Below are 57,671 nucleotides of genomic sequence, written 5' to 3'. Positions count from 1 at the left end.
AGTTTCAACCGCAAACAGTTCCCGGGTTGCAAACGAAACAAGGCGGCGGAAACGGATGTTCAGTTCTTTGCCGCCCGGTGATTTCCAGTGTACGGCACGTTCCGCATAGCCGCGGTCAAGATGGAGGTTCCGTTCATACGACAATATTTCTCCCTCAAACAGTGAGAAGCGCTCTTCCTCCCCGCCTTCGCCAAAGTAAAGTTCAATCGTCTGGGCATCAATGACATTCAGCATCTTTTGCTGGGTATCAGGAAAACCGTACAGCTTTTCCCCGTATGGAATGTCAATGATATCATGGAATGCATTCTGATATGTGCCGCGGATCGATGCCATGCCGCCGCCGTATCCTTCTTCAAAGTTGCCGCGGACGCCGAGATATCCGTTGCCGAGAGCAAATAAGCTTTCCAGGTTCAGCAGCTCTTCTTTTGTCCGTTCATTGTTTGTCAGGGTCCAGGTCATAAACTACACTCCTACAAAAGTTTTGTTCGTTATTCTTTTACCCCTCCTGAGGTCAATCCGGAAACAATCTGCTTCTGGAAGAACAGGACGATAAGCAGGGTCGGTATTGTGACGATTGTCGTTGCAGCCGCTACTTCCCCCCATAAAATTTCAAACTGGGTCCGCAAAAAAGAGATGGCAACCGGAACCGTATGATAATCCTGATTCGAGTTGATCGTAATTGTCAGCAGGAATTCATTCCAAGCTGCGATGAATACGATGATCGCTGTTGTGAATACACCCGGCGCCGCAAGCGGGAATACAATTTTAAACAGCGTTTGCAGCGGTGTCGCGCCGTCTATCTTTGCCGACTCTTCAAGGGCAAGGGGAATTTGGTTGAAATGGGTCACAAGAATCCAGACCGCCATCGGCAATGTGATCGTTGAATAAGGCAAAATGATTGCGTAACTGTTCGTCCAGCCAAGGTCCAAAAACAGGTTGTAAACCGGCCCGATGACGATCATCTGCGGGAACATCGATACTGCCAGGATGACGCCGAGCAGTACATTTTTCCCCTTGAACTCAAATCGGGAAATCGCGTAAGCTGCAAAAGTGGCGACAAGCACGATATAGGCTGTCGTTGAGAAAGCCACAATTAATGATGTCTTTATGGCACCCAATATTCCCTTTTCGACGATGACTCGGGTGAAGTTATTCAGGGTCGGGTTTTCAGGAATGAAATTGAAGGCCCCGGTTCCGAATATTTCCCCGGATGTCTTAAAGGACGTAATGAAAATCCACAGGAACGGGAAGAACATGATGAATAAATAAACGGCGATGATGCTGCCGACGATAATTTTCAACTTTCTGTTTCGTGTATCCATGAGTGTCCCCCCTTAATTTTTATCCATGAGATTGGTGCCGAGAAACTTGACATAAATGGTGGCGATGATGGCTACGCAGACGAACATGACCATGACGATTACTGAGCCGTAACCGAAGTTCGTTTGCCCGAACATCGCTTTATATCCATAAATGGACAGTGTTTCCGTCGCACCGCCCGGGCCGCCGCCGGTCAGGACATAGATCAGATCAAAAACGCGGAAGGCATCGAGCGTACGGAAAAGCAGGGCGACAAGGATAGAAGGTTTTAATAAGGGCAGTGTCACTTTGAAAAAGGACTGGATCTTATTGGCTCCGTCAATTTCGGCTGCTTCATACAGGGATTTTGATATATTCTGCAGGCCTGCCAGCAGCAAAAGCGCCATATACGGCGTCGTTTTCCAGACGTCCGCCAGAATGGTCGATGCCATCGCACCTGAACCGGTAAGCAGCAGTTCACGTGAATCATCGACAAGCCCGATCATCTCAAAAAAGTGGGCGACGATGCCGCTGCTGCCGTCATATAAGTAACTCCACATTAACGCAGCTACCGCAGTCGGAATCGCCCAAGGAATGAGAGATGTCGTACGGATAATTCCCTGACCCCGCATCGCTTTGTTCATGATCATCGCCAGGGCAAGCCCCAGGATAAGCTCAAGGAAAACGGAGATGAAGGTGAATTCCACCGTGTTCCAGGCGGAGAGCCATAGCCGTTTATCCGTCATGGCTTGTTTGTACCCTTCAAGGCCGATAAAGTTGGACGGCACAATACTGTTTTCGATATCCTCCACAATGAGCGGAAGGTTTTCTTTATTGGGCGTGTCATAATCAGCCGTTATTTGGTCAACAACATTCGTTGCTTCTTTCGATAAAGCTTCTAAATCGTCCCGCTCGGCATCCGTAATTTTCTCGACGCCTTCTCTTCCTTCAAACTCTTTTTCTTTTTCCTCGATTCTTTCCAGGAGCTGGTCGATTTCAGCCTGCAGATCCGGGTTATCGGTAATGTCTTTGCGGTCTTCCTCAAGGAACATCGTCAAATACATCTGGGTTTCATCATATAACTCAAAATTAAAACGTTCATTCAAATAAAGGCCCGACTTTTGCTGATCATTCAGCTGGTAGTCGAAAAATGTATACGTAAAAGACTGGATGACCGGCCAGAGGGAAAATACCCCGATTAACAGCACGACCGGGACAATGAATAAATACTCTTTAAATCCCGTCTTTTTCATTCCGAACACCTCTTTTCACTTTTGATGCTGAATCGGAGATTACCTCAGCAAAATATTTTCCTTCCGTAACGCATGCCTCCCTTGATACAAGGGCCGCTGCACAATCGTGTCTATACAAGTTAAAAATTTGTGTAAAAAAAGGCTCTAACCGAAATTAGAGCCTTCTTCTGTTCCTGCAGTCAGTTTCATTCTTCACTAACTGCCCCATTGATCGCTTCTACTGCAGCATCAAGCCCGTCACCTGAACTTAAGTACTTATGTGTCTCAACCTGGATGGTATCAGACACTTTAGAATAATCAGGGGACACAGGACGCGCGATTGTATTGCCAAGAGCATTATTGAATCCTTCGTAAGAAAGCATGTCATTTGCCTGGATTACTTCTTCGTCTTCAAGCAATGCATTATAGCCAGGGATATATCCGCCTTCAGTGGACATGATCTTCTGCCCCTCTTCACCTGCTACGAACTTGATGAATTCCCAAGCGCCTTCCACATCTTTGGCATTTTTGTTGATGCCAAGCAGCCAGCCGCCGACAGACCCGCCGTTTGGAAGCGGAGCGATGCCGACCTGGTCGACTTTTACAGTGACACCGTCTTCTTCGCCTTTGATGCGGCCAAACTGATAAGGCCAGTTCCGGGCAAATACCGCGTTGCCCTGTTCAAAGTTTGTATGGGTTTCACCTTCAGTGAAGTTCAAAAGATCCTTCGGGGCCCAATCAGCAGTTGTAAAAGCATACATCTGCTCAAGGCCGCCTTTTACATCTTCAAAAGAGTTTGTGAATTCAGTTGCATTAACGGTAAGCCCTTCATATTGCTTGGACTGGTAAAGGAAACCGTATTTTGTTCCCTGTTCTCCTGTGTACTTATCAGCCATCGCACCAAGCTCTTCATACGTATAGTCGCCGCTGATCAGCTTGTTGGCATCTTCTTCGCTGACGATATCACTGCGGAAGTAAAGCAGTCCAAGGTCAGGGAAGAATGGAAGCGTGAATTGTTTTCCTTTATAATTGCCTGAATCCATCGAGCCGCTGTTGAAATCATCCTTGCTCATATCAGCATCGTTCATATACGTGTCGATCGGCTCAAGATAGCCGCCGCCTGCAAATTCTCCTGCCCACACAACGTCCATTGAAATAATGTCATACTCATCAGAACCGCTGGAAAGGGAAGTTAGAAGCTGGTCATGCATCTGGCCTGAATCATTGGTCATCTGGACCCATTCGACCTCATACTTATCCTGGCTGCTGTTGAACTCGTCAATCACCATTTGAGTTGCTGGTGTGTTGTCATTCTGCGCTGCGAATTTCAATGTGACTTTTTCACCGGAGCTTTCGCCTTCTGTGGCATTTTCATCTGTTCCCTCTGTTTCCTCTGTTTCAGATCCGCCTGCGTTTTCTTCCTCTTCCCCGCCGCTGCACGCAGCAAGGAAACCGGCAACAAGTGCAAGTGCTAGTAAAACGGACAGCCATTTTTTCATGTATTGACGCCCCCTATTTCGTATTGAAGTTCTTGAACTTACTTGCATTCTAGTAAGAAAACGCTTACACTTATATTAAAATTTTAAGATTTTTATTAAAATTATTACATATAGGAGGCGGAAACTTGAAAACTTCAATCAATCCCTCCGTCATTCAGCAGTTCCTTTCTTCCCGGATCCATAACAGACAGGAAAATTACATCCATCCCCCATATGAAATGGAACTGAAATTGACGGATGCCATAACAATGGGAAATGACGAGCTGGCCCATGCCATTCTGAAGGAAATCAACCAGCTGGAAGGGGCGACGCTGGCAGCAAACCCGATCCGCTCCCGAAAAAATGCATTGATCGCAGTCTGCACCCTGTTTACACGGGCAATCATCAAAGGGGGAGTCGACCCGGAAACCGCCTTCCATTTGAGCGATGCCTATATTATGGAACTTGAAAAAACAAATGACCTTGACAGGCTCAATCAAATGGAATACGAAATGCTGGCCCATTTCATTAAAACACAGCATGAAGAGAGCAGCTCAAATACATACAGCCATCCTGTAAATCTCGCCATTTCCTACATCTATGAGAATATTCTCGAAGAACTGTCCCTTGAGGTCATCGCCAGCAGGATTTATGTTCACCCGAACTACTTGTCCAGCCGCTTCAAGAAGGAAACCGGCCTTACCATCACCGAATTCATCAATAAAAAAAGAATTGAAGAATCAAAGTATTTTCTGCTCCATACGAACACCTCGATATCCGGCATATCCTTTTTGTTCAAGTTCTGCAACCAGAGCTACTACACAGCGCTTTTTAAAAAGCTGAACGGCATAACTCCCCGGGAATTCAGGCAACTGAAGCAGACGGTGTAGGCGTGGTGCCTGTCACTTGTCGAATAATATTTTTCCACCCCGATTATATATACCATTTTCGGGTTTTTTTGTTGTCTATCAGCCCTGATGTCCTTATACTAAGTAAGAATAAGAGATAAGGAGACGTAACAATGGAACTGGCTCTCTCAAATACAACGAACAAACGGCTGCTCAATCCAGTAAAAAAAGCCATGATGGATTTTAAGTTAATTGAAGACGGAGACAGGATCGCCGTCGGCCTGTCCGGAGGAAAAGACAGCTCCACCCTGCTGTACATCCTGACGATGCTGCAGCGGCGGCTGCCGATTGACTTTGAGATTGTCCCGATTTCTCTTTCACTCGGATTTCCCGACACGGATCTCGATCCGATGAAGGAATTTACAGATGCGCTCGGTCAGCCGCTTCACGTGCTGGATACAGCCGTTGGCAAAATCCTGTTTGAAGTGCGGAAGGAAAAAAATCCTTGCTCGCTATGCGCAAATATGCGGAGCGGCATTTTGAACGATGCCGCCAAAAAGCTCGGCTGCAATAAAGTTGCACTCGGCCATCATCTTGATGATGCGCTTGAAACGTTTTTCATGAACTTCTTTTTCAACGGCCGGCTTGGAACATTCCAGCCTAAAACGTATCAGGACCAATCCGGAATTACGGTCATCCGGCCGATGATTTATCTTGAGGAACAGGCGATCATCCGATTTGTCGAATCAAAACAAATCCCGATCGTCCACAATCCGTGCCCGGCCGACAAACAGACAAGGCGCGAAGAGATAAAAAATCTGGTCAAAACCCTCAGTCTCCAGTACCCTGATATCCGCAAGAAATTTTTACACGGCATCAAGCATGCCGATTTGAGCGGTTTTTGGAGAAGTGAGGAATTGACGGAGTTATAAAATAGAAAGAACCCGATATGTCGGGACTATTGGAGGCGGGAGTATGGAGGAAGAACAGAAAGAAAGTTTGAAGGGAATCGGTTACGGTGCTTCCGCTTATTTTTTATGGGGACTGCTTCCGCTTTACTGGAAGCTTGTCGGCCACGTTCCATCTGACGAAGTGCTCGCCCACCGGTTCATCTGGTCATTTGTCTTTACGGCAGCCATTCTGTTGATGATGGGAAAAGGAAAAACATTCATTAAAGAGCTAAAAGAAATCATCTCGAGAAAAAAACAGTTTCTTGGCATCATTCTTGCTTCCCTGTTCATCAGCATCAACTGGTTCACATATATCTGGGCGGTCAACAACGACCATGTCATTGAAGCGAGTCTCGGCTATTATATCAATCCGCTGGTCAGCGTCATGCTGGGGATTATCGTGTTGAAGGAAACCCTTTCCCGCTGGCAGGTCATCTCGTTCATTCTGGCTGCAACCGGCGTCCTGATCATGACCCTGTCTTATGGTGACGTTCCATGGGCAGCACTTTCCCTTGCCATCAGCTTCGGTTTATACGGACTGTTCAAAAAAATGGTCAATGCCGGGTCGCTGACAGGCCTTGCCATTGAAACAATGATTTTGACACCTGTTGCCCTTTTCTATGTGGTCATGCTGCACCAGGCCGGTCAGAGTTCTTTTTTATTGGACGGAACGGCCACCGTCCCGCTCCTGATCGGCGCAGGTGTTGCAACGGCTGTACCGCTGCTTCTTTTTGCTTCTGCCGCCCGCAGGGTAACACTGACAATGGTCGGATTTTTGCAGTACCTTGCCCCGACCCTGACACTCATACTCGGTGTATTTTTATATAACGAACCGTTTACATCGGTGGAGATGGCCGCATTTTCATTTATCTGGACAGCACTTATCATCTTTTCATTTGCAAAGACACGACTATTCCGCAAAATGGAAAACAGACTGTTTCCAAAACAGGCATTTGCCAAAAGCAAAAACGTGTAGATCCCATGGATCTACACGTTTTTTCGTTTATAAATAATTCAAGCAATTCATTAGAAGCATTGGAACGAACGGATCCTCCGTAAATCCGTACCGAAATAGACCCATCTAAAGCCGTTCCAGCGGTACCCGGCAATTGATCTGCGGCCAAGGAAAGTCGGATAAAACCAGAACGAACGGTAGTTATCGAGCCAAATATACGTGAAACGGTACAGGCAGCGCCTGATTGATCCCGGATCGACAGCGAAAACCCCCGCTTCAGTACCCAATGTCTGTGCCTGTGTCAATTGCGGCGTGAATGACGGCGGCGGAGTTGTCGGCGGTGCTCCCGCTCCCGGCTGCCCCCCGCCTCCTGGATAAGGCATGCCCGCACCCGGCGGCTGCCCTGGAGGAAACCCGGGGAACATTCCTCCCGGCGGAGGAGTTTGAGGAAACTGATAAAATTGTCTCTCGTCAAAGTACATGACCTTAAAAAGCCCCTTTCTTGTTCGTCTCTACTCATGTTATGCAGTTTTCCGGGCTGGGTGCATGTCACGGTTCGCAATTTCTCCACCATGCATAACAGCAAGGAGGACGGTGCACATTTAACTTATACGGTAAAAACACGATAAGGAGGGGACCAAATGGAATATCACGGTAAAAAGCTGACAAGTGCCGGGACAGATATCGAAGCCGTCAAAAAGGCAAATGCAAACTCCGGATTAACGTATAACGAAGTGAAAGCATTACTCGCGGAAAGCGGCGGAGCCGGTACAGCGAGGTATAGTGATACCAATGTAAATGAAATGAAGGAGAAGCTGAATGAGTATGGTGATGGAGCTGGAAATTAAGCGATCGTTTTAGAATTACGACCACAGGAGTTTTTTGGGTGCTTAAATGAAAATGGAACAGCCGGGTCCAGGCTGTTCCATTTTCATTCACAGAACCAAGTCAGTACATCAATCTATCCGGCAAGCGGAAGCTTCAATAAAAAAGCCGTTCCACATTCATTGCTTTCATTCAAAAGCAAATCGCCGCCCATCGCCCGGGCCAGCATCCGGCTGTATGGAAGGCCGATTCCCAGTCCGCGTATTTTATGTTTTTTTCCTTCCCCTCTGTAAAACCGTTCAAATATCAAATCCTGTTCATTTAAAGGAATGCCCGGGCCATTATCCCGCACCTCAATCAAAGCCTCACCTTTCCCACCCTGTTCCAGGGAAATGAGGATTTGTCCAGATCCACCCATTGCCTGTACGGCATTGTTCAACAGGTTGATCATAATTTGCTGAAGGCGGGCCGCATCGGCACGAACGAGAAGATTGCGGCCGGCTCCCTCCACTTCAATTTTCAGTTCTTTCATTTCCTGGGGAATCTTCCACTGATGGGCGATTTCCTTGACAAGTGAGTGAAGATCATACGTATCCTGATGCAAGGTGACAGCACCTGCTGCGAATGAGTTGAAATCAAGCAAGTCTTTAATCATGGCTTCAAGCCGCTTGCCCTCTTTCAAAGAGATTTCCAGAAGCTCCCTGGCTTCCTCCCCTTCAATCACACCATCTTTTAAGGCCTGGTTGATTCCGCTTATCGATGCAACCGGTGTTTTCAGTTCATGGGTAACACTTGCCAGCAGTTCCGCTCTCATCTTTTCCAGGTTGTCAAGGCGCTGCGACATTTCCTTGAATGATTGGACGAGTTCATGAACTTCCCGGCCTGCTGCATCCTCCGGCAGTGATACGTGATAATCTCCGTTCTCAATCTGCTGTGCGGCCTCTGCTACCTCTTTTATCGGCTGCGAAAGCTTGCGTGACAGAAAATATATCACAACCCAGCCAAGCAGGCCGAGGCTTATAAGCATCACCGCAAGCAATCCGAATTCCTGATTGACACGCTCCAGGTCCCTTTCCGACTGCAAAATGACGACCCAGCCTGCTGTCACACCGTTAAACTCGATCGGCGCCTTGACAAGATACACTTTCTCTCCGCCATCAAGTGTGATTTTTTGAGTATCATCCCCGCCAGCGAGGAGGCCAGGCGGAAATGGGGCGGCCTGCCGTGAGAATGCTTGCTGGGGTTTGCTGAAAAGCACACGTCCTTCCTGGTTCAAAACCGCTGTAACCATATCGGTATCCAGGTTGAGCATGCGCTGCCGCTCATCAAGGACCCTTGATAAAACCGTACCGAATATGATTGTCCCTTCGCTGTCGACAACCCGGTCTGACGTTTCTTCTGCAAGCAGTCTCGTTAAATCAAGGCGGTTTTGCAGCGTTGTATGCTGAATCCAAAAGGCAGAAACAACGCCTATCACAAGCAGCCCAGCCAAAAGTGTCGCCACATAACGGGTTGTCCAATACTGGAGCAGCGGAGTTCTGTTGCGGTTATTTTCCACTGACACTGAACTGATACCCCAATCCGCGGACCGTTTTGATTTCCCCTTCCTCCACTGGCCAGTTGTGGAGGGCCTGCCGCAGCCGCTTCACCGCCAGGTCCACTGCCCTGTCACTCCCCTCATAATCAAGGCCCCATACCCGGTCCAGCAGCTGTTCCCTTGTGAATGTCTGATTCGGGTGGCGGGCGAGAAACAGAAGCAGTGACAGATCCCGCGGTGTCACCGCTATTTCCAATCCATTCAGCGTGACGGTATGTGCCTTTTCATTGATGATCAAGCTGCCAAAAAACATGATATCATTATCTTCCATAATTGAACGGGAACGGCGCAATACCGCTTTCACCCTTGCTACGACTTCATCAGCAGCGAAGGGTTTTGTTATATAATCGTCCGCCCCTTCATTAAGGCCTGAAAGCCTGCTATCGACTTCTCCTAATGCTGTAAGCATGATGACAGGAGTTGAGCTTTTTCGGCGGATTTCTTTTAAAATACTCCAGCCGTCCCGGCCCGGCAGCATGACATCGAGCAGCACAAGATCCGGATGTGCTTTTTCAAACAGCATGACAGCTTCATTGCCTTCTGCGGTTTGTTCCACGTGAAACCCTTCCTTTTGCAAATATGCCTTCAATACCCGCGCAATTGCTGGTTCATCTTCTATCAATAAAATTTTTTTCAACGTTTCTCCACCTCTTGCAAATCGGTTTATCAAACAGTCTTTTTCCGGTCCTCTCACTGTTCATTTTACATCATTGCAGCAAAAAAAGGTGCCTGGATCCCGCTGCGTTATCGAAACAACGCATTGGCGGCCAGACACCACTTTCTTTGTTAACCCATGCCGTGCATAATGAAATTGATCAGGAACAAACCTGCAATGACATAAAGCGGAAAGGAGACTTCCTTCGGTTTCCCGGATAGCAGTTTCATTACCGGATAAGCAATGAAGCCGAATCCGATTCCGTCAGCAATACTGTACGAAAACGGAATCATGATGATGACAAGAAAGGCCGGAAACCCTTCGGACATATCATGAAACGAGATATTTTTAATGTTATGCAGCATCAGCGAGCCGATAATGATAAGCACCGGCGCAATGGCACTATCCGGAATGATTTTCACATACGGAATAAAAAAGACAGACACCAAAAACAGCAAACCGGTTGTAATTGAAGTGATCCCTGTCCGTCCGCCTGCTGTAATCGCAGCCGCACTCTCAACGGCAGATACAGTCGGGCTTGTGCCGAAAATACCTGAAAACATAGAAGCGAAAGCGTTAGACCGGAACGCGGGTGTAAAGGCCGCGGGCCTTTGCAGCATTGTGACCTGATTATGGACAAGGCCGATATTTTCAAAAACGAGCACCATTGTGAGTGAAAACACGGCAATCCAAAATACCATAGAAAAGCTGTTCCCGAAATCCATACTCATGAACACTTCGCCAAAACCTGATTGTTTTGGAGCCGGACCTCCCGTCCCGTGCATATCAGTCACACCCGTAAACACGGAAAGAGCGGTGCCGATCACAATACTGATTAAAAAGTTGGCCGGCACATTCCAGGCAAACAGAGCGGCAGCGATTAACAGTGTCACAATGGACAGGAGGACAGCCGGTTCCCCGATGTCACCGAGTGCCAGAATCGAATGCTCCCCTTTTTGGACAATCCCGCCTTTTTCAAGACCGATCAATGCGAGGAAAAGACCGAGCCCTACCGTAATCGAGTCCTTCAGTGAGTCCGGAATAGCCCTTGATAGGATGCCGGTAAGCGGTGTGAACGCAATAACCGTATAAAACAGCCCCGAAATGAAGACAACCGCGAGGCCTTGCTGCCATGTCAGCCCCATTGCCTGAACAATCGTATAAGAAAACATGGCGTTGACCCCCATGCCTGGGACAAGGACCATAGGCGCGTTAGCCCACAATCCTATCAGGATGGAGCCGGCCGCTGATGTGAAAATCGTAGCCAACACCGCTGCTTCAATCGGTATCCCAGCTTCTGAAAGGATTGCTGAATTGACAGCGATAATATAAACGACAGTGAAGAACGCGACAAATCCGGCCAGGACTTCCTTCCCGAAAGTCGTTTCTTCTTCTTTCAGCTTAAAATGTTGTTCGAACGTGTTGCGCACTCTTTTTCTTCCTCTATTTATTTCCCTCTCCCGCCCCGCAGCCTGCTTGAAAACAGGCCGCAATAGAAACCATTATAATCACCCCTTTTCTTTTCGGCAAGCTTTATTTTCCGAAATGCGCAGGCACGATGATAGCCTTCCGGGTATATCGCTTTACAGTTACGGGTATGAAAATAGAAAGAACGTTATGTAAGGAGGACGAGTAACTTGGCCGGCTCACAAAATATCACCCTCATTCAAATGAACGACACCCACGGCTACCTGGAACCGCATGCCGAAGTATTCTTTGAAGAAAATGGCCCTGTCACCCGAACAGCAGGAGGGTTTGCAAGAATGGCATCAACAGTGAAAAAAATCAAGGATGAAACGGACGGACAGGCCCTTTTTTTTGACAGCGGAGATACGTTTCACGGAACCTTCCTGCCCGTTGAATCAAAAGGGGAAGCAATGATTCCGATATTGAATGTTCTCGGGCTTGACGGCATGACCGGGCACTGGGATTTTGCTTATACGCCAGACCGGCTAAAAACACTGCAGCAGTCACTGAACTACCCGGTACTTGCCTGTAATGTTTTTGATGCCGGCACGAATGAATATTACTTCAAGCCGTATATCATAAAGGAAACCGGCAGTGTGAAAGCTGCCGTCATCGGGCTAGCCTGCCCGTACGTCGGGAGTCAGATGCCGAAGCATTTCGCTAAAGGCGTATATTTTAAAGAGGCCGAAAAAGAACTTCCTTATCTCATTCATAAGGTAAAACAGGAAGAGAACGCAGATATCGTCATTCTGCTATCCCACCAGGGGTTTGCCCAGGATATGGAACTCCTGAAGGAAGTAAGGGGAATCGACGTAATCCTCAGCGGCCATACCCACAACAGGCTGTATGAGCCTGTGCAATTTGGAAACACGCTTGTCATTCAATCAGGGGCACACGGATCTTTTCTGGGCCGGCTTGATCTTAAAGTTTCCAATGGCCGGGTCATCAGCCACCATCACGAATTAATCGAAATAACGCCAGATATCCCGGAAGACCCTGAAGTAAAAAAGCAAGTAGAAAATGCTCTTGAACCGTACCGTGGCAAACTATCCGAAAAGGCAGGGACTACCTTCTCTCTCCTTTTCCGCGGAATGAATATTGAATCAACAACCGATAATTTCCTAATGAACGCCCTGCTTGATTACAGCGGTGCCGATCTTGCATTCTCGCACGGCTGGCGATATGGAGCGCCCATCCCTCCTGGTGAAGTCACGGTAAATGACCTATATAATATCGTACCGATGAACCCTGCCGTCATGACTGCCGAACTGTCCGGCGCTGAAATCCTGCTCATGCTCGAAGAAGCCATCGAAACGACATACTCACGTGACCCTTATAGACAGTCAAACGGCTACATGAAGCGCGGCCTTGGCTATAAAGCTTATGTAAAGCTTGAAAACCCTCATGGCTTGAGAGTCGAACAGCTCTTTATCGGGAACGAAAAACTAAATCCTGATAAAACCTATAAAGCTGTCTATATAACAAAACAGGGCATTCCGGAGAAATATGGACGGAACCGCTCGACATTGAATCAACCGGCAGTGGAAATAATGAAACAGTATTTGTCCAAGCACCCTGACCTGAAGCAGGGCTATGTGGGAACATACGAAATTATATAGAAATACCATTACGATACATTACATTTTGACACCATTTTATTCACTCAAATACATTAACACTTAAGTGGACTGCTTCTTTAAAGCGGTCCATTCTTTTTATGATTCATAAGTCCTAAAATATGACATATTTAGCGGGACGAAAGAATCCTTTTTGTGCGAATAGATGAATTTTTCAGAATAATGTTATATATTTACACTCGTAATACAAAATCTACACTTTTTTTACAATATAAGGGGGAACCAGCTTGAAAACTCGTAAACTTGCAGGCTTAGCTATGGCAGCCGCTTTAAGCGTCGGCACATTTGCCGGCACAGCAGCAAGCAGCAGTATAAGCCCGGAAAATGTACTGGCAAATCCAGCATCAAAAACGGCCCACCATTCCTATCAGGGCCCGGTTGACCTTGGAATCGCCAATGATGAGCGCCTCATCGAAATGCTGAAAAAAGAAGGAAAAATCAAAGAAAATGCAACAGCTGCTGAAGCAGAAAAAGCATTAAATGTATTTTTACAGAAAAAAGCAGCTGCTGCCAAGAAAGAAGCGGGCGAGCTTGCCAATGAAGAAAAAGCTTCCAAAGGAAAGCTCCAGGAGCAAATAAAAAACAACAGCCTTACGAACGGGCAAGGAAATAAACTTGGACTTGCCAAGAACAATACGCCTTCTTCAGTAGAAGAAGAAGCCTATAACGGTGAAAAAAGGACAGATAAAGTCCTCGTATTGCTGGTCGATTACCCGGACAAGCCTCACAATTCAATGACTTCTGATGAAACAGATATGTACTATGAAGGTGACGAAGCCTACTCACAGCAGCATTACCAAGATATGCTGTTCGGTGACGGAGGCTGGACTGGCCCGAACGGCAAAACCTATGACTCTATGAAACAATATTATGAACAGCAGTCCGGCGGCAGCTACTCTGTTGAAGGAGAAGTTGCCGGCTGGTATACAGCGAGCAAGCCGGCAGCTGAATATGGAGGCAACTATCCGGATCCCGACGGAAATGATGTAGATGCACGAGGACTTGTAAAAGAAGCACTAAAACTGGCCGCTGCAGATGAAACTGTAAATCTTGCAGATTACGACCACTGGGACCGTTACGACCTTGACGGTGACGGCAATTTCCTTGAGCCGGATGGCCTTGTCGACCACTTGATGGTCATTCATTCCGGTGTCGGTGAAGAAGCAGGCGGCGGATCGCTTGGTTCTGATGCAATCTGGTCGCACCGCTGGAATCTTGGCGGCGTCTTCCCGATATCCGGAACACAAGCTGACGTCGGCTACTGGGGCGGTCCGATGGCTGCTTATGACTACACAATCGAACCTGAAGACGGTGCAGTCGGCGTCATGGCGCACGAATTCGGCCATGATCTTGGCCTTCCGGATGAGTATGATACGCAATATACAGGTGCAGGTGAAGCAGTAAGCTACTGGTCGATCATGGCAAGCGGCAGCTGGGCAGGTGACATTCCAGGCGCAATGCCTACCGGATTCAGCCCGTATGCAAAGGAAATGCTGCAAGCAACAGCTGTAGTTGATAACAAGGGGACAAAAGGCAACTGGCTGTCAGGAACAGAAGTGAATGTTGAAGATATTGACAGTAAAGGGATGGAAGTCCTTCTGGACGAAGCAGCAACAAAAGGTACAAACAATGATGTGGTAAAAGTGAATCTCCCGCAAAAAGAGACGGTTATCAACGAGCCGTTCAGCGGCGACTATGAATACTTCTCCGGCAGTGCGGATAATTTGCACAATGTACTATCAACTACAGTGGATTTGACAAACGCTGCGAATGCTACATTTGACTTCAAAACGTGGTACGATATCGAAACCGATTGGGATTATGCATACGTGACTGTGAATGGCGAACCGATTGCAAGTGACATTACGACTAACACAAACCCTTACGGCTCAAACCTCGGAAACGGTATCACCGGTTCTTCCGGCGGATGGATTGATGCTTCCTTCGACCTTTCAGCTTATGCAGGGGAGGAAGTCGAAGTTGCGATCGAATATGTGACAGATGCAGCAGTATCCAATCCTGGATTGTTTGCTGATGATCTTTCCATTACAGTTGACGGTGAGCAAGTGCTGTTTGACGACGCGGAAGGCGATGCAAAAGTCGCACTTGACGGCTTTACAAAAAATGACGGCATCAAGCGTTCCGATCATTACTACCTGCTTGAATGGCGCAGCCATAACGGTGTCGATGAAGGGCTTGCCAACATCCGCCGCGGCGACAGCCTTATGACATTCGATGATGGACTTGTTGTCTGGTATGTCGATAATGCATACAGTGAAAACTGGACAGGCGTACACCCTGGTGATGGCTTCCTGGGAGTAGTCGATAGTGATCAGCACCTTAACTATTGGAGTGACGGTGCAGTTGGGTCCACTCGTTATCAGATGCATGATGCGGCTTTCAGCCTTGAACAATCTGATGCAATGTTCCTGGATTACACCGGCCTTCTCGGCATTACAATGAAAGACAACTACACAGCGCGCACACCTCTGTTTGATGACAGCGCTGATTACAGCAACAAAGGCCTTCTTGATGCAGGTCGCAATGTTCCTGAATACGGCCTGAAGTTCCGTGTCACCGGCCAAAGTGCAGATGGTACAGTTGGTAAAGTATTGCTTCATAAATAACAAAGAAGAATGAGGCACCCACACACTTCTTCAACAGGAATGCCATTGCTTCAAATGCAAAAATAGAATACCAAGGCAGTTAACAGGCGAATTCGTATACGAATTCGCCTGTTATTTTTATTGATAGAAAAGTTTTGGCATACCGATTCGCAGTGTTTTCCAGCGCAAAATTGGCATTTTGCTGCACCTTTTGTTACAAAAAAATAATCCGATTCAATTGAACCGGACTCTAAAATATTTATAAAGGATAATAATTTTATCCAGTACAGCACCGATTCCTGAAAGGATGAAGAAGTCCGATCATAGCGGAGCCAATGAATTCAGCAATGATTTCATTTCTACAAGCCGATGGACATAAAGGCTCCACCTGCTGTGATGGAAGATAAAAAATCTTGCCACCCAGCCTGAAACATGTTGGCAAAGCATCCGCTGGCAACCGCTGCTGCTGCAATCCGGGTAACCATTCCGTACCCCTGCCGGGACATTTCTACACGGCGCAATTCCGGGAATGCTTCATTCACGGTGAAGATTCCGCTCGTTATTTTCCGGGAAATATCGTTGACTTTCGACACGTTCTCCAGGTCTGTCGAACGTTCAGAGATTCTGATCAATTGGGTGGGAATCTTGCTTCCGATCGAAAAGAAAATGCCAGTCGGAGTTAAGTAACTGTGGGTATCCGCTATGCCAAAGTGCCCTGCGATCCGGCGCATCGTATCTTCAACTCGGTATGTTTCCGCCCCGGTTTCAAGCATGATTTTACCCGCAAGGAGACAAACGTCAATGGTGTCACACGGCATGATTTTGCTGATTCATACCAATCGCCATTCTTTCTTTAAAGTGTTGTAAAAAGCCCGGGAAGTGCTCTTTAACCTATACCGCTCCAGATTCCAGTGTACAACTAGAATAATTAAGACGGCAGCAACTTGAACAAAATAAATAAAAAGGACCGCAAAGCTGCATACAAAAAACGGCCCCGCAGCCGGACCGTTTCTGTTCATTTATTCATTTTAGTTAAGAAGCCGCCCAGCAGGTCATCCTCTTCCTCATCACCTTCATCTTCGTCCTGTGCAGACCTCGATTCCTGGAGATCATTCATCGCTTTCTCCATATCAAATGATTCGAGGTCATCGAGATCATCATTAAATTCACTGCTGTCTTCGTCCTGTCCTGTTTCCTGCTCGTAGCCTTTTTCACCTGGTTCTACTCTATCGAAAGATGCCGGCAATTTTTCCTGGAGGTCCAATGCTTCCTCGATATCAATCGTGCTGCTGTTTAGCGACGTAAGAAGGGCTGTTGCCCGTACTGGGTCGGCTAGCAGCTGATAGAGAATCGTTCCGAGCAGCGCCTCTGAATGCTCGTGCTTCAGCCAGCTGCGCTGCGATTTCGTTAGCTGGCGGGGCATAGGGATTGTTATCGTCTCCCTGTCTTTAGCCAGATCCTCGCCAACGCCTTTCAGAACAAATTCTGCGACTTTGCTGGAAAAATTTCGTTTTTCTTTTTCTTTCAGCTTTGACAGCTGTTTTAAAAGATAGTCGGGTGTATCGGAAGGGACCCGGAAAGTTATTGCCTGGCCCCTTTCCACACTCTTCCCTTTTTGACTCATGTCATCACCCTATTTGGATGAAGAGGCCTTCTGGTTTTCATCCTTTTTTTGTTTGAGCTTGCTGTTCTTCCGGATAAAATCGGAAATCAGCTTGTAGTATGCATTTGCCATCATCCATACGCTTTCCTTTTCGTCCTCGAAAAATTCAATATTATATCCGTCGAGGTTATTGTTAAGCGTCTTCAGATAATCTTTCAGGACGCTCGCACCACCGCCGACAAAATAACAAATCTCTGTCTGTGAATTTTTCTGCCATACATTGCGCAGGAATCGGTATTCCTTCTTGGCAAGTTCAAGAAGGATGCGGTCAGTAATATCATGAACGCTTGTCCGGCTGCCTTTCACCATGATATGATTTCGGTCATTTTTACGTGTGATGATATCGACAACATCACGTCTGCTGTCAAGTTCAACACCATGCCTTGTCCGGATTTCTTCACGGATGGCTTCAAGTGATTCTGATACGCCAAGATTGAAACCCTGAGCTTTGTCATCATCGACATTCCGGTTGCGGATGACGGCTATATCCGTTGACAGGCCGCCGATGTCCTGAATCAAGATACGCTTATCAATCAAATCTTTATTAATGATATTCAGTTCATTATCCATCACAAGGTTTACAAATGCGGCAAAACCTTCCGGATATACTTTCACTTCATCAAACTTAATATTCACCTTCAAGCCCTGGTAGCGGGGTGTGACAAGAAATTCGACCTGATGGACAGAGCCCAGGAGCTGGGAACGGTATCCCACATCCTTTCCTTCTTTCACTTCTCTGAGCGGCAGCCCGGTTCCGAGTGTATAGTTGGCGTCAAACACTTTATTTGAACTGCTGGAGCCTTTTCCGCCTTCTTCTCTTACAGCGTCAAGTGCAAGGGTTGCGAAAAGCATTACAAGTGTCTGATCTTCCTCGGATTTGCTGCTTCCTGGATCAAGTTCTGTTGAATTTGAACTTTTTGTTGCCAGGTTGCCGACACGGTAAATGGCATTGTTCTCCTTAAGGGCAGGGGAGTGGACCTTTATATGGATATTATCAATAGGATCTTTTTCATCAAGATCTTCGATGCCGATAACAGGACGGTCCTCAATATCTCTTGCAATCACATTAGGTATGTAAAGTTCAGACTCCAATTTGCCGAACAACGCTTTTACCGCATCATTGCCTACATCAATTGCCGCTATTCTTGAATCTGCCATCTATTCATCTTTCCTTTCTTTATTGGGGTTACTTATAAGTTTCGTTGATTTGGCATGTTTTGTCACGGTGAAAATTTTTTAAAACACTAAATAAGACGATAGTTGTAATCAAATATGTTTACAAACAATTCCGCACTGTATACAAGTATATAAAAACGAAAACTTGTATACAAAATTTGTATACATACCTTTGAACCAATATGCGTACATATATGTATACAAGTAAACGTAATTGTACACATAAAGATTACATCAAGTATACATGTAATCAATATTGTATACAAGGAAAAATTAATCCTTTTTCTTATAAAAAAACAGCCCCGAAAGAATCAGGGCTGGAATTAAATCGATATAAAGAAATCTGGAATGCTGCAAAAAAAGCCGTCGAAACGTGAAAAAAAGAGTATAAAGAAATCAAAATGAACCGATATATTTCATTTCTTCAGGAGACCTGTCGTCTGCTGTACCGTCAAGTATTCTATTTACGTCATTCAGAACAGCCTTAAGCGGGACAGAAATACCTGGCTGGCCGGTGAATTCCGCTGCGGTGTAAAAAGGCTGTGACAAATATGCTTCGAGCCGTTCGCCCCGTTTATAGGTTTCAGCTTCAGCCGTAGGAATCGTATCCACTCCTCTCGAGGTCGTGAAAAAACGGAGTTCCCGATAACGGCGCAATACCTTGCGAGCCCGTTGCTGCAGCAAGAAATGCTGCTTGTCGGTTTCACCGCCCTCTAATAAGACAGAGGTAGAAAGAAGCGGATTCAAAGCTGGGAATATTTGGCGTGAAGCAAGATCTGCGTCAAACTGGAGAAGCGTCTCTAGCGGGCCGTAAGGCAATTCTTCGTCTACCGCCTCCCCTTTAAGGTCCAGAAGAAAGGTCGTTACATAGTTAATATCCGCTTCACCAAGCCGCTCCTGCAGCAGGAAAGTTTCATTCGTTATAACATGTGAGCGGTCGGCAGCAAATATGACCCCCTTTGAGTCCCCTGCTTTCTTGACAGCTTCAAACACTTCATCGATCTTTTCACAACTCACATCCACTTCTCCGGCAATATCGTCAAGATCCGGATACTTGCCCTCAGGCCTTAACAATAAAGTTGTGTACCCTTCTTTTCTCATGACATGAAGAATTTCCGCAAGTACCACAATCTGTCCCATTCCGGGCCTGGCCACCAGGCCGGCTGTCCCTCCCTCAACAATCGGAGAAAACAAATCAACCACTTTAATACCGGTTTCAAGCATCGTAAAAGACTCCCCTCTAATAATTAATTCATCAAGACTGCATTCTGCAAGGGAGGCAAGTGCAGCAAGTGTGCGTACTTCTGCCCTCCCGATCGGCGTTTTGCCTGTAGTCAGATTGGAAACCGTTGCAGGCCGCAGCCCTACTGCCCGTGCTGCAGTCGTTAAATTCGGGACACGCTCACGCAATAAATTGACATTAAGTCTTAAGGTATCCATTTTCTTCCCTCCTCGTTATCCAGCATACACCAGTTTACTCTTAAAAGTAAATATAATTACGTTATAAAGTAAAAATTATTTTGTTTTTCAAACTGTGATGTGATTGTTCTAAAAGGGTGAACTATTTCAGCGGAGCGGGCAGTAATCTTTCTTTATTGATGACGCTCCTTTGTGACTTAACTGAGCCGCTGTTCCCTCAGGAGTCATGTATCTTTAAAAACGAGGGAATGGTGTAACCGATAAAATAGCAAATATAGTGGGAAAAGAGCCGTATGTGAACAACTGCCGGGAAATAAAAATGAATAATTATACATCCCGTGTTCTTTATAAAAAATAACCCCGTACGTCCCCCGCTCCTTGCACCCCCTGTTTTGTACCTCAACGAAAAACACCCTTGAAACGACTCAAGGGTGTACACCTCTTTTTCTTATTATTTCCTTAATGTTGCAATAAGGCGATGCTTATGAATAAGTAAGTCAAGTCCGTCCAAAATACTGTTTACAGCAATATTGCTTTGCAGCAATGTCGGGATGGCACATCCTTCTCTACCGGTGACAGCGATGGCAAGTGCTGCCACTGAAAACATCTCCTTATCGTTTGATCCGTTCCCTGCACATACTACCCCTTCAGCTCCCAATTCGGTTACAAACGCTCTCTTGCCAAGCTCCTGATCCGTTTTACCGATAATGTAAATGGATACAGGCAAATCTCTGCATTGCTCTCTGGCTGTGCCGTTTGTGTCTGCCGTAATGACATGGACCGAAAGTTTTTTGCTTAATGCTTCCAACCTTTCCTTCAGACCTTCAACAAGCATTCCATCGTGAGCAATTGTCCCGTTGAAATCCAACACTAGATGGTGTAAAACCAGTTCTTCTCTACCCGGGATATTCAGTGTTACCATGAAACTTCTCCTTCCGGCTCGCTAAATTTATCCTGTCTTTCTTTATTCTAAAGCAAATATACCAGAGTTGAAAAATGTATTTCCTTAAGCATGAATGTCTGTTAGTTTTTTTCTGATTTTGACCGACAGGCTTTTCCTACCTTTATTTATTACGGCAGAAAACCTGGACCAGAAAATGCCTTCTTCCACTAATTAGGTGTGTAATCCGTCCTGTTAAAGGGAAATTATAGGGCAGGTATTTTTATTTGAAGGAGTGGTTGAATGGCTCGAACGAATATGACCCTTATAGTACGCCTGGATATTGACAAGCAGCGCACTTCTTTCGGGGAAATTGCGACAGTCATTGCCGATAAAGGCGGTGATATGGTCGCAATTGATGTCATTAAGGAAAGCCCGCAGAAAACGATACGTGATATCACTGTCAATATAGCGGGAGAAGATCAGGAAGACCGGCTCGTGAAAACGTTGAACGCACTTGACGGCGTCACGGTCAAGCATGTTTCAGACCGCACCTTCCTTGTTCACCTTGGCGGCAAAATAAATGTGAATTCCAAAATGTCCATCGATAACCGCGAGGAACTGTCTCAGGTATATACACCTGAAGTGGCCAGGGTATGTCTCGCAATTGAAGATAACCCTGAGCTTTCAAATAAATTAACAATCAAGAAAAACTCGGTTGCCGTTGTTTCAGATGGTTCGGCTGTTTTGGGACTCGGCAATATCAAGCCGGAAGCGGCGATGCCGGTAATGGAAGGAAAAGCGATGCTGTTCAAGCAGTTTGCCAATGTGGATGCATATCCCATTTGCCTGAACAGTGAAGACACAGAAGAAATCATCGCGCATGTCAAAGCGATCAGTCCAGGTTTTGGCGGCATTAACCTGGAGGATATCGCTTCACCGAAATGTTTTGAAATTGAAGAACGATTAAAGAAAGAGCTTAATATCCCTGTCTTCCATGATGATCAGCATGGCACGGCGATAGTCGCTCTTGCCGGTTTGCTGAACGCTCTTAAGGTTGCCGGAAAAGATATCGAGGACTGCAAAATCATCGTGAACGGGATTGGCGCTGCCGGTATCTCGATTACGAAAATGCTATTGAAAGCCGGAGCTGTCAATATTATCGGCGTGGACCGCAATGGTGCGCTGACAAAGGATGAGACGTATGAAAATGCGATGTGGAACTGGTATGCGGAAAACACGAACCCGAATAATGAAAAAGGGCCACTTTCCGATATTATCAAAAATGCTGATGCATTCATCGGTGTATCTGTACCGAATGTGCTCAATGAGGCAGATGTAAAAAATATGGCAGATGATCCGATTGTTTTTGCTCTGGCAAATCCGAACCCCGAGATTTCGCCTGAAAAGGCCAGGCCGCATGTGAAAGTCATGGCAACCGGCCGTTCCGATTATCCGAACCAGGTAAACAATGTCCTTTGCTTTCCCGGCCTTTTCCGCGGTGTTCTCGATGCGCGTGCTACAGACATTAACGAAGAGATGAAGCTTGCCGCCGCACAGGCGATTGCTTCAACGATTTCCCCCGATGAACTGAACAGTGATTACATTATTCCTGGAGTGTTCAATGAAAAAGTGGTTGCGAACATCAGAGAAGCGGTAATGGAAGCTGCGTATGATACTGGAGTTGCCAGGAGGGAAAAGAAGTAAGGGGAACTTTTAAAGCATAGCGTTTTAACAATAAAACGCGGGTCCAGCCGTGTTTTCAGCAAACAGGCCGGGCCTTTTTTATATTTTTTTTGACGGGAGAAAGCCAATGGAAAACAGGAAGAAATGGTACAGAAAAAAAAGGACGATCGCTTTTATAATCGTATTTCTTGTTATATCGAGTGTTACGCTTTACCACAGGCAAAAACCTCTGCCCGCTGGTATGTCTTATGCCAGTCCACTGTACGAGATACAAGAGGACGACCTTCAATTCTTATATGATCTCACATATGAGAGAGACGGAAAAGAGGTGTATGATCAATCTATTTTCAATGAAGTCAACCGGACGATAGCGGAAGCTGAAGAATTCCTCATTTTGGACTTTTTTCTATTCAATGACTATTCCAACGGCGACCGGGATTATCCGTCCATAAGCGGAGACCTCCGGCATGCGATCGAAAAACAAATGAAAAAACATCCATCATTGAATGTCATATTCATCAGCGATGAAATCAATTCAAGCTACAATTCCCATCAGGCTGGTCACCTGGCTGCTCTGGAAGAGCGCGGTGCTGAAATCATTTATACGGACCTCAGTGAGCTCCGCGACCCAAACCATTTATACAGTGCGATTTGGCGGACAGGCTTTTCCTGGTTAGGGGAAAAAGGAAATGGGTGGCTTCCGAATCCATTTGGTTCCACCGCGCCTAACATCACATTACGGTCGTATTTAACGCTACTGAACGTTAAAGCCAATCATCGGAAAGTTGTCATCACGGAAGATGCCGGGTTGATTTTGTCAGCAAATCCCCATGATGCAAGCGGATTTCATTCCAATGTCGGTTATAAGGTTACCGGCCCAATCCTGAATGACATGATTGCAAGTGAAAAAGCAATTGCGGCTTTTTCAGGCGGCGACTTGCAGCGATTCCCGGAAACGGATCTCTCCTTTTCCTCCACGAATGGAAAAAGACAGAAGGAAGAAACAGCCCGAATCCGGTATGTCACCGAGCAGAAAGTGAGCGATTTAGCCCTGCAGGAACTTGATAATGCTGGCAAAGATGCTGTGATATGGCTGGGGATGTTCTACCTGGCTGACCGCGACATCATTCATGCGCTCCACGGTGCGGCCGCCCGGGGAGCTGACATCCGGCTTGTCCTTGATCCGAACCAAAATGCCTTCGGACAGCAAAAAATCGGCCTGCCCAATCTTCCTGTTGCAGCTGAACTCCAAACAGCGGGCTATGAAAATATCAGCATCCGATGGTATGACACAAATAAAGAACAGTATCATGCAAAAATGCTGTATATCGAAGACGGAAAAGAACGGTTTGTAATCGGGGGATCCAGCAATTTCACCTCCCGCAACCTCGACAATTATAATGCCGAGGCGGACATTGCTGTGTATGGAATGGACAGCTTCCAATTTTTCAAGGATGTCGAAGGCTATTTTGATAGAATCTGGAACAACACGGATGGAACGTACACAGTCGAATACGGAACATATCAGGACAAACTGACCCCGGTTAAATACATTTTTTATCTTCTGCAGAAAGTAACCCAGTTTACTACTTATTAAACGGAAAATTAACTCTCAAAATAGGGTGCGCTCATCTCCATCGTGAAGACCGTTACAGTTGATGCGTGTTGAGTTAAATTTTCTCAAAAAACACAGCCGTGCTTAGACACAAATATTCCGGCAATTATTTTAATAAAGCTCGTTCACCAGCATAAGACTGTTGGCTTGATCTGCATTATCAAATTAAAATTGGCTGCTTGGGCCGAAATACTTCCTTACTGTCATATCTTGCTCCCTAATACAGAACAAATGCGCAAGGCGCCCGCTTAGCGGCGTACGCATAAGCGGGGGTTCCCGCAGGAGGTGCTCTTTCCTCCCGGAGGGGACCACCGTTTATGACGATAGCCGCTCGTGCCTGGTGCTGGACGCTTCCCTCCTGGCTTTTTATCCACAACGCTTACATTTCATAATTTCACAATCCAAAAAGCCAATCCGGCTTATCCGGATTGGCTTCAATCGCTTTATTAGGAGTTTTTATTGTTATTGGCACGGGCGTTGCCGCCTTTTTCTCCGATTTCCTCGTAGAAATCATCACCATATTTATTGGAAGTTGTTTCTCCGCCTTTTTTACCGATTTCCTGGTAAAATTCCTTGTCATGGCTTTGAGAAGTGGCTTCGCCGCCCTTCTTGCCGATTTCCTCGTAAAATTCTTCTCCGTATTTTTCAGAGGTTGCTTCTCCGCCTTTTTGGCCGCCCATTTCGCCGCCTTTTTGGCCGATTTCCTGGTAGAATTCTTTGTCATGTGTTTCGGAAGTCTTTTCACCGCCCATGCGGCCTGCTTCGTTTACTGTCATATTTTTGTTCTCTTTATTGTTCTTAGCCATGATTCTCGTCCTCCTTTGGATAAGAATGTTTATTGACTTGTATATGTACAATAACCGGTGCAGGGAGACGTTAAACATTTTGTATAGATAAACTATCCTGTTTTTACCAGGAGTTTGCTTGGCCGCTTAATAGTAATGCAGATACCGTAAAACCTTCGTCAGCCGAGTCTCAATAGGCTTATTTCCACCTGGAACCCAAAACCAAATGTTATTTAAAGTTTTCCATCAAGTGAGAAAAAAATGATTTTAAAATAAAAAACAAAAACCAGGATCCTCCTTCCGGACCCTGGCCAATTCTTTTTCAATTTTTCCCACTTCAAGTCAGCCAGCGGAATCGCATAAACGTTACTGTCCTGACTTCCGGAAAATAGGGTTTCGTTGATGATGACCGGTCCGCCCGGTGCAGGCGGGCCGTCACCCTTCCTTTTATTCACGAGTGTTCCCTCATTTGCGTCGAGCACATATACATAGCCTTACGTATCACCGACATATACGAGACCGTCTTGCTTGAGTTTTCACGAATAAATTCATGCAGTGCCGGTTCAGATCTCCATCTATCTTTCCATGCCCCTTTATAAAAGGCCGCTGTTAAATCTCTTTGCCATGGCGACCGCCTCTTTGTCCTCAAGGATTTCACCAGGGGTTCTTGCTTTTCCGATGAGATATCCTTCAAACGAAGCGCCGAAAAAGTCAAAAATGTGGGTGAACTGCATCACGAGCGGTAAAGCCTTCAGCTTCGGGTTATCACCGCCTACAATGACGACATACATTTTTTTCTTCTTCATTTGCTCCCGGAAATTCACAGTGGAATCCCGCAATGTCTCACTAAAACGGTCAATGAAGTTCTTCATCAGCCCGCTCATTCCGTACCAGTAAAGCGGTGTGACAAATACTATTTTTTCATGGGAGAGCATCCGGTGCAGGATTTCATAATAATCATCCCCCACATTGGAAAATCCCTGCGGATCATGCCTCATATCTGTAATTGGCTGTATGTTTTTATCACGTAAATGCACTTCTTCAGTTTCCAATCCATCGATCATGATTTTTGCCAGCTGCTCTGAGTTGCTCTTCTCCCTCGAACTTCCATATATGACGAACATTGCCGCACTCCCTTTTTTATCCTATTTAACTGCTGGACCCAACACAAGTATGCCCGGAATACATTCGGTATGAAAAACGCCATTCCCTGCCCATCGTTCCCAAACTTTTAAATGTGCGCAAAAAAGAAAGCAACAGCAGCTGATAGTCAGCAATCAAAGTACCCGTTTTAAATAAAACGATAAGTCCAATTCAGTTGCAAATTGGACTTGTTAATTGCTGTGTATTTTGCTGGATTGTACTCGAAAACAGAACCCGCTGCTGACGGTTTGCTATTGATTGCTGAACATTCTATTTCCCGCCTTCTTCAAGTTCTTCTTTCATCTGTTCTTCCTGCTCTTCCACAATCACTTTCGTCACCATATCAATGAGATAGTGGTTCAGCCGGTCCTGCTCTTCATTGCAGACGGTCTCTTTCTCCTTTTCCATCCTTTCACCCCGCTGACTTCTTTTTCATACTTTTTCACCATATCCTGTTTCTATTCAGCTTTAAGAGAGCAGATGATTTATCTTCCGATGTTTAACCCGGCGGCCTCAAATGTGTTGCCACCCTCGATCGTACCTTCGTCAAACCCTTTCTTGAACCACTTCATCCGCTGTTGTGAGGTGCCGTGCGTAAAGCTGTCCGGGACAACCTGGCCCTGTGTCCGTTTTTGGATGGCATCATCGCCGACTGCACTTGCTGCGTTTACAGCTTCTTCAAGGTCGCCCTGTTCGAGAAGGTCCATTTCCCGAGCATGATGGGCCCATACACCGGCATAGTAATCTGCCTGAAGTTCAAACCTGACGAGGTATTTATTGAATTTTGTTTCGCTCATTTGCTGGCGGAGCGGCATGACTTCATTTGTCGTGCCGAGCAAAGTCTGAACATGATGCCCGACTTCATGCGCGATTACGTAGGCCATCGCGAAATCACCAGGCGCATTGAATTTTTGCTTCAAGTCATTATAAAAACTCAAATCAATATACAGCTTCTGGTCGCCGGGACAATAAAAAGGTCCCACAGCAGAACTCGCCGTGCCGCAGGCCGACTGAACGCTGTCATTGTACAGGACAAGGGTCGGTTCTTCATATGTCATTCCGTTTTCCCGGAATATTTCACTCCACACCTCTTCGGTATCGGCCAGCACGACTGAAACGAATTGTGAGAGTTCTTCTTCCTGCGCTGTTTCTTCATAAGGGGCAGAGGACTCATTACCGACTTGTGTCATGTTATTGAGCAATGCACCAGGGTCGCCGCCGAGCAGCATGACGACAACTAAGATGACGATTCCGCCGACACCGCCGCCGATTGCAATCGGCCCCCCCTTGCCTCTCCGGTCCTCAACATTCGAACTGCCTTTTCTTCCTTTCCATTTCAAACCAGATTCCTCCTACTCTTCGGATAAATGTCTCGATAACTGTCTATACCCGTGAACGGCCTTTTTATCTCCAAAAAAATGTTGATTTAATCTCCAATAGGTTCAGTTGACTTAGGAACAAATCAACAACTCGTACTTTAGTGGCTTAAAACATTCCATGAAACATATTAATAGGCTATTCTTGAGCTTATCCGTTTCTAATTGCTGTTTTTCTGCATCTATTCTGTATGTTTCTCCACGAAAACGGAACTGGTTATTTAAATGCATACTGGCTCTTTATGGAATTGTGGTGTAAATTTGTTCTTATAGGATAAAATTGATTCTTAATTACTTTTACAAAAGGAAGGTCGTTTATGCCGGAAGAAGCAATCACACGTTTGAATATAGAGGAGAAAGAGATTATTCTCATCCGCACTGCCCATGTATCGAAGCAAAGTGCCGATCAAGTGAAGGAAGTCATTGAAGCGGAGCAGCCCGACTCTGTATGTGTCGAACTGGATGCACAGCGCTATGAGTCAATCACAAACCAGAAGAAATGGAAGGATATGGACATATTCCAGGTGATAAAGGAAAAGAAAGCCACCCTGCTCTTCATGAATCTGCTCATCTCTTCTTTTCAAAAACGTATGGCGAAGCAGATGGGGATCAAGCCGGGACAGGAAATGATCCAGGGCATTGAATCAGCAAAAGAAACAGGCGCCGAGCTCGTTCTTGCCGACCGAAATATCCAGACAACATTTGCCCGTATCTGGCGTGGTGTCGGATTCTGGGGGAAAGCACGCCTGATGATGACCATTTTTTACAGTATTTTCGATAAAGAGAGCATTTCCGAGGAAGAAATGGAAAAGATGAAGTCCGAAGATATGCTCGATTCAATGCTGAAGGAATTCACCGCCTCTTTCCCGGAACTGAAACGCCCGCTGATCGATGAACGCGACCAATATCTGGCTGAAAAAATCAAACATGCGCCCGGGAAGAAAATAGTCGCTGTTGTCGGTGCCGCCCATGCACCCGGTATAACAAAAGAAATTCACAACGACCATGATTTGAAGGAACTGTCCAAGATTCCGCCAAAATCGAATGTGCCTAAAATCATCGGCTGGTCTATCCCGCTCCTGATTATCGGCATCATCGTTTATACGTTTATGACGAGCCCGGCCACGGGGGTGAACCAGACAATAAGTTGGATTCTCTGGAACGGCACCCTTTCCGCAATCGGAGCTGCTGCTGCTTTCGGCCATCCTCTTGCCATCTTGACCGCCTTCATTGCAGCACCGGTCAGTTCGTTGAATCCGCTCCTTGCCGCAGGATGGTTTGCGGGATTTGTCCAGGCCTATATCCGCCGTCCGAGCGTTGCGGACTTTGAAAGCCTGTCAGAAGATGTCTTTACGGTAAAAGGTTTCTGGGCCAATAAAGTGAGCCGGATCCTGCTGATCATCATTCTGACAAACCTCGGCAGTTCACTCGGCACATTTATCGGCGGGGCAGACGTTATCCGGATGTTTATTGAAAACGTTTTGTAAGAACGCCTAATCATTACAATTTTAAAAAGGTAATATAAGATACAAAAAAGAACTCGTCGATCGAGTTCTTTTTTTCATATAAATTGGCAGTTTGACGCAGTGGCCAATTTTAAGAATAAAGATAAGGGCTGCTGAGTTCTGCCTTAGCCCAAAAGCTCGCCAATCGGTGAATTTTCTTTATATCCGGATAATAGTGATGAAGCCGGTCAAAAGCAATAGATCCCAAAATAACTCTTTTTTCCCTATGATTTACTTGGACATACACAGGTTGGGCAGGATAAACCCAGCCGCATCCGCTTAAATTATTTCCAAACATGCTATTGACCCTCCTGTTGGAGGAGAGATTACAATAAATCCATAGACAGTCGACAGTCTTAAAAATAACTTGCCGGCAGGTGATTCAATGATCAGCATCGGGATGTTTTCAAAAATGAATAAGGTGACGGTCAAAACGTTAAGGCATTATGATGATATCGGCCTGCTTAAGCCCGCACGCGTCGATGATTTCACAGGATACAGATACTACTCCACTGACCAGCTGGTGCAAATGAACAAAATCATGAGCATGAAACAGCTGGGATTTACATTGAAGGAAATGAAGCAGGTATTGGATGGGGAAATGCAGGCAGAAGATATTCTACTGGAAAAAGAACGTGAAGCTTTGAAGCGAATCAAGATTGAACGGGAGAGGCTCGCTAAGATTCAAAGCATTTTAAAACATGCTGAAGGAGAGATGGACATGACGAATTTAGATGTAACGATCAAAGAAATTCCCGAAGTGACGGCAGCTTCCATGAGGAAACGGATTCCAGACTACAACGCACTCTTTTCTGTCGTACCGAATGAAATGGCGCCAGAAATGAAAAGGCTGGGTTGTAAAACGGCTTCACCGGCATATTGCTTTAACATTTATCATGACGGGGAGTACCGTGAATCCAATATTGATGTGGAAATCTGCGAAGCTGTTACCGAAATGAAGAAAGACACAAGTATGCTCTCATTCAAAAAAATAGCGCCAGTGACTGCCGCTTGCACCTACCATAAAGGGAGCTACGCTTCCATTGGCGAAGGGTACGCCCGCCTCATGAAATGGATGGAAGATAACGGCTACGAAATAGCGGGGAGTCCGCGCGAAAGCTTTATTGATGGAATATGGAATAAAGAAAAAGAAGAGGAATGGCTGACAGAAATTCAGATTCCCATCAAAAAGTAGGGTATCGTTTTCCGGTCCCGATTAATGCTGATTATTGATGTAAACGCATCAAACCCGCGTGCTTGCGCAGATGGACCATTGAGCCTTTTCAACCGTCTCATGCAGGTCTTGACAGCTCGTATTGGACCAGCACATTTTTCGGTGTTAAACCAGAACAGTGATCAAAATCTATACGAAATGTAACTTATGGGACAGGTTCCTTCAAACCTGTCCCTTTTTTATCATCTGTTATATTAGATAATCCTTTTTAAAATACTGCATTGGATCGTAAAGAGTTTTAAGATTATTATTGGGGTTTGCATATTTAGCTCACAAAAATGTTTCATTTCCTGTTTAATTTTCCAAAAATCAGGTAAAAGAACAGCGAAATTGTTTCACGTGAAACCTTTTTGAATGAATATCCTGTTGGCGAGCCTTCAGGCGAAGACAGACGCGCAGCTGCCCTGAATCCTTAAATCGGCCACTCCATCGCAATACTTCTTTGCTGATAATTTATTCTCCTATACGGTAAAAAAACTCAATACTATTCGGCCATCTTCCACTATATATAATAAGGAGGTGGGAATATGAAAACAATTGTAATCGACCCCGGGCATGGCGGCGACGATACCGGAGCAACTTATCGGGGTTATAAAGAGAAAGATTTCAACCTGGTTATCGCTTCCAGGGTAAGCAAATATCTGGAAAAAAATTATACGGTGAACGCAGTAATGACCAGAACAACCGACAGATCCATGTCCCTGGACGAACGAACTGATTTGGCGAATGAACTGAATGCCGATTTTTTCCTTTCCATACACCATAATGCTGCTGGCGGCAAAGGGTTTGAAAGTTTCATTTTCAACGGAGCAGTCTCTCCGGAAACGAAATACTACCAGAACATCATCCATTACGATATCATCACATCTGTAAAGACGCGGCATCAAGTGACAGACAGAGGAAAAAAGCGTGCCAATTTCCACGTGCTCCGTGAAACAAAAATGAGTTCACTGCTGCTCGAGGTGCTGTTTATAGACCATGCCAGGAATCTTGAGACACTGAAGGATCCCGCATTCATCGTAGACGTTTCAGAAGCTATCGCAAAAGGCACAGCCAGGGCACTCCGCTTGCATCCCAAACCGGCTGCGGCTGTTTTATATAAAGTCATTTCCGGATCTTTCAGAACTCGAAAGCTGGCTGAAGAAAGAAACAGGCTTCTCGCTGCTGGAGGTATTGACTCATTCATCACCCAAGTTGTGATATCGGGAAAAAACTATTTCCGTGTCCAGGCCGGTGCTTTTTCAAACAGGGAAAATGCTGTGGAGCAAATGAGGCGTCTGGAAAAAATCGGTATTGCAAATCCGTTTATCGTGACTGACTTACAAAAAGAACAGCCTCCTTCACCCAAAATAGAAACACAAGGCGGGGAACTGCTGTCAATCACAGGAGAAACACATTTATCAGCACGCCAACTTGATCAATATGCAAAGACGGTTAATCCGGATGCACCCGAACTTGGCCGGTTTTATATGAAGTATGGAAACATATACGGCATAAGAGCCGATGCCGCCTTCGCACAGGCCATTCATGAAACAGACTATTTCAGATTCACCGGACTTGTTGATAAGAAACAGAACAACTATGCCGGAATCGGTGCCACAGGAGCCGGTAATCAAGGTGCAGAGTTCAAAACACCTGAATCGGGGGTTCATGCCCACATCCAGCATTTGTACGCTTATTCAACTGTCAGAGACATTCCTGAAGGCACCTCTCTCGTTGATCCAAGGTTCGGCCTGGTCACAAGGGGGAGCGCCGAATTGTGGACCGACCTTAACGGAAAATGGGCGGTACCCGGCAAAAACTACGGACAAAAGATTTTACAAATCTATAAACAAATGGTCGGTCATGCGGCTAATAAACTCGCTCAACAGGAAAAGAGACTTGAAGCTCTGCTTGGCAGGTTATAATCCTTATTCTATTGGGTGAAACCCGGCCCTTCCACTGAATGGACCAAAAGCGCAAGGCGTACGCATAAGCGGGGGTACCCGCAGGAAGGTGATCTTTCCTTCCGAAGGGGATCACCGTTTATGACGATAGCCGCTGGCGCCTTGAGCTGGATGACTCCCTTCCCGTATCCGCAACGCAAAAATTTTAAAATTTCCTTAACAGCAAGAAAAACCGCGAAAGATCGATTCTCGTTCTCTCGCGGTTTTTCTGCTTGCTGTATTGACAACAAAATCTCACTTCTTCTCTCCTCTGCAGGCCGGAATGCTGCCAACGGTCAGCGAATCAGCTCAAACTCTCGATAAGTAAATAAACTCCGGTAAATAACAGGATGATGTAAGTGAAGATTCTAAAGGTGTCTTGGTTGATGAGCTTAAATAAATGCTGTCCCGCATACATACCAGCCGCTACAAGCGGCAGGGCTACACTGCTGGAAATCCAGACCGTTTCATTTGTTCCGGCAAACATGATCTGCATAATCAGGCTCATCAAGTAAATGAACAAGTAAAATGCAAGTGTCGTCCCCCGCAGCTTTTCTTTCTTCGTATCCGTTCCAGAAAAATAAAGCAGCAAAGGCGGTCCCGGCATCCCGATACTTGTAGTCAGGGAACCGGAAAGCCCGCCCGCCAGCAAATCCCTTTTCGTTGTCTGCACAATACGGAACTTAACGATCAGCATAACCGTCAAAAGCAAAATGACAATGCTGATTCCGAGCTTCAACTTCGTTATATCAATTAAAAGGAAAATGATGATTCCTGCCGGCAATCCTGCTGTGCTGCCGATGATGAGCCGCTTTAACACCCCAAAATCGATATCCCTGCTGATTTTTGCAAGTAAGGCAGCAGAAATAAATAATGATAAAATCAGATTGATTTGTATGGCTTCCTTCGGTTCAAACAGGAACAGGAGAAATGGCGTCGCCAGTATTGAAAATCCGAACCCCGTGCTGGTTTGCAGGATGGACGCAAGCAAGATAATGACCGTAAACAGAAATACTTCCAACCAAACACCCACTTTTTCCAATTCATTTGTTTCATTTAGTTTGATTCTAGCATTTTACTGTGTGATAGAATAGGTATGTATACCCCTGATGGTTTACAAGATTATTAGATAAAGTTGGAGTTGATCTTATGCAAAGAAATATAATGAAAGAATCAATAAATGAGATGATATCCGAACACTGGAAATGGCGGCTGGATCATGCTGCATAAAAAAGAAAATGAAGCAGCATCAGACAATCAATCATCTCTTGTACAAAGTTATATCGATTCCCCTGCTAAGCAGCAGGAGCTTTACCGGCGGACACTGCTCATTGTTGTCATTTCGCAAATCTTCGGCGGCGCCGGACTTGCGGCAGGTATTACAGTCGGGGCTCTGCTAGCCCAGGACATGCTCGGAACCGACCGTTTTGCAGGCATGCCGGCTGCATTATTCACGCTTGGTTCAGCAGGTTCGGCGCTGATTGTCGGGCGGCTGTCCCAGCGTTTCGGGCGCAGGCCGGGGCTTGCGGCAGGATTCATTACGGGCGGGATTGGCGCAATCGGCGTGGTAATCGCGGCCGTAACGAATAATGTCTTCCTTCTTTTTGCTTCATTGCTTGTCTATGGTTCGGGCACTGCCACAAATTTGCAAGCCCGCTACGCAGGCACTGATCTGGCCAGCGCTGAACAACGCGGAAAAGCAGTCAGTATCGCACTCGTATCGACTACATTTGGTGCAGTTGCCGGACCGAATCTCGTTGATGTGATGGGCAGCTTTGCTGCAGGAATCGGCATTCCCCCACTTGCCGGGCCATTCATTCTGGCAGCGGCAGCCTTTATACTCGCGGGTCTTGTCCATTTGATCTTCCTGCGGCCAGATCCTCTTGTCATCGCAACAAGCATGACAACTATCAGGGAATCTGGTGAAAACAATGTCTCCTATCTGGATTCCGTTGCACTTGCCTCAAACAAACGCGGTATCTTTGTAGGCGCCACTATCATGGTTTTAACCCAGATCGTCATGGTTGCGGTTATGACAATGACACCGGTCCACATGGGACACCACGGACATGGCCTGCGGGCGGTTGGCATGATCATTGGCGTCCATATCGGAGCCATGTACCTCCCATCTCTCGTTACAGGTGTTCTCGTCGATAAGTACGGCCGCATCGCAATGGCAAACGCCGCCGGGGTAACCCTGATTGCTGCCGGACTTCTCGCTGCTGCAGCACCAACAGACTCCCTTCTGCTCCTTACGATCGCACTTGCTCTGCTCGGACTGGGCTGGAACTTCGGCTTGATCAGCGGTACAGCACTGATTGTCGATGCGACCATACCGGCCACCCGCGCAAAAACACAGGGGTCGGTTGATGTTTTTATTGCTCTTGCCGGTGCGTCAGGTGGTGCACTGTCCGGCATCATTGCGGCATATACCAGTTATGCCATGCTGTCAATAGCCGGGGCAATCCTTTCACTTCTGCTTATCCCGCTCGTCATCTGGTACCGGAGCAATCCGGAATAGGTTGCTCATAGAAGGAGCCTCATTAATAAGCTGTCGTAATCACCTTGAGATTATGGTGATCACGACAGCTTTTTTTAACCGTATAAATTGCCAGCAAGGAGTATTTCGCAGTGGCCAATTTTAAGAAGATAGATAAGGGCAATGGATGGTTCATCCGAGAAAAATTCAACAAAGATAACCATGCTGCAGATGGGGCACTTATGAACGCTGACAAATTTATTTTCAGGGTAGGTTGCCTTCAAAGAGGGTAACATAGTTGGAGAGAAAAATTTGAAGTTCAGACGACGAGGGGGAATTCACATGACTCTTACCATCAGAATCTACTCCGATTACGTTTGACCATTCTGCTTTTTAGCGGAGTCTCCGCTTGAAAAGGCAATAAAGGGCAAAGACGTGAATGTCGAGTGGATGCCGTATGAATTGCGTCCTTACCCAAACGAAACGTTAGAACCCGAAGGAGATTATCTACAAACCACCTGGCAAAACTACGTTTATCCCATGGCAGATAAATTCGGTGTGAAAATTGTATTGCCTCGTGTCTCCCCGCAGCCTCATACACATCTGGCATTTGAAGGTTACCAATACGCCAGGGAACATGGAAGCGGGAGTGAATATAACCACCGCATGTTCACAGCCTTTTTCCAGGATGAACTGGATATCGGTAATGTAAATGTCCTTTCAAAACTGGCAGGTGAAGTGGGCCTTGATCAGCAAGAATATCGCCGGGCATTGGAGACCCGCAAGTATAAAGAGGCCCATCAAAAGGCTTTAGAGCATGCATATCATGAGGTGGACATTGAGGCTGTCCCCACTTTCATTATCGGCAGCACGACACTCAGCGGTGTCCGGTCGAAAGAAGAACTTAAAAGGATGATAGATCTTGAACTGTCAAAACAACATATCAAGAAAAACGGGCAATAAAGACCTTTAAAAAAGGCTCTGTTAAAGTTGGTTGTTGAACATTCGCCAAACAGAGAAAATACCAAAACCATCGATACGCTCAGATTAGGCACTTTAAATCGGGCTGTTGATTTCCGCTGCAGGGGCTCGCTTTCACCCAAGGGCACAAGTGCGACATCTGTTCCTGCTTCCCTCCGGTCGCACTCACAGTGTCTTCTTTGCCGCGGGGCGGCGGTGAGCCTCCTCATCGCTGGCGCTCTTGCGGGGTCTCACCTGTCCCGCTGCTCCCGCAGGAGTCGAGCCCCTTACGCTCCAATCAACTGATGAGTGAACAGAGGTCCCGCTTTTATTTTTTTCAAACGGTGGTTTGTATAAAACAAGCAATCCTTCTCGGTTTTTTTGGCCAATAAGAATAATCGTTTCATTCAACCCTTCTATCCAAGTCTAGTGTATCTATCTTGAATGATAATGTCTTATTTGAATGGGTACTGATCTATTTTCCTTAAATGTCCACAGTGGCGATGAGCAATATATAAAAAATTGTTCATTAGTTTTTGCAAACCTTTAGTTTTACAACTTAGTGGATTGCAGCGGAAGGCATTCGACTCCTTGAAAAAAAAAAAAAACTAATTTTTTTCGTGCGGTATCAATTCCAAGAGCCTTTTTCAATGTCCTGCCGGGGCAGCGGACAGCCGTAAGAAAGTTCCAAACGCGAATATTACCACTTTAAAGTTCCAGAATGCCTTTTCCCGCAGCTTGCATACAGCGGGGAAGGCATCTTTTTGTTTGTTTTCCTCCCCTCCCGGCGGACCCAAAACTGTCACTAAAGCCTGCAGCTTCCTGTGATTCACATCACTAACAGTGACTGGCCGGCATGTTACGTTATAGTCAATGAGAATGTTTATCATTTCTATAACCAAAAAAGAAAAGGGGTATCCGCCTTGAGTGAGCTTATCAATAACCGTGAACAGCCTGCAGCCCTTAGATCAGAACGCCAGCAAATAATTGAAGAAATCTTCATGGATCTTTTTAATGGAAAAAGCATTGACGAAGTTCAAGCTGTTTTTGACAGGAAAATCGGTAAAGTGACAGTTGATGAGGTTACACACCTTTCACAAATGCAGCGTGATATATTGGAATCGAAGGATTTGCCCGCCCATGAAGTTAACCGTTTATCAAATGCTCATATGACCATCCTTAAAGGTAACATTGAAGGAGTACAGCGGCCCGAAGAAGAACCGGGACATCCGATTCATACATTCAAACTGGAAAACAGGGAACTTGAAAAGCTGATCCAGTCGAGGCTGCAGCCGCATTTGGCAGCATTCATGGAAGATGATACGGATGATAACCGCTTTAAGCTGGTGGAAGACTGTAATCTGTTGCTCGACATCGACAAACATTATGTACGCAAAGAGCATCTCATTTTTCCGTACCTTGAAAAGTATGGCATCAACGGCCCTTCCGTAAACATGTGGAGAATCGACGACTTTATTCGGGATGCCATAAAAGATTTGAAACATACGCTTATCCATGACACCGAAGATAAACAATCCATTCACGAAAAAGCCGGTTTTGCCGCACAGCAGGTCATTGAAATGATCTACAGGGAAGAAAACATCCTTTTTGCGATGTGCCTGGATCATTTCACGGAAGATGAATGGATAAAAATCGCCCAGGAAAGTGACGAAATCGGCTATTGCCTTACCTCTCCGGCAGCAATGTGGAAGCCTGAAAGGCATGAGCTTGATGCGAATGTGATGTCAGAAGGGTTCATCAAATTGGAAACGGGCATTCTGTCACTCAGTCAGCTTGAGCTGCTGCTGAACCACTTGCCTGTCGATATCACATTCATCGATGATCAGGACGTGGTCCGGTATTTCTCGCAAGGAAAAGAAAGGATTTTCCCGCGGACGAAGGCAGTAATCGGCCGAACCGTACAAAATTGCCATCCGCCGAAAAGTGCACACATTGTGGAGGAGCTGCTGAACGATTTCAAATCCGGCAAGAAAGATAATGAAGATTTTTGGATCAAATTCCGTGATAAATACGTCTATATCCGTTATTTCGCAGTGAGGGACCAGGATGGATCGTATGCCGGCACGCTGGAATTCACCCAGAACATCGATCCGATACAAGCTATAGACGGTGAAAAAAGAATTCTATCCTAACAGATTCCGATTCCGAATGCTTAATGAACATGTACAAAAATCTCATTTTTTGAAAGAAAACGCGGCCAGCCAGATCACCTTATTCTTTTTGGGAGTTCAACCTTCCAAACAGGAAGTAATTCAAGCAGTGGCCATTGTTAAGAATATGGATTAAGGGCAGATGTGCCTCTGCTTTGCCTAATGGCCCGCCAATCGGCGGGCTTTTTTTATGTTTTTTAATCAGCTGAGTTGTGATGTTTATGCGTTGGGATTACTTATAGAGACTGGCTGCTTCATGCCTTCTTCTCCCTGCCCTGCCTTTTTAAAACAAGCATCTCCCCTCTTCCTTTTATACATCCGGTCTGGAGACATTCCCTATCCAGTTTAATCAGTCAATTAACGGGAAATCAAAGATAGTATAGTACCCTTCTACCTATTGTGTTATGCCTTTTTCAGCAAAATGGAAGCGGCGCCGAGCAGAGACGGAATAGGTCTTTATAACAACATAATCTGATTATGAGGAGGAAGCTTTATGAAAGGCTATGCAAGATTCGCAGCGATGATTGCCACTTCAACAATCGTCATGTACTTTCTCATGTTTTTAAATGTCTTTAAGTTCAATCATTTCACTTTAAGTGAAACAAGAATTTACATGGCCCTCCTGATGGGGTCTTGTATGTCAATCATCATGATGCTGTTCATGTGGAAGATGCATAAAAAGCGAGCGGTGAATTTCGCCATTCTCGGCACCAGCGCAGTGGTGTTTGCTTTATCACTTTGGCTTGTGCGGAGCCAGACGACTGTTGAGGATACATCGTTCATGAAATCCATGATCCCCCATCACTCCATCGCCATTTTAACAAGCGAACGCGCGAATTTTTCCGACCCTCGCGTACAGAAATTGGCCGATGAAATTGTAAAAACGCAGGAGAAAGAAATTGCGGAAATGAAGAAACTGATTAAAGACATAGAGGAAGAAAAAGAGAAAGAAGATGAGAAAGAAGATGAGAAAGAGGAATAACAGCAGATGTGCCTGGCACCAGCCTTTTCACCAGCGGAGCCAGGCACTTTTTCAATGGCTACTCAATACCTGAAGTATCGCTTGCCTCCCGTTTGAACAACAGTTTGATATACTCCCGCTTGTCCTTGGAAACGAGGACGTACAGAATGTCACCTGATTTCAACTCCGTGTCGCCGCGCGGTGTAATCAAATGATCGTTTCGAATGACTGCTGTAATTAAAGACTCTGCCGGCAGTGTACACTCCTTTAATTCTTTTCCGGCTACAACAGACTGATCGCCTATATGAATTTCGATGATTTCATTATTCGTCTTGCCGATTGATACCAATTCCAGGCTGTGGGCAGGCTGGGGCTTTTCTGCGCCGGCAAGTCCCAATCTTTCTGCAAGAGGATTGATGGTCGTACCCTGCAGCAGTGCAGAGAGGAGAACGACAAAGAAGACCACGTTGAAAATCATCTGGCTGTTTTCCAGTCCGGCCAGCATCGGATAGGTGGCCAGAACGATAGGTACCGCTCCCCTTAAACCGGCCCAGGAAATAAACAGCTTTTCATTTAATGTATAGTTCGCCAGCGCCATACTGACAAATACTCCAAGCGGCCTTGCAACCATCATGAGGACGAGTGACAACAAAATTCCCTGCCAGGCAATATGGATCAATTGATTCGGAAACACCAGCAATCCGAGAAGGATAAACATCAAAATTTGCATCATCCAGGCAAAACCGTCATTGAAACTGAAGATGGAATGGCGGTACGTCAAGTCAGAGTTCCCTACCAATACTGCCATAACATAAACTGCCAGGAAGCCGCTCGCACCCAATACGGTGGTTATGGCATACGTCGATATGGCGAGCGAAAGAGATAATACTGGATACAGCCCTGCAGAATCCAGGTTTATTTTGTTGATGGACCATACTGAAACTTTTCCGAATAACAGACCCATTATCAACCCAAAACCCATCTGCCAAAAAAATGTGAGAACAAGCCCGATGATCTCCGTTTCCGGAGCTTCAATGACGCTGATTAGCGAAACCGTGAGAAAGATCGCCATCGGGTCATTCGTTCCTGACTCAGCTTCAAGTGTTGAAGACAACTGGGGCTTGATATTTTTGTTCCCAAGCACTGCAAATACGGCAGCAGCATCTGTTGAGCCGACAATTGCCCCAAATAACAAACCTTCCAGCCAACTTAGGCCAAGTATGAATTTTGCGGCAATCCCAATTACGGCGGCAGTGAGCAGCACTCCAATTGTCGCCATCGATACCGAGGCTCCCATTACCTTTCTGACACGCTTCCATTCCGTTTGCAAGCCGCCTTCAAAAAGGATGACAATCAGCGCCAGAACCCCGAACAGCTGCGCCATTCCCGGATTGTCAAAATAAATATAGTTGCTTAACGCCATTCCGACTGCAATAAACAGGACAAGAGCCGGCAATCCGAACTTTGTAGAAAATTTAGTTGAAAGAACACCCAATAACAGCAAAAATGCGAGTAATAAAATCACACTGTTGATTGTCAAAACCGCCTCTCATCTCCTTTCTCTATGACTGTTTTCACTACTGCTTCATTTAGGGCTGCCTGTCTTGTTTCAAAGATTCACATCACTTTGTGTCCTGATCTTTACATCTTTTGAGATTCCAATGTATTTGAGGATTCTGATTTTATATAACATACAAATTTGACGCCTTCCACTTTTCAGGCGCTTGTGGAACAAGTTGTTTTCAGCGGTTTTACCGTCAATCCAAGATGGGGCATGCACCCCCACCCACTCACCGGACATACGATAATTTGATACCTTAAAACCGGGAGGGCAAACGAACATGTCCGAAAATCTTTATTTTTACAATTGCAGCCCCGACTATTTCCGCCAGCCGAATGACACACAGTTAGAAAGTGATATTCAGAAAGCCATCAATGCAGAATATAGTGCGATTTCGTGTTACGGCCAGCTGGCGCGGCTGGCTCCCACTCCGGATGAAAGAAATCGCATCCTGGAGATCCGTGAGGACGAAAGAAGACACTATCGGGAGTTCCTCAGGATTTATACGGGATTAACAGGAAGGCAGCCGGCCTCTGAAATCATCGAAGAATGTCCGGGAACCTATCGGGATGGGATTGTCTTCTCATTCAAAGATGAACAGGACGCCGCCGATTTTTATCAGGATATTGCAGATCGAGCAGGCAATCCCATGATAAAAGACAGGTTCCGCCGGGCCGCAGCAGACGAACAAAACCACGCGGTCTGGTTCTTGTTTTTCATTCATAATGCCCAGCGTTCATACATGTGGTGAAACACCAGGTGGGATATACAGCCTCACTTTTTTTCAAAGGTTCTGTATAAACAAAACCATTCCAATCCCCGGCTCATTCCGGCAGGCACCATCGAATTCTATTCCCAGCGCCATTTGTGTTATTATGAAAAAAGTGAAATGAAGCAAAAAGGAGAATACACAAATGTACTGGGATTATTTTCCGCCGCAAGAAACATTGATCGACCTGGGGATATCAATGGGTATCTTTCTATTATTCCTCGTGTTCAGGAAGATTTTCATAAAATACGTTTTTCATCTTATTTTGAAATTAAGTAAAAAAACACCGACGGACTTTTTTTCTTACGTCCTGCTGTCATTTGAAAAGCCGCTTCGCTGGCTGTTCCTTATTATCGGCATCTATGTATCCATTGATTATTTTCCCTATCTGGAGCAGCATAACGCGCTCTTTTTAAAATTAATAAGATCATCAATAATCGCACTCATTGCCTGGGGTTTATATAATCTGTCTTCAGGATCCTCCCTGTTGTTCATGAAAATAAATGAACGGTTCAACTTCGAGATAGACAAGATTCTGATTCCGTTCCTCTCGAAAGCGATCCGCTTTGTGATCATTGCGATCAGCATCAGTATCATTGCACAGGAATTCGAATATGATGTGAACGGCTTTGTCGCCGGACTCGGCCTTGGCGGGCTGGCATTTGCACTTGCCGCCAGAGACGCACTCGCCAACTTATTCGGGGGGATTGTCATTATCACCGAAAAGCCATTTTCGATCGGGGACTGGATCAAGACACCCACGGTCGAAGGGACTGTTGAGGATATCAACTTCCGCAGCACGCTTGTCCGGACATTTGCCCAGGCGCTTGTCACCGTTCCAAACGCAACACTCGCAAACGAAGCAATCACAAACTGGAGTAAAATGGGGAAACGGCAGATCACCTTCAAACTCGGTGTAACGTATGATACGCCTAAGAGCAAATTGGAGGGTACAATCAGAAAGATAGAAGAAATGCTGAAGAACCATGAGGACATCCATCAGGAGACGATTTTTGTCACCTTCGATGAGTATAACAGCAGCAGCCTCGATATATTCCTGTATTTCTTTACAAATACGACGGTCTGGGGCGATTTTTTGAAAGTGAAGGAAAACGTCAATTTTCGCATTCTGGAAATTCTTGAAGAAGAAGGGGTCTCCGTCGCATTTCCAAGCAGGACCCTCTACTTTGATGCCCAGCCTGAGGGTGTTTCCCATGAGGAAACGTCATTTGAGCGGGGAAATTGAGGCCGGGTTTCACGGGAAACACAAGGTCTTTAACAAGTTCGGTTGGTTGAAAGGAAAACTATTAATTCTCAGCTACTTAAACAGAATGCTTTTTAACACCTTATATATAAAGAAGAACAGCACGCCAAACCGTAAAGGTCAGGCTTGCTGTTCTTCTTTGTTTACGGATAGGGAAATAAAGGAAAAATCCGGATGTCATATAGTTGACCTTATGCCAGGCTTTCCAAACTATTTTATCTTCGATGTTCCATAAAAGGGCAGGATTGCGGGAGAAGGGAATATAGTTTTCTGAATCTTGTCCGTTCCTTTCCGCTGCAGGCATTCGCTTCCGCGGTCGAATGCCTTCCGCTCCAATCCACTCAGTTGCATACCCTTGTTCTTAAAAAGCAATAATTGTTATTCATCAAAATTCCTCTTGGTTTCCTTTTCTCGATTGGCTGTCAATTTACTTTCACATATAACCGCCAAACTGGTAGGGAAAAGGCGTTGTACGAAGCAATTGTTGTCCATCTCACTAGATTAAGCAGTTCTTATAGGTAACAGAGAGTTCTCTGCATTCATAATAATTAGCGCAGGAATGCTAATTATTATCCAAACCAACTGACTAAATAAGATAAAAGCGGGATATCTGTTCACGTGCTAGTTGATTGGAGCGGAAGGGGCTCGACTCCGGCGGGAGCAGCGGGACAGGTGAGACCCCGCAAGAGCGCTAGCGATGAGGAGGCTCACCGCCCGCCCCGCGGAAAGCGGGCCCCTGTAGCGCAAATCAACTCCCCGTTTTAAATGCCATGTATACGAACAGGCTTTTGACCATTTTTTTGTTAAAGAGTCTTTAATAGAGCAACAAAGAGCTCTTCCAGATTGGCTGCTCCCTGTTTTTAATTTTAGCAAACCGAGTGCTAGTTACTTACAGCCATTCGCCCAAGAGGCCCGTTTTCATCGATGATATCTTCCATTTCATATACGGATATCGGAAACATCGGAAAGCCGGTGACATACGGCGTAATTTCATACAGCTGAAAATAGACGACAAGGCATTTATCAGCAATATAAAAGTCTTGATTCGGCCTGATGGATATGAAATCGCCCAGAAGCTGAATATTGCGCTCCTTGATTTGGGCATCAATCAAGCTGGAAAGCTTTGTTACATAATCACTGCCAGGCTTGAACAAGTCTTTCAATTTGCAGAGCTTGCCTTTCTCCAGATCGAACGTCAAAGATTTGATGTACGTCATGCCGTGGGCTGCATAATAATGATACGTATAATTGATGAGCGATAAGCTTAAGACCTGCCGCTGGTTATTTTTGATTTCATAATAGCCGATCATTTCTTCCACAGCTGACGGCATATTCCCGGCCTGTTCATTGATGAGCTGCTGGGTCTGAGAGGCAATCGCCCGATTGATGAACCTTTCCAACCCTTTGTGCGGCATGCCGGACGCCCTGGGGTAAAAGACATATTGCTTCGGGCCGCTGCTCACTTTCAGCGTTTTTATGCCTACAGGGAAGTTTATGGGCATCTTTATCCACCCTCTATTTTTTTACCCATTGTATGACCCGGCGCTCTTCCTTATGAGGTTTGTGAAGAAAAAGGTGTCTGTCCGTTTTTAGTGAGGTTTCTTGCCTGGGACTGTACCGATTAAAGGCAGACTTTTTGCTGTCCCACTTTATATCTCTTTTGATTACCTCGGTATGAGATATAAAAGAAACACAGTAGGACAAAATAATTCAAAATTTTACACACTTTTACAAATTTTAATGGTAATATGTATATTATGTTCTATAAAAATGAAAATTTTGGGGGTTATTGTAATGTCATTAGTACAAAAACAAGATCTTACATCCGAAGATCTACAACTATTAAGTTCCGAAATGAGCAAAAAACAAAAATCAACTGGAACAGCCTGGCTGCTATGGATCTTTACAGGCGGTTTGGGCGGCCATCGTTTTTACCTGGGTAAAACAGGGACTGCTGTTGCAATGTTATTAACTCTTGGCGGTCTGGGTATTTGGACCCTAATTGATCTTTTCTTGCTGAACGGCATGATAAAGGACACGAACGAAAAAATTGAGAATGAAGTACTTTCAGAAATCCGCTTGCTGAAAAATGCCAAACAAAATTCGGCTGCAGCAAATTAGAACCAGCATGACTACTATTTCAAAGAATGACCTTACCTTAGAAGAATTAGCTGTCCTTGAATCAGAAATGCTGAAAAAGAAGAAAAATAGAGAAGCTGCCTGGGGATTATGGGCTGGTTTGAGTTTTTTCGGAGCACATCGTTTCTATACAGAAAACTATGGATATGCTTCAGCAATGCTGCTATCGAGCGCATTACCTATTTTCGGAATTATCTTTTTGTTATCAACCGTTGATTATTTATATGGCTTTAGCAAATTCCTTCTAGGCTTGTTTATTTTTCTCTTAGCGGCATCTGTGATATGGTCCTGGATTGATGCATTTTTCTTAAACAGGCGCATTGAGGAGTTAAATGATAAAACCGAAGCGTACATACTTGATTCGATTAGAAGCCAGAGGGACTTACTGAAGAAATCAGAGTAATTTCATACACCAATCGAGTAACGCCTGCTGTCTGTCAGCAGGCGTTATTTTTTAGCCTTTTGTTATCTATTAAACGCAATCTTCTCCTTTGCCTCTCCAAGCATAATGTTTGTTTCAGCAGGCGCAGTCTGCGCAATGACCTCGCCATTCCTGATTGAATAAAGCACTGGCGCCTGTTTTCGTATTGCTTCATATGCATTCTCCGCATGGAGGACGATCAAATTAGCCGGTTTGCCTTCTTCTACTCCATACTTTTCTTCAATATGCAGTGTTTTGGCGCTGTTATCCGTTACAAAATCAATTGACTGCATGATCTGGTCATAACCCATCAGCTGGGTGATGTGAATGCCCATATGGAGCACTTGCAGCATATTGCCTGTTCCGAGCGGGTACCATGGATCAAATATGTCATCATGGCCGAAGCAGACGTTGATACCTGCCTCCTTCAGCTCCTTGACCCTTGTGATGCCCCTTCGTTTTGGATACGAATCAAATCGGCCCTGAAGGTGGATATTCACTAGTGGGTTGGCGACAAAATTGATGTTCGACAATTTCAGCAGACGGAACAATTTGGACGTATAGGCATCATTATACGAATGCATCGCCGTTGTGTGGCTCGCTGTCACTCGTTCTCCCATGCCAAGCCGATAAGCCTCTGCTGCGACGACCTCGACAAAGCGCGATTGTTCATCGTCGATTTCATCACAATGGATATCAATCAAGCGGTCGTATTTTTGAGCTAATCGGAACGCCGTTTTCATCGATTCAACGCCATACTCCCTCGTAAATTCGAAATGAGGAATGCCGCCGACAACATCCGCACCCATCTTAAGTGATTCCTCGAGCAGCTCTTCCCCATTCGGATAAGAGAGAATGCCTTCCTGAGGAAAAGCGACAATTTGGAGGTCAATGTATTGCGACATTTCTTCTTTCACTTCCAGCATTGCTTCCAGGGCCGTCAAATCGGGATCTGTGATGTCAACATGTGTGCGGACATGCTGGATGCCCTGGGCAATTTGCCACTTCAGTGCTGTCTTTGCCCTCGTTTTGACATCCTCAACCGTTAGGGATTCTTTCCGCTCCGCCCAGCGCTGAATCCCTTCAAACAGCGTTCCGCTCTCATTCCAGTTCGGTTCGCCGGCGGTCAGGGTTGTATCAAGGTGGATATGCGGTTCGACGAACGGGGGAAGGACAAGGTTCCCCTGAACGTCAATGGATTCGTGGCCGCTGCTGGTTTCAATCTCCCGCCCGATTTTTTCGATTTTTCCTGATTCGATAAGGATTTGCCAGACGCCTTCCTTATTTTTCAATGCTGCATTTTTAATGATCATGCTTCCGTCACCTTTTTCACTTTAATTGCAGATTCTGAACTTACGAACTTTTGAACAGCGATGGAAATGGCCACATAAGCAGCTGCCGCGCCGATAATTCCATTCAGAGGCGGAATGCCCGGTACAAATTTGGCCAGCGCCGCTCCAATGGCCCAAGCAGCAATGGCACTCCAGTTTACGGCTTTAAAGGTCATTTTTTCAAATGCAGGATATTTACCGCGATTAAGAATGAAGTAATCTGCCGCAATGATTGCACCGATCGGCGGCAGTGTCGATCCGAGCACAGTAAGGAACCCGACAAAATTGTTGTACAGCCACATCGCAAGGATGGTGCCAATGACCCCGTTAAAGATGACGACCTTGTTCTTTTTGACTTTTGTGATGTTCGAAAATCCTAATCCGGATGCGTATAGGGCATTATCGTTGGTTGTCCAGATGTTCAGCCCGAGAACGATGATGGCCGGCAGGATCAGCCCCTGTAAAAACATCACTTCAGAAATATCTGACTGCCCTGTTGCGATGGCGCCGACCGCTCCAAACAAAAACATCAGCGAGTTTCCGATGAAGAATGCGATGATTGTTGTGATGACGCCTGTCGGTTTCGTTTTTGCAAATCTGGTGAAGTCCGGCGTCAAGGTTCCCCCGCTGATAAAGGAGCCGACCGTGATGGTCAGCGCTGCTGCGATGCCAAGCGTCTCTTCCGGCTGGTAACCCATCAGACCCTGGAACCCGCCGAGTGAACCTGCTGCCTTCAGTACTGAAAATCCTCCCAGTGCGGCAATCGCCGGCACAGCGATGAAACTTAAGATTGTCAGAGCCCTCATGCCGAAAAATGCCGTCGCTGTCATCAGCAACCCTGAAACGGCAATCAATAAAGCAGTATCAATGCCTGTCACCTTTTGAACCGGTACCGCGAACATGGCCACACCGACGCCAAACCAGCCTACCTGTGTGGCACTCAGCAAGAATGACGATAAGTAAGATCCTTTTTCACCGAATGCATAACGGGTCAATAAATGTGTGGAAAGGCCCGTTTTTGCCGCAATATATGCAAGCGATCCTGTATACGCGCCGAGAATCAAGTTCCCCGCCAGTACGACTCCAATAAATTGTGTCATCGATAAGCCCATGCCTAACGCTCCGCCGGACAACATGCTTGCTGAGAAAAACGTAAAACCAAGCATAACGACAAGCATTCTCCAAAATCCTTTCCGTTGCGCCTGCGGCACTGCCTGCAATGAAAAATCCAGATCCACTTTATTTTTTCCCATCGTTAAATTCCTCCCGTTTTAGAATGTCTAAAACTGGTACCGAATCGGATTCGGTTTTTACCTTCAGGGAAAACAAAAGAGGCTTCCTGCCGTCACCGACAGGAAGCCTCTCTTCGCATGGATAAAACATGGGCATAGATAGACCCCGGGTTATCCAAACCATTTCCGCTGTCCTTGTCAGCCTCACGGGACTGAAATTAAAGGTACCAGTATTTGATTACCGCTATTATTACAGGTAACCGGCACAATGTCAACGGAAAGGACGGAAGGAAAACAATTCAAGCATGGAATAGGAATACTCAGTATTGCCGCTTTTCCCGGAACCACAGCGTGGAAATCCATTTCTCCCCAGATTTTAACGGGTGCGACCCATGCCTTGAAAGGGGATGGGGGACAGTGGTTCCTTTTCTGCAATTTTCAAAAACGAGCAGATCTCCTTGTGACGGAGGAACATTAAGAGATAAAGCGGGAAAAAAGGTCTCTCCGCCGGCATGGACGGTATTCAAGTAAAGGAGGGCCGTAAGAATTCGCTGGCCACCCTTAGTAATATGCTTTTTTCCAAGCCGCGCAGAAGAATCAAACGCATCAAAATGTTCATCAAATTTGCCGCCGGCCTGGTACCTGATAACCCGCAGGTCCTCCGCATGGTTAAGCGGCTGGCCCGCGATGGACGCAATTCGGTCAGCCACTTTCTGGACAATTGCATTGCAATCATAGCGGAATTGGGCTTGATCTGATTTTCTTGCTGGCGAGATTTCGGTTTTCGATTGTCCAACAATAGCTGACGGTTGGAGTTTTTGTTCCGCCAAATCAATCAGTTTCTGGCATTCTTTCTTGCTGACCACTTGCTTATAACAACCAATAAATGGATTGTGATCATGATAAACGATAGAAGGTTTTTTCATTCGATTTGCACCCCTGGTTAGTTCTTTAGCAGACATCTCTATGCCGTGGAGCTAAACGTCATACTTTTTATGACTGAAGTTCTGGATTTACTTCATCCTATGCTATGTAAGGGAAGTGCATGGCGTGACGCCAAATGGTTGGAACGTTCTATAATGAAGCCGGAAAAGCTATGGTAATCCTTTACTTTACTTTCGGGTTATTATCCCGACACAAGTGTTAAACTAACTGAAGCTTTCATGTAAAAGGAAGTGACAAAAATGGATTTTTTTGAAGGACAGGAAACCCTTACAACACTGGAATGGGCTCTGCGGGCTGTCATTGCTTTTTTCTTTTTGGTGATTGTCGCAAGAGTCCTTGGACAGCGGTCCATCTCCCAATTGAGACTTCTGGATTTTGTTATTGCTCTTGTGATCGGGAACATTATCGCCCATCCATTATCAGACGAACAACTCGGACTGAAAGGTTCTGTCGTCACGACATCTGTTTTAGTCGCCCTTTACCTTGTTGCGCTGTTCAGCATTCTGAGGTGGCCGGCTGTTCGGAAGCTCATTAATAGTGACCCGGTCATAATTGTGAAAAATGGAGAAATCTTAAAAAAGGGATTGAATAAGGCGAGGATTTCCATCGATGTGCTGCTGGAAGAATTACGTGAGGAGAAAGTGAAAGATGTAAAAAATGTAGCACTTGCACTCTGGGAATCAGACGGCAAAATTTCGGTCTTTATGGACCCGCAATACGATCCGGTCACACCGGCTTCTATGCAGAAGGGGGCAGAGCCATTCGATTTCCCGAAGACGGTCATAAAAGAAGGCAAGATTAATGACATAGAGTTGAAGCAAATCCAAAAGGATGAAGGCTGGCTGATTTCTGAATTAAAAAAGATGCACCATACGGATGTGAAAAACGTGCTGCTGGCGACCGTTGACAGGAATGAGACCTTGAAGGTGTTCTTATACAGATGAAAGGAGAACAGTTGTCAGATCAGCACCTGTCCTCCTTTCATCGGATATCAAACATCCAACACCAGCCGGCCTTTCCCCCGTGAAACACAGCTTAGCATCCTTTGCTGTGATCTTTGCTGTTCTTCTGTCAGAAACGAATCATAATGAATAATTTCCCCCTCTTCCACCTTCACTTCACACGTCCCGCAGCCGCCTGCACGGCAGGAGTAAGGGATATCGACTCCGTTTTGATGAAGCGTTTCGAGCAGGGAAGTATCCGCTGGAACCTCAAGCTGCCCGCCGCTCCTTTGCAGTTTCACCTGGAACGGATGCCGTTCCTTTATCGGCGGCGGAGCAAACCGCTCAAAATGAACGTTGAAGGATGGATATCCATAGGCTGCCGCTGTTTTTGAAAACTCGTCTATCATGGTCTCAGGGCCGCAAAAATAAACATGAGTACCGATCCGATGGTCCGAAAGCTGAGTCGGCGACAACCGTTTTCCGTCCTCTTCCCTTGAAAAATAAAAACGGCATTGATTCGGATAGTTCTTGCGCAAATAGTCATAAAAAGCGCACTGCTCCTTGGTTTTTGCCGCGTAATGCAGCTCAAAGGAACCTCTTTTTTCGGCGAGCTCTGCCATCATGGATAAAAATGGGGTTATGCCGATGCCGGCTGCATAAAATACATGATGTTTTGCCTGGAAACTTAGTTGAAAATGATTTTTCGGCCAGCTGACAGAGAGTACATCCCCTTTTTTAACATTTTCGTGCATGAACCTTGAGCCGCCAGCCGAGTCTTCTGACAGCCGGACCGCAATCTCAAACAGCCCCCGTTCAGCCGTCGTATTAAAAAGCGAATAGTGCCGTTCAAGTGTACCCGAGGAATGCGGCAAGAAAACTGTAATATGCGAACCGCCGCTGAAAGGCGGGAGCGGGGAGCTGTCAATGGCTTCAAGGGTGAATCGTTTAACAGCGGAGGTCTCTTCTATTATATTTTTTACTCGTACTTCTATTTTTGGATTTTGCTGCAAGTGAATGCCCTCCCTATTGCTGAATGATCATATTGTGGTATAGCCAAGATAGCCTCCCAACCGGCGCGAAAAATGGCTGGAAACCTCGAGTTCGATGCCGCATTGGCTGCATGTGATATTCTGTTCATCCTCCGCCTCATTCACCCCGTGGCATTTACTGCAAATGACCTGCTTTTTTATAGCCCCAAGCACGTTCACCTGCATTTCCTGTTCTGAAAAACCGGCTTCAAGGGCAAGTTTTTGTATCCGGTTCACAAAGCCCTGCGTCCCCGATACATATAAATACGTGCCCATTTTTTGCTGGCTGAACCAGTGATTCAGGGAGGAATCGGATTCGTGTCCGATTGTCTTAATTTCAAATGGGACATGTTCTTCTTCAGCTTGAGGAATGAGGGCATTGAGAACTTCCGCCCCCTTTTCATCAGCGCAAAATAAATACTTCCTTTTCCCCTTCTTGAGTGAAAGCTCTGCCTGGACCTGACTCATCTCTTTTCCACTTCCTCTGCAAGATAGTCAAGCACCTGCTGCCGAAACAGGCCGATCCCTTTGTAGTCAGCGATGAAATCAGGGAGCTCCTGAAGAATCGCATAAAATTGCTCCAGCCAGGGCGTATGCTGGATGAACGTTTCCAATGGCATCGTGTGTGTATGAATGGTAAATAAAATGCCATTGCTTTTTGGAAGGCGGAACAGCTTTTGCACTTCCACCCTGAAATGGACAAGCTCACCGGCATTTTCCTTTGTCACCTGCCTGCGGGCCTTCCCCCATTTGGAGAAGGTTTCAAGGGACGTATCGAGCCGGTTCCCGGCCATGAGTGACCAATTCTTCCTCCACCACGGCGTCCCGGCCTCCAGCCGCATTAAAAACTGCAGGATGCGGTCATCAAGGGCATCGGCCTGAAATCCGGGGATCGGGGTATGAATTTCTTTAAAGTTCATGCCGAGGTCGAAATAAAGCGACCAATTCGCCGGAAAACAGAGCTGCCCGGCATCCAAAAACAAGTCGCCGTCCCGTTCCATCATCAGGATCACATCTTCCTGTACATGGCGGCCGATAAAATCCAGAGGCTCTTCTTCAAGGGTTGTACTGTCACCGAAAGTGAAGACAGCGGTTTCATTTGTCTGGACGCTTGTAAACGTCCAGCGGTCACCCTTTTTTTCTAAATTGAATTTTTCAGGATAATAAAAAACGAGTTGATGAATAACGAGATCGACAATTTCCCATTGTGCCTCAATTGTATGTGGCAATGATTGATAGCAGCGTTCCGGGTGCTTTGTCAGCAGCTCTCGTTTCAGGCGGATTTCATCCAGGTACTTGTCTGTCAACTCTATCGCTTGTGGAGGATCTAGCGGAACCGCGTTGTTGGAGTATCTGTAGACGTCACTGTCTTTAAAGGGATATGGAAAGGATTGAAAATCATCTTGTAATTTCATAGATTCACCTTTTCAGAATTTTTCATATACTTCTACTATAACAAAAAATAGTAGGATAGTAATGCCGCATGGTTTATTTGCAGTCAGTAAAGGACTGATCCTTATGCAAATCTATCCATCCCTCTCACCTTTTCTACATAAAAACGCCTGGTTTTTACCAGGCGACAGAAGTTGAATAGTCCTTTTACAAAATCATATCGGAAATTTTAAATAGATACTCATCAGGGAGGTTATCTGCTTCCCTGGATATTTCTGCCCTCAAGCTTTCCCTTCCCTTTATGATAATCTCATCTTTTTTAATGGATATCTTTCCAAAACTGTATGGTGCCCAATATGTATCGATGAAGTCGATATGGGCAACACCTGATTTCCCCGATTTCAACTCGGTAACCCTAAGCTTGTATTCTGCTTTATTGAGATGGCTCTTTGGAACGTTATAGATGACCTCTGCCAAATAGTTCTTATTTTGTTTGGAAGCATAGGTCAATTCCATATCCGGTCCATTGTTTTTAACAAGAGTAATAACTTCCTCGATTTTTTCCGATTCTAAGTCATCAATTTCCGCAATTAATCTCAGCCCAGCGCAAATACTGTTGAACAGCATCTGTGATTTCACTTCATCATCAGAAGATAGGTACGTGGACAAGTCCAGCGTAGAATACGTATATTTGTGCCAGGTTTCCAAGGCGATTTCCTGTTTTGCCTGTTCCATCGTTTCAGCAATATTGATATATATTTCATCATAATTGGGAAGCAGCACATTAGCCCTTCTTAATAAATTACTGAATATAGCTGAATAGATAAAATCGAATGGAGCCAGCGCCCCCTTTTCAAATTGGCTGTAGATGCGGATTCCCGTTAACTTTCGGGTTAACGGACGGGGATTAATTGAATAGCTGTACAATAAACAATCCGCCCTTTTGGCCTGGTTTCCAAACCTCGTGTTTTGTTCATGTTGTGCATATTGAACGAGCTCTTCCCTTGTCTTTGGCGCATGTTCAATTGCATGTTTATAATCATCAAGAAGTTTTGCTTGCTGAAAATCCATCGGTTCTTTACGTTCGATAAGGGGCACCCTTTTAATGGCTTCTTCCGCTTTGAATAACCCCTGCCTGAAATCCTCTATATCCAGCCCGCTTGAACCGTTGAAATCCCCGTTCACTTCTACTTCGGCAATCGTATTATAAAGGGATTTCAGCTTCAGTTTCCTCGTTGGGGGAGCATTAGTGACAAACCGGATCAGGATGCATTCATAGGTATGTCCATGAAATGTGCCGATAAGGTGTTCATTTAAAAATGTATCAAGCAAGTGCAGCGACACATTGTTTGTCTCTTTCGTTTTGAAATCTTTATACTCAATCAGAAACCTCATCGGACGGCTCCTTTTCATTTAGGTTCTGCTTACCATTATATACCGACAGGTGCCTGTCACTGCTCGGATTTTGTCGAAAATCACGTGCCATCCACCCTGTTTAACAGGCATATCTGGAAGGTTTACTGCCATGGGTCATGACCATCATAGGAACTATTTAAAATATACGGTTTTAAAGATGGCCGAATAATGGGAAAATAAAAGGTGGATGTTTTTTCGAATACTGAAAAAGGAGTGGAATGCATGAACCAAAACCAGTTTGACAAAATGAAAAACGGAAAAGGATTTATCGCTGCACTCGACCAGAGCGGCGGGAGCACGCCGAAAGCGTTGGCGGCGTACGGTGTACCGGAAGATTCCTATAACGGTGAAGATGAAATGTTCGATCTGGTACATGAAATGAGGACAAGGATCATCACATCCCCTGCCTTCAATTCCGACCGCATTCTCGGCGCCATCCTGTTCGAACAGACGATGGACCGCGAAATCGAAGGGCAGTACACCGCCGACTACCTTGCTGATAAAGGCATTGTGCCTTTCCTGAAGGTGGACAAAGGCCTCGCCGACCAGGAAAATGGCGTCCAGCTCATGAAACCGAACCCTGGCCTTGATGAAACGCTGCGCCGCGCCAACGAACGGAATATTTTCGGCACCAAAATGCGTTCTGTCGTTCATGAACCGAACGAGGAAGGCATCAAAGCGGTCGTGGCTCAGCAATTCGACATCGGGAAACGCATCGTTGCTGCCGGCCTTGTTCCGATCATTGAGCCGGAAGTGAACATTCACAGTGAAAACAAGGAACAATGCGAGGATATCTTGAAGCAGGAAATCCAGAAACACCTGGACGATCTATCCGAAGATCAAAACGTGATGCTGAAGCTGACCATCCCAACAAAAGCCAACTTGTATAAAGAACTCATCGACCATCCGCGCGTCGTTCGGGTTGTCGCCCTTTCCGGCGGCTATTCCCGCGAAGAAGCCAATGAGAAATTGAAAGAGAACGACGGCATGATTGCAAGCTTCTCCCGTGCGCTTGCCTCAGACTTGAACGCCAATCAATCAGACGAAGAATTCAACGAGAAGCTGCAGAAGGCCGTAGATTCGATCTATGATGCTTCTGTAAATAAAAAATAATAGGCACTGCCAAAAAAACGAGCCCTGCATCAGGGCTCGTTTCATTTTATGGTGGTATATCGCCGCTCCGGCTTGTTTTACATCGAATGGACAAGGGTCCGCTCTTTGGCCTGTTCTTTCGGGCTTAGGCCAAGCGTCTGCGCTGTATAAGCATGAAGCTCTTTGAAAAGCTCAGGGTTGTCCACTAAAGAAACACGGTAGGACGGGATCATTTCCTTAATTTTTGTTTCCCACTCTGCCATCTGGAGCGGGAAGCAATTTTCCAGCACTTCAAGCATTACGTTCACAGCGGTGGAAGCACCCGGAGAAGCACCGAGCAGTCCAGCAATCGAGCCATCTGCAGAACAAACGACTTCCGTGCCAAACTGGAGTGTTCCTTTGCCGGCGTCAGTATCCTTGATCACTTGCACACGCTGACCCGCTACGACGATATCCCAATCCTCGATTTTGGCGTCAGGAATAAACTCCCGCAATTCTTCCATGCGCTTCTCCTTCGATAACAACACTTGCTGAATCAAATATCTTGTCAACGGCATTTCTTTTACCCCGGCCATCAGCATCGTCATCATATTATTCGGTTTAACAGAACCGACCAAGTCAAAATTCGAACCGGACTTTAAAAACTTCGGTGAAAATCCCGCAAACGGCCCGAACAGCAATGTTTTTTTATTGTCGATATATCTCGTATCAAGATGCGGCACAGACATCGGCGGTGCACCAACCTTTGCCTTTCCGTACACTTTTGCTTGATGCTTCGCGACAACTTCCGGATTGCTGCATACCATGAACAGTCCGCTTACCGGAAAGCCGCCGATTTGTTTGGACTCAGGAATACCGCTTTTTTGCAGTAAAGGCAGACTTCCGCCCCCCGCGCCGATAAAAACGAATTTTGAAGTATGGGTTTCGGTGATGCCGCTGTCAAGATCCTGCACTTTCACTTCCCATAATCCATCGCCGGCCCTCTTAATATCTTTGACACTATGCTTATAGTTTATTTGGACGTTTTTATTCGTTAAATGATTAAATAACATGCGTGTCAACGCACCGAAGTTGACATCGGTACCGGAATCAATTTTCGTTGCCGCTATCGGTTCATCCGATGCACGGCCTTCCATCATAAGAGGAAGCCATTCCTTAAGTTTTTCAGGATCATCGGAAAACTCCATTCCTTCAAACAATGGATTGCTTGACAGCGCTTTAAAACGTTTTTTCAAAAAGGCTGCATTCTCTTCACCCTGTACGAAACTGACATGGGGCAGCGGCCTGATAAACTTCTGCGGGTCATGAATCAGGCTGCTGTTGACAAGGTAAGACCAAAACTGCCTTGATAGCTGAAACTGCTGATTTACGTTTATTGCTTTCTTGATATCAATCGTTCCGTCAGGCTTTTCGGGTGTGTAGTTAAGCTCGCACAGTGCGGAATGGCCAGTACCTGCATTGTTCCATTCGTTAGAGCTCTCTTGTGCCGCGTTTGGTAGTTTCTCAAACACTTTGATTTCCCATTCCGGTGCCACTTCTTTCAATAATGATCCCAAAGTCGCACTCATGATTCCGGCCCCAATTAAGATAACGTCTGTTTCCTTTTGAATACTGCTCATTATAACCTTCCTTATCACCTGAAATTTTTAAAAAGAGCGGGCACTCCTGCTTATGTGTCATAAAAAGCAAGGGGATGCCAGGGAATACACTTTTATTGCCTTATCACGGCTGATAGAATGTATAGGTTTTCACAACTTCTATTATCGTATATTTTTTAACTATTTTAAAGTGGTAAATAGTGAAAACGTGTACAAAGTTAATAAATACGATAAAACCCATGTCTTTGAGTTGGACATGGGTTTAAATAAGTAGGCCGGTAATGCCTATTTGATTATTTTTCCTTATGATAAGCTTGCGTCATTTATTGGAAAAACTAGATAGGAAGGACTCACCAATCTCTGATCTATATATCTCTCAATATATAATATAAAGTTCTTTAGATTCTCTTCTAAAAGCTTCGATTTTCACTTTTAATTCCCTTATTCATTTTTATAATATAACATTTGCCAATATCTTACTTCACGGATCATGAAATTTTTCCATTACTGTCCTTGAAGGTTAGGCGTTTAACCACCTATTTGTTATGCGTGTAAAAAAGGTCAGATTCAATAGTCTAGCCTCTGCTGGCTCTTGACGGAATTCACACTAAACTTAAAGGATCCGATCATTAACATATGATACCGTACACCCTACCTATCAAACTGACGGTCATATAAAAAATAAAACGTTCATTATTCTTATTGACTCTCACGTTACGGAATACTTTATAGTAACTAGTGAAGGGAGCGAAACAAGATGAAAGTGAAGGAAGTTGCTGATTTAGTGGGAATTAGTGTGCGCACACTACACCATTATGATGAAATTGGATTATTAATCCCGGAGAAAACCAATGAGGCTGGTTATCGTGCATACACTGACGAGAATCTCGAAACCTTGCAGCAAATATTATTTTTTAAAGAACTTGGCTTCCCTTTAAAGAAAATCAAAAAAATTCTTGATAGTCCATCATTTGACCGGCAAGAAGCACTGGAAATGCAGCATAAAATGCTTCTAGAAAAAAAGCGCCGGCTCGATAAGATGATCGGGACGATTGAAAAAACCATTCAACAATCGAAAGGAGAGATACAAATGTCAAATCCAGAAAAATTCGAAGGCTTTGATTTTAGCCATAATCCATATGAACAAGAAGCAAGAGAAAAGTGGGGTGATAAAGCAGTCGATGAAGCGAATGAAAAAGCCAAAAACCTGACTGTTGTTGATCAAGAAAAATTTAACGAAATCTATCGTAACCTGGCCGCCATTCGCAATCTCTCACCTGATTCCAAAGAGGCTCAAGAAGGAATTAAAAAATGGTATCAGTTCTTAAACAAAATGAGGAACTACTCCCCTGAGGCCTTCAAGGGATTAGGCCAAATGTATGTAGATGATGAGCGCTTCACGAAAAACATTGATAGATTCGGTGAAGGCTTAGCGGCATTCATGCGCGATGCCATGGCAGTCTATGCAGACACACACAAATAATATAAGAAAAAAATGTATGTCGTCTTAATAGAGATAAAACAACAAAAGGTGTCTTAATGAAGAGGTTGGGACATAACCAATAGGTGTGCTTAGAAACGAACAATATATAGTCAACTTAGTTCACGACTAATCAGTTAAGCTGAAAAAACAAGTTCGTTCCATTGCGCTGCGGACACTCGCTTTCCACGGGGAGGAAGCTGAGCTTTGAAATAGCTTCTTTGAAATAGGCTCTGTTAAACGTTAGTGTTGATTTCCGTTGCAGGTACTCGCTTCCGCTCCTGCGGGGTCTCACCTGTCCCGCTAGTCCCGCTGGAGTCTCGCACCTTCCACTCCAATCAACTAGTGAAAAAGTCAACATTGAGCTTTAACACAGCCTTGAAATAACACCGCACGAAGAAAATGGGTTTTTATTTTCGAGGAGTCGAGTGTCCTCCGCTCCATTCCACTCGTTGTTAAAAATAGTATGTAAAATTAAAAAGAGAGTAAATAAAGACCCGAACGGCCAGGCGAAAGATTCAATGAAATCTTA

The 57,671-nt window shown here is 45.6% G+C and carries 53 protein-coding genes (1 of these 53 only partly in view); 23 read left to right on the top strand and 30 right to left on the bottom strand.

The window, feature by feature from the left end; genetic code table 11:
- From A4U59_RS04690 to A4U59_RS04675, 4 genes are all read right to left on the bottom strand, one after another.
- Positions 1-459, bottom strand: the start of a protein-coding gene (locus A4U59_RS04690) for a glycoside hydrolase family 65 protein (RefSeq protein WP_070120141.1). It extends 1,836 nt beyond the left edge of the window; 459 of the gene's 2,295 nt are visible here — the first part of the coding sequence; it begins with the start codon at positions 457-459; the stop codon falls past the left edge of the window.
- A 29-nt stretch (positions 460-488) separates the two neighbouring features.
- A complete protein-coding gene (locus A4U59_RS04685) occupies positions 489-1,322 on the bottom strand; it encodes a carbohydrate ABC transporter permease (protein ID WP_070120139.1) in 834 nt (277 codons plus the stop codon).
- A gap of 12 nt (positions 1,323-1,334) precedes the next feature.
- Positions 1,335-2,552: a carbohydrate ABC transporter permease gene (locus A4U59_RS04680; protein ID WP_070120137.1), complete on the bottom strand. Its 1,218-nt coding sequence runs from the start codon at positions 2,550-2,552 to the stop codon at positions 1,335-1,337.
- A 185-nt stretch (positions 2,553-2,737) separates the two neighbouring features.
- Positions 2,738-4,030: an extracellular solute-binding protein gene (locus A4U59_RS04675; protein WP_070120135.1), complete on the bottom strand. Its 1,293-nt coding sequence runs from the start codon at positions 4,028-4,030 to the stop codon at positions 2,738-2,740.
- Between the two features lie 125 nt (positions 4,031-4,155).
- On the opposite strand from A4U59_RS04675, the gene A4U59_RS04670 reads away from it, so the two are divergent.
- The 3 genes from A4U59_RS04670 to rarD all read left to right on the top strand — a co-directional run bounded on the left by A4U59_RS04670 (position 4,156) and on the right by rarD (position 6,783).
- Positions 4,156-4,899 carry a helix-turn-helix transcriptional regulator gene (locus tag A4U59_RS04670; protein WP_070120133.1) on the top strand — a complete coding sequence of 248 codons (744 nt, stop codon included), beginning with the start codon at positions 4,156-4,158 and terminating at the stop codon, positions 4,897-4,899.
- A 131-nt stretch (positions 4,900-5,030) separates the two neighbouring features.
- Entirely contained in the window at positions 5,031-5,789 is a 759-nt protein-coding gene (locus A4U59_RS04665; RefSeq protein WP_070120132.1) for a PP-loop family protein, read from the top strand.
- A gap of 43 nt (positions 5,790-5,832) precedes the next feature.
- Positions 5,833-6,783, top strand: a complete 951-nt coding sequence (gene rarD, locus A4U59_RS04660) for an EamA family transporter RarD (protein WP_070120130.1) — start codon at positions 5,833-5,835, stop codon at positions 6,781-6,783.
- A gap of 50 nt (positions 6,784-6,833) precedes the next feature.
- Here rarD and A4U59_RS04655 read toward each other — a convergent pair whose 3' ends face one another.
- Positions 6,834-7,145: a hypothetical protein gene (locus A4U59_RS04655; RefSeq protein WP_342670185.1), complete on the bottom strand. Its 312-nt coding sequence runs from the start codon at positions 7,143-7,145 to the stop codon at positions 6,834-6,836.
- A gap of 258 nt (positions 7,146-7,403) precedes the next feature.
- Here A4U59_RS04655 and A4U59_RS04650 point away from each other — a divergent pair, with 258 nt between their 5' ends.
- Positions 7,404-7,610: a hypothetical protein gene (locus A4U59_RS04650; RefSeq protein ID WP_070120128.1), complete on the top strand. Its 207-nt coding sequence runs from the start codon at positions 7,404-7,406 to the stop codon at positions 7,608-7,610.
- A 113-nt stretch (positions 7,611-7,723) separates the two neighbouring features.
- Here the strand turns inward: A4U59_RS04650 and A4U59_RS04645 are convergent, their stop codons facing one another.
- The 3 genes from A4U59_RS04645 to A4U59_RS04635 form a co-directional block, all read right to left on the bottom strand.
- Positions 7,724-9,151, bottom strand: coding sequence for a HAMP domain-containing sensor histidine kinase (locus A4U59_RS04645; RefSeq protein WP_070120126.1), 1,428 nt, complete (start codon positions 9,149-9,151; stop codon positions 7,724-7,726).
- Entirely contained in the window at positions 9,135-9,821 is a 687-nt protein-coding gene (locus A4U59_RS04640; RefSeq protein ID WP_070120125.1) for a response regulator transcription factor, read from the bottom strand. Before A4U59_RS04640 ends, A4U59_RS04645 begins: the two co-directional genes overlap by 17 nt.
- Positions 9,822-9,970: 149 nt before the next feature.
- The gene (locus A4U59_RS04635; RefSeq protein ID WP_070120124.1) at positions 9,971-11,269 is read right to left on the bottom strand and encodes an NCS2 family permease; all 1,299 of its coding nucleotides are present in this window, start codon (positions 11,267-11,269) and stop codon (positions 9,971-9,973) included.
- A 207-nt stretch (positions 11,270-11,476) separates the two neighbouring features.
- Here A4U59_RS04635 and A4U59_RS04630 point away from each other — a divergent pair, with 207 nt between their 5' ends.
- The gene (locus A4U59_RS04630) at positions 11,477-12,925 is read left to right on the top strand and encodes a bifunctional metallophosphatase/5'-nucleotidase (RefSeq protein WP_083270658.1); all 1,449 of its coding nucleotides are present in this window, start codon (positions 11,477-11,479) and stop codon (positions 12,923-12,925) included.
- Between the two features lie 245 nt (positions 12,926-13,170).
- Entirely contained in the window at positions 13,171-15,570 is a 2,400-nt protein-coding gene (locus A4U59_RS04625; protein WP_070120122.1) for an immune inhibitor A domain-containing protein, read from the top strand.
- A gap of 338 nt (positions 15,571-15,908) precedes the next feature.
- Here the strand turns inward: A4U59_RS04625 and A4U59_RS04620 are convergent, their stop codons facing one another.
- From A4U59_RS04620 to A4U59_RS04600, 5 genes are all read right to left on the bottom strand, one after another.
- Positions 15,909-16,367 (bottom strand): threonine/serine exporter family protein, encoded by a 459-nt coding sequence (locus A4U59_RS04620; RefSeq protein ID WP_083270657.1) that lies wholly within the window; start codon positions 16,365-16,367, stop codon positions 15,909-15,911.
- Between the two features lie 197 nt (positions 16,368-16,564).
- Positions 16,565-17,173 carry a hypothetical protein gene (locus A4U59_RS04615; RefSeq protein WP_070120118.1) on the bottom strand — a complete coding sequence of 203 codons (609 nt, stop codon included), beginning with the start codon at positions 17,171-17,173 and terminating at the stop codon, positions 16,565-16,567.
- A gap of 9 nt (positions 17,174-17,182) precedes the next feature.
- Positions 17,183-18,370, bottom strand: coding sequence for a ParM/StbA family protein (locus A4U59_RS04610; RefSeq protein WP_070120116.1), 1,188 nt, complete (start codon positions 18,368-18,370; stop codon positions 17,183-17,185).
- A gap of 414 nt (positions 18,371-18,784) precedes the next feature.
- Positions 18,785-19,828 carry a P-loop NTPase family protein gene (locus A4U59_RS04605; RefSeq protein ID WP_070120114.1) on the bottom strand — a complete coding sequence of 348 codons (1,044 nt, stop codon included), beginning with the start codon at positions 19,826-19,828 and terminating at the stop codon, positions 18,785-18,787.
- Positions 19,829-20,258: 430 nt separating this feature from the next.
- Positions 20,259-20,729 (bottom strand): HAD family hydrolase, encoded by a 471-nt coding sequence (locus A4U59_RS04600; RefSeq protein WP_070120112.1) that lies wholly within the window; start codon positions 20,727-20,729, stop codon positions 20,259-20,261.
- Positions 20,730-20,990: 261 nt separating this feature from the next.
- Between A4U59_RS04600 and A4U59_RS04595 the strand changes: the two genes are divergently transcribed.
- Positions 20,991-22,394, top strand: a complete 1,404-nt coding sequence (locus A4U59_RS04595) for an NAD-dependent malic enzyme (RefSeq protein WP_070120110.1) — start codon at positions 20,991-20,993, stop codon at positions 22,392-22,394.
- Positions 22,395-22,500: 106 nt separating this feature from the next.
- Positions 22,501-23,970 (top strand): phospholipase D family protein, encoded by a 1,470-nt coding sequence (locus A4U59_RS04590; protein WP_070120154.1) that lies wholly within the window; start codon positions 22,501-22,503, stop codon positions 23,968-23,970.
- Between the two features lie 464 nt (positions 23,971-24,434).
- Here the strand turns inward: A4U59_RS04590 and A4U59_RS04585 are convergent, their stop codons facing one another.
- The 5 genes from A4U59_RS04585 to ypfJ all read right to left on the bottom strand — a co-directional run bounded on the left by A4U59_RS04585 (position 24,435) and on the right by ypfJ (position 27,256).
- Complete coding sequence (locus tag A4U59_RS04585) at positions 24,435-24,794, bottom strand: KGG domain-containing protein (protein ID WP_070120108.1); 360 nt, start codon at positions 24,792-24,794, stop codon at positions 24,435-24,437.
- Between the two features lie 212 nt (positions 24,795-25,006).
- Positions 25,007-25,228 (bottom strand): hypothetical protein, encoded by a 222-nt coding sequence (locus tag A4U59_RS04580; RefSeq protein WP_070120106.1) that lies wholly within the window; start codon positions 25,226-25,228, stop codon positions 25,007-25,009.
- A gap of 138 nt (positions 25,229-25,366) precedes the next feature.
- A complete protein-coding gene (locus A4U59_RS04575; RefSeq protein ID WP_070120104.1) occupies positions 25,367-25,897 on the bottom strand; it encodes a flavodoxin family protein in 531 nt (176 codons plus the stop codon).
- Between the two features lie 289 nt (positions 25,898-26,186).
- Positions 26,187-26,324 (bottom strand): hypothetical protein, encoded by a 138-nt coding sequence (locus A4U59_RS21280; protein ID WP_157888135.1) that lies wholly within the window; start codon positions 26,322-26,324, stop codon positions 26,187-26,189.
- A gap of 77 nt (positions 26,325-26,401) precedes the next feature.
- Positions 26,402-27,256 carry a KPN_02809 family neutral zinc metallopeptidase gene (ypfJ, locus tag A4U59_RS04570; protein ID WP_070120102.1) on the bottom strand — a complete coding sequence of 285 codons (855 nt, stop codon included), beginning with the start codon at positions 27,254-27,256 and terminating at the stop codon, positions 26,402-26,404.
- A gap of 353 nt (positions 27,257-27,609) precedes the next feature.
- On the opposite strand from ypfJ, the gene A4U59_RS04565 reads away from it, so the two are divergent.
- Positions 27,610-28,779: a TraB/GumN family protein gene (locus A4U59_RS04565; protein ID WP_070120100.1), complete on the top strand. Its 1,170-nt coding sequence runs from the start codon at positions 27,610-27,612 to the stop codon at positions 28,777-28,779.
- 109 nt (positions 28,780-28,888) lie between these two features.
- Here A4U59_RS04565 and A4U59_RS04560 read toward each other — a convergent pair whose 3' ends face one another.
- A complete protein-coding gene (locus tag A4U59_RS04560) occupies positions 28,889-29,095 on the bottom strand; it encodes a hypothetical protein (RefSeq protein ID WP_070120098.1) in 207 nt (68 codons plus the stop codon).
- Between the two features lie 87 nt (positions 29,096-29,182).
- Here A4U59_RS04560 and A4U59_RS04555 point away from each other — a divergent pair, with 87 nt between their 5' ends.
- Together A4U59_RS04555 and A4U59_RS04550 are read left to right on the top strand one after the other, a co-directional pair.
- Complete coding sequence (locus A4U59_RS04555; RefSeq protein ID WP_070120096.1) at positions 29,183-29,992, top strand: MerR family transcriptional regulator; 810 nt, start codon at positions 29,183-29,185, stop codon at positions 29,990-29,992.
- 566 nt (positions 29,993-30,558) lie between these two features.
- A complete protein-coding gene (locus A4U59_RS04550) occupies positions 30,559-31,938 on the top strand; it encodes an N-acetylmuramoyl-L-alanine amidase (protein ID WP_070120094.1) in 1,380 nt (459 codons plus the stop codon).
- 322 nt (positions 31,939-32,260) lie between these two features.
- On the opposite strand, the gene A4U59_RS04540 is transcribed toward A4U59_RS04550, so the two are convergent.
- On the bottom strand, positions 32,261-32,977 hold the full coding sequence (locus tag A4U59_RS04540) for a sulfite exporter TauE/SafE family protein (protein WP_070120090.1): 717 nt from the start codon (positions 32,975-32,977) through the stop codon (positions 32,261-32,263).
- A 198-nt stretch (positions 32,978-33,175) separates the two neighbouring features.
- On the opposite strand from A4U59_RS04540, the gene A4U59_RS04535 reads away from it, so the two are divergent.
- The 5 genes from A4U59_RS04535 (at position 33,176) to A4U59_RS04515 (ending at position 38,548) form a co-directional block, all read left to right on the top strand.
- Positions 33,176-34,477: an MFS transporter gene (locus A4U59_RS04535; protein ID WP_070120089.1), complete on the top strand. Its 1,302-nt coding sequence runs from the start codon at positions 33,176-33,178 to the stop codon at positions 34,475-34,477.
- Positions 34,478-34,777: 300 nt separating this feature from the next.
- The gene (locus tag A4U59_RS04530; RefSeq protein WP_083270656.1) at positions 34,778-35,398 is read left to right on the top strand and encodes a DsbA family oxidoreductase; all 621 of its coding nucleotides are present in this window, start codon (positions 34,778-34,780) and stop codon (positions 35,396-35,398) included.
- Between the two features lie 920 nt (positions 35,399-36,318).
- On the top strand, positions 36,319-37,548 hold the full coding sequence (locus A4U59_RS04520) for a DUF438 domain-containing protein (RefSeq protein WP_070120085.1): 1,230 nt from the start codon (positions 36,319-36,321) through the stop codon (positions 37,546-37,548).
- A gap of 16 nt (positions 37,549-37,564) precedes the next feature.
- Entirely contained in the window at positions 37,565-37,702 is a 138-nt protein-coding gene (locus A4U59_RS21660) for a hypothetical protein (protein WP_169823911.1), read from the top strand.
- Positions 37,703-38,059: 357 nt separating this feature from the next.
- Positions 38,060-38,548 (top strand): DUF305 domain-containing protein, encoded by a 489-nt coding sequence (locus A4U59_RS04515; protein ID WP_070120083.1) that lies wholly within the window; start codon positions 38,060-38,062, stop codon positions 38,546-38,548.
- A gap of 58 nt (positions 38,549-38,606) precedes the next feature.
- Here the strand turns inward: A4U59_RS04515 and A4U59_RS04510 are convergent, their stop codons facing one another.
- The gene (locus A4U59_RS04510; RefSeq protein ID WP_245680494.1) at positions 38,607-40,052 is read right to left on the bottom strand and encodes a potassium/proton antiporter; all 1,446 of its coding nucleotides are present in this window, start codon (positions 40,050-40,052) and stop codon (positions 38,607-38,609) included.
- A 316-nt stretch (positions 40,053-40,368) separates the two neighbouring features.
- Here A4U59_RS04510 and A4U59_RS04500 point away from each other — a divergent pair, with 316 nt between their 5' ends.
- Positions 40,369-40,839, top strand: coding sequence for a ferritin-like domain-containing protein (locus tag A4U59_RS04500; RefSeq protein ID WP_070120079.1), 471 nt, complete (start codon positions 40,369-40,371; stop codon positions 40,837-40,839).
- 163 nt (positions 40,840-41,002) lie between these two features.
- Positions 41,003-42,103: a mechanosensitive ion channel family protein gene (locus tag A4U59_RS04495; RefSeq protein WP_070120078.1), complete on the top strand. Its 1,101-nt coding sequence runs from the start codon at positions 41,003-41,005 to the stop codon at positions 42,101-42,103.
- An 899-nt stretch (positions 42,104-43,002) separates the two neighbouring features.
- Here A4U59_RS04495 and A4U59_RS04485 read toward each other — a convergent pair.
- Positions 43,003-43,623, bottom strand: a complete 621-nt coding sequence (locus tag A4U59_RS04485; protein ID WP_083270655.1) for a DUF3298 and DUF4163 domain-containing protein — start codon at positions 43,621-43,623, stop codon at positions 43,003-43,005.
- A 100-nt stretch (positions 43,624-43,723) separates the two neighbouring features.
- Here A4U59_RS04485 and A4U59_RS22180 point away from each other — a divergent pair, with 100 nt between their 5' ends.
- A complete protein-coding gene (locus tag A4U59_RS22180; RefSeq protein WP_083270654.1) occupies positions 43,724-44,242 on the top strand; it encodes a TM2 domain-containing protein in 519 nt (172 codons plus the stop codon).
- A complete protein-coding gene (locus A4U59_RS04475) occupies positions 44,211-44,663 on the top strand; it encodes an NINE protein (RefSeq protein WP_083270653.1) in 453 nt (150 codons plus the stop codon). Before A4U59_RS22180 ends, A4U59_RS04475 begins: the two co-directional genes overlap by 32 nt.
- Positions 44,664-44,725: 62 nt before the next feature.
- Here A4U59_RS04475 and A4U59_RS04470 read toward each other — a convergent pair whose 3' ends face one another.
- The 3 genes from A4U59_RS04470 to A4U59_RS04460 form a co-directional block, all read right to left on the bottom strand.
- Positions 44,726-45,994, bottom strand: coding sequence for a cytosine deaminase (locus tag A4U59_RS04470; RefSeq protein WP_070120074.1), 1,269 nt, complete (start codon positions 45,992-45,994; stop codon positions 44,726-44,728).
- Positions 45,991-47,265, bottom strand: coding sequence for a cytosine permease (gene codB, locus A4U59_RS04465; RefSeq protein ID WP_070120073.1), 1,275 nt, complete (start codon positions 47,263-47,265; stop codon positions 45,991-45,993). The genes A4U59_RS04470 and codB overlap by 4 nt, the downstream gene beginning before the upstream one ends.
- Before the next feature lie 299 nt (positions 47,266-47,564).
- Positions 47,565-48,170: a prolyl hydroxylase family protein gene (locus tag A4U59_RS04460; protein ID WP_070120072.1), complete on the bottom strand. Its 606-nt coding sequence runs from the start codon at positions 48,168-48,170 to the stop codon at positions 47,565-47,567.
- A gap of 258 nt (positions 48,171-48,428) precedes the next feature.
- On the opposite strand from A4U59_RS04460, the gene A4U59_RS04455 reads away from it, so the two are divergent.
- Positions 48,429-49,133: a DUF421 domain-containing protein gene (locus A4U59_RS04455; RefSeq protein WP_070120071.1), complete on the top strand. Its 705-nt coding sequence runs from the start codon at positions 48,429-48,431 to the stop codon at positions 49,131-49,133.
- A gap of 47 nt (positions 49,134-49,180) precedes the next feature.
- Here A4U59_RS04455 and A4U59_RS04450 read toward each other — a convergent pair whose 3' ends face one another.
- From A4U59_RS04450 to A4U59_RS04435, 4 genes are all read right to left on the bottom strand, one after another.
- Positions 49,181-50,143 (bottom strand): PDR/VanB family oxidoreductase, encoded by a 963-nt coding sequence (locus tag A4U59_RS04450; RefSeq protein WP_070120070.1) that lies wholly within the window; start codon positions 50,141-50,143, stop codon positions 49,181-49,183.
- Positions 50,144-50,170: 27 nt separating this feature from the next.
- Positions 50,171-50,629, bottom strand: coding sequence for a dimethylamine monooxygenase subunit DmmA family protein (locus tag A4U59_RS04445; protein WP_070120069.1), 459 nt, complete (start codon positions 50,627-50,629; stop codon positions 50,171-50,173).
- Positions 50,626-51,576, bottom strand: a complete 951-nt coding sequence (locus A4U59_RS04440) for a heme-dependent oxidative N-demethylase family protein (protein WP_070120067.1) — start codon at positions 51,574-51,576, stop codon at positions 50,626-50,628. Before A4U59_RS04440 ends, A4U59_RS04445 begins: the two co-directional genes overlap by 4 nt.
- A gap of 184 nt (positions 51,577-51,760) precedes the next feature.
- Positions 51,761-52,948 (bottom strand): hypothetical protein, encoded by a 1,188-nt coding sequence (locus tag A4U59_RS04435; RefSeq protein WP_070120065.1) that lies wholly within the window; start codon positions 52,946-52,948, stop codon positions 51,761-51,763.
- 243 nt (positions 52,949-53,191) lie between these two features.
- Between A4U59_RS04435 and A4U59_RS04430 the strand changes: the two genes are divergently transcribed.
- The gene (locus tag A4U59_RS04430) at positions 53,192-54,082 is read left to right on the top strand and encodes a fructose bisphosphate aldolase (protein ID WP_070120063.1); all 891 of its coding nucleotides are present in this window, start codon (positions 53,192-53,194) and stop codon (positions 54,080-54,082) included.
- Positions 54,083-54,159: 77 nt separating this feature from the next.
- Here A4U59_RS04430 and A4U59_RS04425 read toward each other — a convergent pair whose 3' ends face one another.
- The gene (locus A4U59_RS04425; RefSeq protein WP_070120061.1) at positions 54,160-55,680 is read right to left on the bottom strand and encodes a malate:quinone oxidoreductase; all 1,521 of its coding nucleotides are present in this window, start codon (positions 55,678-55,680) and stop codon (positions 54,160-54,162) included.
- 736 nt (positions 55,681-56,416) lie between these two features.
- Here A4U59_RS04425 and A4U59_RS04415 point away from each other — a divergent pair.
- Positions 56,417-57,142, top strand: a complete 726-nt coding sequence (locus A4U59_RS04415) for a MerR family transcriptional regulator (RefSeq protein WP_070120058.1) — start codon at positions 56,417-56,419, stop codon at positions 57,140-57,142.
- Positions 57,143-57,671: the final 529 nt, after the last annotated feature.

This window comes from Bacillus marinisedimentorum (assembly GCF_001644195.2).
GTDB classification, from domain to species: domain Bacteria; phylum Bacillota; class Bacilli; order Bacillales; family Bacillaceae_O; genus Bacillus_BL; species Bacillus_BL marinisedimentorum.
This window is presented reverse-complemented; position numbering and strand designations above follow the sequence as displayed.

Excerpts from the sequence above, each read along its gene's own strand:
- A4U59_RS04560 (WP_070120098.1), bottom strand. The coding sequence starts at position 29,095 with ATGTTTGGAAATAATTTAAGCGGATGCGGCTGGGTTTATCCTGCCCAA.
- A4U59_RS04470 (WP_070120074.1), bottom strand. The coding sequence starts at position 45,994 with ATGATCATTAAAAATGCAGCATTGAAAAATAAGGAAGGCGTCTGGCAA.
- A4U59_RS04680 (WP_070120137.1), bottom strand. The coding sequence starts at position 2,552 with ATGAAAAAGACGGGATTTAAAGAGTATTTATTCATTGTCCCGGTCGTG.
- A4U59_RS04445 (WP_070120069.1), bottom strand. The coding sequence starts at position 50,629 with ATGAGTCAGGTCCAGGCAGAGCTTTCACTCAAGAAGGGGAAAAGGAAG.
- A4U59_RS04555 (WP_070120096.1), top strand. The coding sequence starts at position 29,183 with ATGATCAGCATCGGGATGTTTTCAAAAATGAATAAGGTGACGGTCAAA.
- A4U59_RS04610 (WP_070120116.1), bottom strand. The coding sequence starts at position 18,370 with ATGGCAGATTCAAGAATAGCGGCAATTGATGTAGGCAATGATGCGGTA.
- A4U59_RS04455 (WP_070120071.1), top strand. The coding sequence starts at position 48,429 with ATGGATTTTTTTGAAGGACAGGAAACCCTTACAACACTGGAATGGGCT.
- A4U59_RS04665 (WP_070120132.1), top strand. The coding sequence starts at position 5,031 with ATGGAACTGGCTCTCTCAAATACAACGAACAAACGGCTGCTCAATCCA.
- A4U59_RS04460 (WP_070120072.1), bottom strand. The coding sequence starts at position 48,170 with ATGAAAAAACCTTCTATCGTTTATCATGATCACAATCCATTTATTGGT.
- rarD (WP_070120130.1), top strand. The coding sequence starts at position 5,833 with ATGGAGGAAGAACAGAAAGAAAGTTTGAAGGGAATCGGTTACGGTGCT.
- A4U59_RS04495 (WP_070120078.1), top strand. The coding sequence starts at position 41,003 with ATGTACTGGGATTATTTTCCGCCGCAAGAAACATTGATCGACCTGGGG.
- A4U59_RS04575 (WP_070120104.1), bottom strand. The coding sequence starts at position 25,897 with ATGTTCGTCATATATGGAAGTTCGAGGGAGAAGAGCAACTCAGAGCAG.
- A4U59_RS04650 (WP_070120128.1), top strand. The coding sequence starts at position 7,404 with ATGGAATATCACGGTAAAAAGCTGACAAGTGCCGGGACAGATATCGAA.
- A4U59_RS04620 (WP_083270657.1), bottom strand. The coding sequence starts at position 16,367 with ATGCCGTGTGACACCATTGACGTTTGTCTCCTTGCGGGTAAAATCATG.
- codB (WP_070120073.1), bottom strand. The coding sequence starts at position 47,265 with ATGGGAAAAAATAAAGTGGATCTGGATTTTTCATTGCAGGCAGTGCCG.
- A4U59_RS04425 (WP_070120061.1), bottom strand. The coding sequence starts at position 55,680 with ATGAGCAGTATTCAAAAGGAAACAGACGTTATCTTAATTGGGGCCGGA.
- A4U59_RS04655 (WP_342670185.1), bottom strand. The coding sequence starts at position 7,145 with ATGCCTTATCCAGGAGGCGGGGGGCAGCCGGGAGCGGGAGCACCGCCG.
- A4U59_RS04685 (WP_070120139.1), bottom strand. The coding sequence starts at position 1,322 with ATGGATACACGAAACAGAAAGTTGAAAATTATCGTCGGCAGCATCATC.
- A4U59_RS04430 (WP_070120063.1), top strand. The coding sequence starts at position 53,192 with ATGAACCAAAACCAGTTTGACAAAATGAAAAACGGAAAAGGATTTATC.
- A4U59_RS04565 (WP_070120100.1), top strand. The coding sequence starts at position 27,610 with ATGCCGGAAGAAGCAATCACACGTTTGAATATAGAGGAGAAAGAGATT.
- A4U59_RS04475 (WP_083270653.1), top strand. The coding sequence starts at position 44,211 with ATGCCAAACAAAATTCGGCTGCAGCAAATTAGAACCAGCATGACTACT.
- A4U59_RS04600 (WP_070120112.1), bottom strand. The coding sequence starts at position 20,729 with ATGGTAACACTGAATATCCCGGGTAGAGAAGAACTGGTTTTACACCAT.
- A4U59_RS04535 (WP_070120089.1), top strand. The coding sequence starts at position 33,176 with ATGCTGCATAAAAAAGAAAATGAAGCAGCATCAGACAATCAATCATCT.
- A4U59_RS04485 (WP_083270655.1), bottom strand. The coding sequence starts at position 43,623 with ATGCCCATAAACTTCCCTGTAGGCATAAAAACGCTGAAAGTGAGCAGC.
- A4U59_RS04590 (WP_070120154.1), top strand. The coding sequence starts at position 22,501 with ATGGAAAACAGGAAGAAATGGTACAGAAAAAAAAGGACGATCGCTTTT.
- A4U59_RS04585 (WP_070120108.1), bottom strand. The coding sequence starts at position 24,794 with ATGGCTAAGAACAATAAAGAGAACAAAAATATGACAGTAAACGAAGCA.
- A4U59_RS04440 (WP_070120067.1), bottom strand. The coding sequence starts at position 51,576 with ATGAAATTACAAGATGATTTTCAATCCTTTCCATATCCCTTTAAAGAC.
- A4U59_RS21660 (WP_169823911.1), top strand. The coding sequence starts at position 37,565 with ATGCTTAATGAACATGTACAAAAATCTCATTTTTTGAAAGAAAACGCG.
- A4U59_RS04595 (WP_070120110.1), top strand. The coding sequence starts at position 20,991 with ATGGCTCGAACGAATATGACCCTTATAGTACGCCTGGATATTGACAAG.
- A4U59_RS21280 (WP_157888135.1), bottom strand. The coding sequence starts at position 26,324 with ATGGAAAAGGAGAAAGAGACCGTCTGCAATGAAGAGCAGGACCGGCTG.
- A4U59_RS04615 (WP_070120118.1), bottom strand. The coding sequence starts at position 17,173 with ATGAGTCAAAAAGGGAAGAGTGTGGAAAGGGGCCAGGCAATAACTTTC.
- A4U59_RS04550 (WP_070120094.1), top strand. The coding sequence starts at position 30,559 with ATGAAAACAATTGTAATCGACCCCGGGCATGGCGGCGACGATACCGGA.
- A4U59_RS04515 (WP_070120083.1), top strand. The coding sequence starts at position 38,060 with ATGAAAGGCTATGCAAGATTCGCAGCGATGATTGCCACTTCAACAATC.
- A4U59_RS04675 (WP_070120135.1), bottom strand. The coding sequence starts at position 4,030 with ATGAAAAAATGGCTGTCCGTTTTACTAGCACTTGCACTTGTTGCCGGT.
- A4U59_RS04605 (WP_070120114.1), bottom strand. The coding sequence starts at position 19,828 with ATGGATACCTTAAGACTTAATGTCAATTTATTGCGTGAGCGTGTCCCG.
- A4U59_RS04435 (WP_070120065.1), bottom strand. The coding sequence starts at position 52,948 with ATGAGGTTTCTGATTGAGTATAAAGATTTCAAAACGAAAGAGACAAAC.
- A4U59_RS04415 (WP_070120058.1), top strand. The coding sequence starts at position 56,417 with ATGAAAGTGAAGGAAGTTGCTGATTTAGTGGGAATTAGTGTGCGCACA.
- A4U59_RS04500 (WP_070120079.1), top strand. The coding sequence starts at position 40,369 with ATGTCCGAAAATCTTTATTTTTACAATTGCAGCCCCGACTATTTCCGC.